Origin of the sequence: Sulfitobacter dubius, from assembly GCF_900113435.1 — a bacterium.
In the GTDB taxonomy this organism is placed as follows: Bacteria; Pseudomonadota; Alphaproteobacteria; order Rhodobacterales; family Rhodobacteraceae; genus Sulfitobacter; species Sulfitobacter dubius.
Map to the genome: position 1 here is coordinate 1 of NZ_FOPG01000005.1, position 51,938 is coordinate 51,938.

Annotated in this window: 48 protein-coding genes and 2 pseudogenes; 24 read left to right on the forward strand and 26 right to left on the reverse strand. The window is 55.7% G+C overall.

Features of this window, described 5'->3' with window-relative positions:
• The first annotated feature begins 181 nt into the window (after positions 1-181).
• Both BM229_RS17025 and BM229_RS17030 read left to right on the forward strand, forming a co-directional pair.
• A complete protein-coding gene (locus BM229_RS17025) occupies positions 182-367 on the forward strand; it encodes a zinc-binding dehydrogenase (protein ID WP_420855264.1) in 186 nt (61 codons plus the stop codon).
• A 5-nt stretch (positions 368-372) separates the two neighbouring features.
• Positions 373-1,380 (forward strand): alpha/beta hydrolase, encoded by a 1,008-nt coding sequence (locus tag BM229_RS17030; RefSeq protein ID WP_093928851.1) that lies wholly within the window; start codon positions 373-375, stop codon positions 1,378-1,380.
• Positions 1,381-1,643: 263 nt separating this feature from the next.
• Here BM229_RS17030 and BM229_RS17035 read toward each other — a convergent pair.
• The 9 genes and pseudogenes from BM229_RS17035 to BM229_RS17075 all read right to left on the reverse strand — a co-directional run.
• Positions 1,644-2,459: pseudogene (locus BM229_RS17035) on the reverse strand (transposase); the annotation flags it as partial.
• A 221-nt stretch (positions 2,460-2,680) separates the two neighbouring features.
• Complete coding sequence (locus BM229_RS17040) at positions 2,681-3,589, reverse strand: DMT family transporter (protein WP_093928852.1); 909 nt, start codon at positions 3,587-3,589, stop codon at positions 2,681-2,683.
• A 33-nt stretch (positions 3,590-3,622) separates the two neighbouring features.
• Positions 3,623-4,741, reverse strand: coding sequence for an enoyl-CoA hydratase/isomerase family protein (locus BM229_RS17045; RefSeq protein WP_093928853.1), 1,119 nt, complete (start codon positions 4,739-4,741; stop codon positions 3,623-3,625).
• 119 nt (positions 4,742-4,860) lie between these two features.
• Complete coding sequence (locus BM229_RS17050; protein ID WP_093928854.1) at positions 4,861-6,018, reverse strand: iron-containing alcohol dehydrogenase; 1,158 nt, start codon at positions 6,016-6,018, stop codon at positions 4,861-4,863.
• A gap of 138 nt (positions 6,019-6,156) precedes the next feature.
• Positions 6,157-6,969, reverse strand: a complete 813-nt coding sequence (locus BM229_RS17055; protein ID WP_276326655.1) for an enoyl-CoA hydratase — start codon at positions 6,967-6,969, stop codon at positions 6,157-6,159.
• Between the two features lie 168 nt (positions 6,970-7,137).
• A complete protein-coding gene (locus BM229_RS17060) occupies positions 7,138-7,680 on the reverse strand; it encodes an OsmC family protein (RefSeq protein WP_093928856.1) in 543 nt (180 codons plus the stop codon).
• Positions 7,681-7,783: 103 nt separating this feature from the next.
• Positions 7,784-8,830, reverse strand: coding sequence for a TRAP transporter substrate-binding protein (locus BM229_RS17065; protein ID WP_167360290.1), 1,047 nt, complete (start codon positions 8,828-8,830; stop codon positions 7,784-7,786).
• 66 nt (positions 8,831-8,896) lie between these two features.
• Positions 8,897-10,198 carry a TRAP transporter large permease gene (locus tag BM229_RS17070; protein WP_093928858.1) on the reverse strand — a complete coding sequence of 434 codons (1,302 nt, stop codon included), beginning with the start codon at positions 10,196-10,198 and terminating at the stop codon, positions 8,897-8,899.
• Positions 10,195-10,731, reverse strand: a complete 537-nt coding sequence (locus tag BM229_RS17075; protein ID WP_244152258.1) for a TRAP transporter small permease subunit — start codon at positions 10,729-10,731, stop codon at positions 10,195-10,197. Before BM229_RS17075 ends, BM229_RS17070 begins: the two co-directional genes overlap by 4 nt.
• 145 nt (positions 10,732-10,876) lie before the next feature.
• Between BM229_RS17075 and BM229_RS17080 the strand changes: the two genes are divergently transcribed.
• From BM229_RS17080 to BM229_RS17105, 6 genes are all read left to right on the forward strand, one after another.
• Entirely contained in the window at positions 10,877-11,557 is a 681-nt protein-coding gene (locus BM229_RS17080; RefSeq protein WP_167360291.1) for a TetR/AcrR family transcriptional regulator, read from the forward strand.
• A gap of 14 nt (positions 11,558-11,571) precedes the next feature.
• Positions 11,572-12,384 (forward strand): enoyl-CoA hydratase/isomerase family protein, encoded by an 813-nt coding sequence (locus BM229_RS17085; protein ID WP_093928860.1) that lies wholly within the window; start codon positions 11,572-11,574, stop codon positions 12,382-12,384.
• Positions 12,381-13,796, forward strand: coding sequence for a class I adenylate-forming enzyme family protein (locus tag BM229_RS17090; protein WP_093928861.1), 1,416 nt, complete (start codon positions 12,381-12,383; stop codon positions 13,794-13,796). Before BM229_RS17085 ends, BM229_RS17090 begins: the two co-directional genes overlap by 4 nt.
• Positions 13,793-15,040, forward strand: coding sequence for an MFS transporter (locus BM229_RS17095; RefSeq protein ID WP_093928862.1), 1,248 nt, complete (start codon positions 13,793-13,795; stop codon positions 15,038-15,040). Before BM229_RS17090 ends, BM229_RS17095 begins: the two co-directional genes overlap by 4 nt.
• A gap of 136 nt (positions 15,041-15,176) precedes the next feature.
• Entirely contained in the window at positions 15,177-16,808 is a 1,632-nt protein-coding gene (locus tag BM229_RS17100; RefSeq protein WP_244152260.1) for an AMP-binding protein, read from the forward strand.
• A gap of 16 nt (positions 16,809-16,824) precedes the next feature.
• Positions 16,825-17,637 carry an enoyl-CoA hydratase/isomerase family protein gene (locus BM229_RS17105; protein WP_093928864.1) on the forward strand — a complete coding sequence of 271 codons (813 nt, stop codon included), beginning with the start codon at positions 16,825-16,827 and terminating at the stop codon, positions 17,635-17,637.
• 236 nt (positions 17,638-17,873) lie between these two features.
• Here BM229_RS17105 and BM229_RS17110 read toward each other — a convergent pair whose 3' ends face one another.
• The 6 genes from BM229_RS17110 to BM229_RS17135 all read right to left on the reverse strand — a co-directional run bounded on the left by BM229_RS17110 (position 17,874) and on the right by BM229_RS17135 (position 21,925).
• Entirely contained in the window at positions 17,874-18,083 is a 210-nt protein-coding gene (locus BM229_RS17110; RefSeq protein WP_093928865.1) for an antitoxin Xre/MbcA/ParS toxin-binding domain-containing protein, read from the reverse strand.
• Positions 18,084-18,216: 133 nt separating this feature from the next.
• A protein-coding gene (locus BM229_RS17115) for an IS5 family transposase (protein WP_093928866.1) occupies positions 18,217-18,974 on the reverse strand; the annotation gives its coding sequence in 2 pieces (ribosomal slippage) (positions 18,217-18,638 and positions 18,638-18,974; 759 coding nt in all).
• Between the two features lie 155 nt (positions 18,975-19,129).
• Entirely contained in the window at positions 19,130-19,372 is a 243-nt protein-coding gene (locus BM229_RS17120; protein WP_093928867.1) for an MliC family protein, read from the reverse strand.
• A 412-nt stretch (positions 19,373-19,784) separates the two neighbouring features.
• Entirely contained in the window at positions 19,785-20,222 is a 438-nt protein-coding gene (gene rnk / locus BM229_RS17125; RefSeq protein WP_093928868.1) for a nucleoside diphosphate kinase regulator, read from the reverse strand.
• Positions 20,223-20,272: 50 nt separating this feature from the next.
• Positions 20,273-20,722, reverse strand: coding sequence for a hypothetical protein (locus BM229_RS17130; protein WP_093928869.1), 450 nt, complete (start codon positions 20,720-20,722; stop codon positions 20,273-20,275).
• A 312-nt stretch (positions 20,723-21,034) separates the two neighbouring features.
• Complete coding sequence (locus BM229_RS17135) at positions 21,035-21,925, reverse strand: MurR/RpiR family transcriptional regulator (RefSeq protein WP_093928870.1); 891 nt, start codon at positions 21,923-21,925, stop codon at positions 21,035-21,037.
• Positions 21,926-22,042: 117 nt separating this feature from the next.
• On the opposite strand from BM229_RS17135, the gene BM229_RS17140 reads away from it, so the two are divergent.
• The 7 genes from BM229_RS17140 (at position 22,043) to BM229_RS17170 (ending at position 30,033) form a co-directional block, all read left to right on the forward strand.
• Positions 22,043-23,665, forward strand: coding sequence for an ABC transporter substrate-binding protein (locus BM229_RS17140; RefSeq protein WP_093928871.1), 1,623 nt, complete (start codon positions 22,043-22,045; stop codon positions 23,663-23,665).
• A gap of 73 nt (positions 23,666-23,738) precedes the next feature.
• Positions 23,739-24,713, forward strand: a complete 975-nt coding sequence (locus BM229_RS17145) for an ABC transporter permease (protein ID WP_093928872.1) — start codon at positions 23,739-23,741, stop codon at positions 24,711-24,713.
• The gene (locus tag BM229_RS17150; RefSeq protein ID WP_093928873.1) at positions 24,713-25,645 is read left to right on the forward strand and encodes an ABC transporter permease; all 933 of its coding nucleotides are present in this window, start codon (positions 24,713-24,715) and stop codon (positions 25,643-25,645) included. Before BM229_RS17145 ends, BM229_RS17150 begins: the two co-directional genes overlap by 1 nt.
• On the forward strand, positions 25,642-26,640 hold the full coding sequence (locus tag BM229_RS17155) for an ABC transporter ATP-binding protein (RefSeq protein WP_093928874.1): 999 nt from the start codon (positions 25,642-25,644) through the stop codon (positions 26,638-26,640). Before BM229_RS17150 ends, BM229_RS17155 begins: the two co-directional genes overlap by 4 nt.
• Complete coding sequence (locus BM229_RS17160) at positions 26,637-27,707, forward strand: ABC transporter ATP-binding protein (protein ID WP_093928875.1); 1,071 nt, start codon at positions 26,637-26,639, stop codon at positions 27,705-27,707. Before BM229_RS17155 ends, BM229_RS17160 begins: the two co-directional genes overlap by 4 nt.
• Positions 27,704-28,579, forward strand: a complete 876-nt coding sequence (locus BM229_RS17165) for an alpha/beta hydrolase family protein (protein WP_093928876.1) — start codon at positions 27,704-27,706, stop codon at positions 28,577-28,579. Before BM229_RS17160 ends, BM229_RS17165 begins: the two co-directional genes overlap by 4 nt.
• Before the next feature lie 29 nt (positions 28,580-28,608).
• Complete coding sequence (locus tag BM229_RS17170; protein WP_093928877.1) at positions 28,609-30,033, forward strand: amidohydrolase; 1,425 nt, start codon at positions 28,609-28,611, stop codon at positions 30,031-30,033.
• Positions 30,034-30,268: 235 nt separating this feature from the next.
• Here BM229_RS17170 and BM229_RS17175 read toward each other — a convergent pair whose 3' ends face one another.
• The 5 genes from BM229_RS17175 to BM229_RS17195 all read right to left on the reverse strand — a co-directional run bounded on the left by BM229_RS17175 (position 30,269) and on the right by BM229_RS17195 (position 36,450).
• On the reverse strand, positions 30,269-31,198 hold the full coding sequence (locus tag BM229_RS17175; protein WP_244152259.1) for a 2-hydroxyacid dehydrogenase: 930 nt from the start codon (positions 31,196-31,198) through the stop codon (positions 30,269-30,271).
• A 16-nt stretch (positions 31,199-31,214) separates the two neighbouring features.
• Complete coding sequence (locus BM229_RS17180; protein WP_093928879.1) at positions 31,215-32,093, reverse strand: ABC transporter permease; 879 nt, start codon at positions 32,091-32,093, stop codon at positions 31,215-31,217.
• Between the two features lie 31 nt (positions 32,094-32,124).
• Entirely contained in the window at positions 32,125-33,075 is a 951-nt protein-coding gene (locus BM229_RS17185; protein ID WP_093928880.1) for an ABC transporter permease, read from the reverse strand.
• Between the two features lie 66 nt (positions 33,076-33,141).
• Positions 33,142-34,791, reverse strand: coding sequence for a peptide ABC transporter substrate-binding protein (locus BM229_RS17190; protein ID WP_093928881.1), 1,650 nt, complete (start codon positions 34,789-34,791; stop codon positions 33,142-33,144).
• A gap of 27 nt (positions 34,792-34,818) precedes the next feature.
• Positions 34,819-36,450 (reverse strand): ABC transporter ATP-binding protein, encoded by a 1,632-nt coding sequence (locus BM229_RS17195; RefSeq protein WP_093928882.1) that lies wholly within the window; start codon positions 36,448-36,450, stop codon positions 34,819-34,821.
• A gap of 235 nt (positions 36,451-36,685) precedes the next feature.
• Between BM229_RS17195 and BM229_RS17200 the strand changes: the two genes are divergently transcribed.
• A complete protein-coding gene (locus BM229_RS17200; RefSeq protein WP_093928883.1) occupies positions 36,686-37,273 on the forward strand; it encodes a helix-turn-helix domain-containing protein in 588 nt (195 codons plus the stop codon).
• 19 nt (positions 37,274-37,292) lie between these two features.
• Positions 37,293-38,606 (forward strand): NAD(P)/FAD-dependent oxidoreductase, encoded by a 1,314-nt coding sequence (locus BM229_RS17205; RefSeq protein WP_093928884.1) that lies wholly within the window; start codon positions 37,293-37,295, stop codon positions 38,604-38,606.
• 150 nt (positions 38,607-38,756) lie between these two features.
• On the opposite strand, the gene BM229_RS18110 is transcribed toward BM229_RS17205, so the two are convergent.
• A complete protein-coding gene (locus BM229_RS18110; RefSeq protein WP_139226302.1) occupies positions 38,757-38,966 on the reverse strand; it encodes a hypothetical protein in 210 nt (69 codons plus the stop codon).
• A gap of 50 nt (positions 38,967-39,016) precedes the next feature.
• Between BM229_RS18110 and bhcC the strand changes: the two genes are divergently transcribed.
• Complete coding sequence (gene bhcC / locus BM229_RS17210) at positions 39,017-40,180, forward strand: 3-hydroxy-D-aspartate aldolase BhcC (protein ID WP_093928885.1); 1,164 nt, start codon at positions 39,017-39,019, stop codon at positions 40,178-40,180.
• A 535-nt stretch (positions 40,181-40,715) separates the two neighbouring features.
• On the forward strand, positions 40,716-41,285 hold the full coding sequence (locus tag BM229_RS17220) for a hypothetical protein (RefSeq protein ID WP_093928887.1): 570 nt from the start codon (positions 40,716-40,718) through the stop codon (positions 41,283-41,285).
• A 193-nt stretch (positions 41,286-41,478) separates the two neighbouring features.
• Here BM229_RS17220 and BM229_RS17225 read toward each other — a convergent pair whose 3' ends face one another.
• The 4 genes and pseudogenes from BM229_RS17225 to folE2 all read right to left on the reverse strand — a co-directional run bounded on the left by BM229_RS17225 (position 41,479) and on the right by folE2 (position 44,899).
• Entirely contained in the window at positions 41,479-42,099 is a 621-nt protein-coding gene (locus BM229_RS17225; RefSeq protein ID WP_093928888.1) for a hypothetical protein, read from the reverse strand.
• A gap of 459 nt (positions 42,100-42,558) precedes the next feature.
• Positions 42,559-42,942, reverse strand: a pseudogene (locus tag BM229_RS17230) (winged helix-turn-helix domain-containing protein); the annotation flags it as partial.
• 14 nt (positions 42,943-42,956) lie between these two features.
• Positions 42,957-43,709, reverse strand: a complete 753-nt coding sequence (locus BM229_RS17235; protein WP_093928889.1) for an SDR family oxidoreductase — start codon at positions 43,707-43,709, stop codon at positions 42,957-42,959.
• Between the two features lie 98 nt (positions 43,710-43,807).
• Positions 43,808-44,899: a GTP cyclohydrolase FolE2 gene (gene folE2 / locus BM229_RS17240; RefSeq protein WP_093928890.1), complete on the reverse strand. Its 1,092-nt coding sequence runs from the start codon at positions 44,897-44,899 to the stop codon at positions 43,808-43,810.
• A 238-nt stretch (positions 44,900-45,137) separates the two neighbouring features.
• Here folE2 and BM229_RS17245 point away from each other — a divergent pair, with 238 nt between their 5' ends.
• From BM229_RS17245 to BM229_RS17265, 5 genes are all read left to right on the forward strand, one after another.
• The gene (locus BM229_RS17245; RefSeq protein ID WP_093928891.1) at positions 45,138-45,827 is read left to right on the forward strand and encodes a sulfotransferase family 2 domain-containing protein; all 690 of its coding nucleotides are present in this window, start codon (positions 45,138-45,140) and stop codon (positions 45,825-45,827) included.
• A gap of 334 nt (positions 45,828-46,161) precedes the next feature.
• Complete coding sequence (locus BM229_RS17250; protein WP_093928892.1) at positions 46,162-46,635, forward strand: putative pterin-binding protein; 474 nt, start codon at positions 46,162-46,164, stop codon at positions 46,633-46,635.
• Positions 46,605-48,023, forward strand: coding sequence for a sensor histidine kinase (locus BM229_RS17255; protein ID WP_093928893.1), 1,419 nt, complete (start codon positions 46,605-46,607; stop codon positions 48,021-48,023). The genes BM229_RS17250 and BM229_RS17255 overlap by 31 nt, the downstream gene beginning before the upstream one ends.
• A gap of 370 nt (positions 48,024-48,393) precedes the next feature.
• Entirely contained in the window at positions 48,394-48,816 is a 423-nt protein-coding gene (locus BM229_RS17260; RefSeq protein WP_208604116.1) for a DDE-type integrase/transposase/recombinase, read from the forward strand.
• A 321-nt stretch (positions 48,817-49,137) separates the two neighbouring features.
• On the forward strand, positions 49,138-50,115 hold the full coding sequence (locus BM229_RS17265; protein WP_093928895.1) for a response regulator: 978 nt from the start codon (positions 49,138-49,140) through the stop codon (positions 50,113-50,115).
• Positions 50,116-50,687: 572 nt separating this feature from the next.
• On the opposite strand, the gene BM229_RS17275 is transcribed toward BM229_RS17265, so the two are convergent.
• The coding region (locus BM229_RS17275; protein ID WP_208604117.1) for a hypothetical protein at positions 50,688-51,938 on the reverse strand (1,251 nt) is incomplete at its 5' end.

Here is a 51,938-nt window from a genome sequence, read left to right on the forward strand (position 1 = left end):
ACAGCGGCTGCGACCGATGCGTGGCTTCCAGACCATGGCCGGCGCAAAGGCCGCGCTCGCCGGGATCGAAACCTTCCGCACCATCCGCAAGGGTCAGTTCGAAAGCTGCAGGACCGGAGTTGAAAACGAGATCGACTTCGTCGCCAAACTCTTCCCGGAAGCCGCTTGATGATCGCAGTTCCTGCTCTTACTGCGCCGAAGCGGCGTTAATGCAACGGACCCGCTGAAAGAGGCTTGGCCTCATCTGGAGGCAGGTCGTATCGCGCCGGTGATGGACTCGGTCTACCCACTGGAGAAAGCTGCCGAAGCCCATGCGCGGATGGAGACATCTGAGCATATCGGTAAGATCGTTTTAAAGGTGGCGTGACCGCAATGGCCGCAACCGCCGATCCAGGTGCGGCGCGCATCCATTGGCTCACCGCGCCGCGCGATCCCGACCTTCGCCTGCATCTCACGGCGCGCGGCGACGCGGCGGAGCGCCCGCCGATCCTGTTCGTGCATGGTGCCACGTTCTCGGGAAGGATGTTCGATATCGACGCCAGTGGTGTTAGCTGGCTCCGGGCCGCCGCTGCGGCGGGCTTTGCGGCCTATGCGCTAGACTTGCGCGGCTATGGCCGCTCGGGGGATGCCAATTGGCGTGCCCGGGCATTCGCAGACGGCGTGGGCCCGGCATGCACCGGGCCAGAAGCCATCGAAGATATCGGCGCCGCGGTGGACTTCATCACTTATCGTCACGGACGGCCCACCGCATTGGTCGGCTGGTCTTGGGGCAGCACGACCAGTGCGCGCTACGTCGCCGGGCCTGGGCGCTACAAAGTCGCATCGCTCGTGCTCTACGCTCCCATCTTTGCCGGGCGCAACGAGGCGTGGTTGGCCGAGCTTGCCGATCCCGAAACACCCGGGCAGCGCTGCCCGCTAGGTCCCCACAGACGGATCACCGCTGAGGATATGCGCCGCCGCTGGAACGCACAGCTTCCCCCCGGCGGCGACGATTGGCGCGAGGAAACAGTGCTGCAAGAGCTGGCCCGCGTCAGCCTCCAGGACGATTCCACCGCCCGGACCGTAACGCCGCCGGGGTTCTGCGCACCTAACGGCACGCTGGTCGATCTGTGGGAGTGTTTCAGCGGCCGGCCGATCTATGATCCCGGCAAGATCGACTGCCCTACGCTGCTGGTCCGGGGCACCCAGGATCCCACGTCGACCCGCAGCGATATGCTCGCGCTTTTCGATCGGTTAGGCACGGCCGAGAAACAGTATCTCGAAATCGGCAACGGCACTCATTTCATCAACGCTGAGCGGCGCGCGCCCTCGCTTTTCTCGGCGGTGCATGCGTTCCTGCATCGGCACGGAAGCACCACAAAATCAACAGGAGAGTCTTGATGGAGATTAATACCATCGCCGTCATCGGCGCCGGAACCATGGGCGGTGGCATCACAATTCCCTGACTCGTGGCGGTGCTCCGGGTCACAACGATCGACACCGGCCATAAGGCACTGGCAGCATTGGAGGCGCGAGTGGCGCTATTTCGTCCGGGCCGTCGAGAAGAAGCGGAAGAGCGCTCAGCAGGCCCGATCGCTGCACGCGAAATCTACCGATATCGCGGCTGCCGGTCAGGCGGATCTGGTGATCGAGGATATCACCGTCAGCCGCCATTTGCGCTGGAAGGCCTTGCGACGGTTTCCGACTTCGGCTGCGGTGTCGGCATAGATCATGTCGCGGAAATCCTCGGTGAGTTCGTCCTGCATGCGTTTCGGGGCATGGCCGAGAAGATTGCGGTGCTTGTAAACCGTGCAGCGTTGGATCGGTAGTTCCTCGCCCCAGAGCGCGACGAGTGCCGCCTCCAACCCGGGGGCGCCATCGACAATGACAAATTCCGGTCGTTTCAGGCCTCTCGCATCAAGATTGCCGAGAAACTGACCCCAGTCCGGTTTGCTTTTGCCGCCCATATTCAGCCGCACGATATTTTCATCGGCCAGGATGCGCGTGACCCAAGCGTCCCAGTCGGCCTTCACCTTACGCCAGGACCGGCTCACATCCTTGCTCAGCGCCCCTTCAAACAGCCCATACAGCGCCCGTTTCACGCGCCGCGTGTTGGTCCCGGCTAAATAGACCGAAACAATCAGGGCCTCAGCCTTCTTAGTCAGCCGCTGATAGCGCGGCAGCGCCTTTGAGCGCCTTCGGTGATCTCGCCGGTCTCATCGATGGCGCGGGCGCGTGGCACGCTCACCGTTTCCGCGCCGAAGGTCCGACAAGCTAACGCTCGCGATGACCGTGTTGGTAGCCCGTAGGTTTATTGGTGCCCGATCGTAACGGCATCGCCCAAGAAACGCGTCCAGGTCCTCTTCGAAGATCGCTTCAATCGTGACGCGGATATTCTCTTGCAGCCGATCCTCGATCGGATCGTAGCCCGCTTCATTGGCCAGTAGCGAGAGTGCGGCAGTATCGGTATTGTTCTTCATGGCGTGATCTCTCTGGCGGTTGCTGCCGCCGGTTGGGTGGGTGCAAGTTTACCCGGAGATTGCGACACCTTCGAATTTCCACCACCTTCGCGACACGAAAGGTATCGCTCACACCATGAATGTTCACACGTCCGCACCTCGCCGTCTTGAGAACCACTGGATTTATACTCCGCACCAAGGGTCAAAGCCTCGCCCCCCCCCTTGTGAACAGATTTCGGCGCTCAGGGGGCGAGGGTTGGCCGAGACTTGCTGGCAATACCTGACGCCAAGACAACGCCGATCGCCACCATGACGACACCGACCACCTTCAACGGTTTAATGAGCTCACCCAGAAAGAACGCTCCGCCCAGCAACGCGAGGATTGGGGTCAGAGCTGCAAAGGCGGCAGTCTCGGCCGCACCGAGGCACTGCACCGCGTAGCCGAAAAGGAACATGGCCAGAATGCCACTTGCAAAGCTTTGAATCAAAATCATTATCGTGATGTCGCTGAAACTAGCCGCTGAAAAACTGACGTTTCCAGTCGCCAGAAGCACTGGTGTGACAAGCAGCGTTCCCCAGAAAGATCCGATGACGAGCCCATGCAAAGGGCTTAATCCACTTTGACGAAAAATTACAGAATATACTGCCCAGAGCGCTGATGCGGCCAAAAATATGACGTGCCCCTTCCAAGCATGCTCTTCGGCTCCGGCGAAAACCTGCCACAAGTTTATGACAATCGCGCCAGCCAGAATTATCGCCAGTCCAACTCTCCGTCCTGAGCCGGGAACCTCTCCGGTCATGAAGTAGACCACCAGCGCGGTCCAGAATGGCAAAGTGCCCGGAGCCAGCGCGCCGCCGTCAGAAGCGGGCGCGTAGGCCAACCCCATGGACATGGCAAAGGGAAAGACTGCGCTGGCCCCGATCATCAGCATTACAGCCCTCTGCCAAGATTGCCCACGGGGCATGACACCCAATCGCCACATGAAAGGGGCCATGACCAGAGCGCCGGGAACCAGGCGAAGGATCATTATTTCCTCAGCAGTAAAACTGCTCTCCACGCCGAACCGAGTAATCACAAGGAACCCCGCCCAGATCGTAACGGTGGCGAGCGCCGCCCAAAGTCCAAGTGTTCTTTTCCCGGTGAGATCCATCAAGCTGGCCTTTCAAGAGCTATAACGTAGGGCCTAAGCCGTATTCAGTTGCAGGTCTTCCGCAGCGATGTCAGTGGTTTCTCCTAGGGGTTTTAACAACGCCTCGACACCATTTTCGTTAACATCGAATAGATTTCCCGGCTTCCACTTTGGCGCGTGGTCTTTATCAACCAGAACGGCGCGAATACCCTCCGCGAAATCCTCACGGGCTACCATACCCAGGGCCACACGATAATCATCCCGCAAGATGGTTTCGATCGATTGATTCCGGCCCTCAACCATGCGTTTCCAAGTCACATGAATGCTAGTGGGCGCGGACCGCATGATCGTCTCATGCGCGGTAGCAAACCAAGCGCATGCAGCAGCAGCCTTTTCGAGGGTGCATAGCATAGCCTCGAAAGTATCCTGACCAAAGATTTCGTTGATCTGGTCCATTTTTTCTTCGAAGGCACTCGCTTTGATCGGCGCACAATGGCGACGGATAATTGAATCCACCGCCCCATGATTAAGCCGCGAATCCGCAACAAGATCGCTCTCCAATGACTGAAAAGAAGAAGCGGGAACATGATGTGTCGCAAATCCAGAGAAAATTGCATCCTCGGTCTGCGAGTTTGTACCCGTGAGCGCTAAGAACCGGCCGAGATGTCCAGGACACCTATTTAGAAACCATGTAGCGCCGACATCCGGAAAGTAACCGATCAGATTTTCGGGCATCCCCATCTTGACGTTTTCGCTGACAACTCGATGGGAGCCATGTAAAGAAATCCCTAAACCACCCCCCATGGCGACGCCATCTATCAACGAAATGAATGGTTTTTTAAGCCTGTTGATCCGTTGGTTTAATGCGAACTCTTCACCAAAAAATTCGCGGCCCATGGCAATACGGGCATTCGAATTCGAAAGAATGCCGATCGCCCGCACATCTCCACCTGCACAGAAGGCGCGACTTGACCCACTACGCAGGAGAATGGCGTCAACTTCGCACTCGCCATCCCACTGTTCGATAGCCCGTGCGATGCTTCGCACCATTTCAACGTTCAGTGCATTGAGTGCCCTTGGCCTATTCAGCGTGATGATTCCGAGATGTCCTACCCGCTCCGTAAGGACGTAATCTTCAATCTCATTTGCAAACAAAGTGAAATCTCCTGTCATAGGCTCCGCGCAACTTGATTGCGCAGAGCTGTTGTTTGAAAAGCGCCGCTTGTGACGATAAGGAAATGAACGTTGAAGACACTATGCTTCAACACTGGGCTCGCCATCGCGTACAGTGGTCAGGCCCAGGCTTGCTGATAAAGCTCTTGGATCTCATCAGCCTCCGGAACGCGGGGGTTATTACCAGGCGAGCCGGAAGCGATAGCCTGTTGCGCCATCATGGGTAGCAAACCCATCCAACTTGATTGCTTAATCCCATAGGATTGGGGTGTCGGGACGGCAAGATCGAGGTTAATCTCACGTAGTGCTTCCACTAAAAGCTCTGAAGCTTTTTCATCTGAAACATCATCAGCAACGATATTCATGGCCCGTGCGCAGTCGGCATAGCGCCCCTTCGCAGATTCTGCAGACCACGCGGTCACAGTGGGCAGTAACATCGCGTTAGAAAGTCCGTGGGCAACGTGGAAATGGGCTCCGATCGGACGGCTCATTCCATGAACCAGAGCTACAGACGCATTCGAAAACGCAATTCCAGCTTGAAGTGAGCCGACCATCATTGCTTCGCGTGCAGAGCGATCTTCGGGGTTGTCATACACTCGGCGCAGGTTCGGCCAGATTGCACGCATGGCAGCGGTTGCTTGGGCATCTGAGAATGGATTGGCGAGGCGTGAAACATAAGCTTCTAATGCATGTGTTAACGCGTCGATTCCGGTATCGGCGGTAAGCCGTTTGGGAGCGGTGATTGTCAGTTCATAATCAACAATGGCGAGCAACGGCATGTACGCCATGCCACCACACAGCATCTTTTCATCGGTTTTATCGTCAGTAATGATTGTAAAACGGGTTGCCTCTGACCCAGTGCCTGCCGTCGTCGGGATGGCGACAATGGGCATACCGGGAGTGTTTTCCTGATGCGGTGCTTTGAGCGAGTGCATGCTTCCGCCTCGCGCGACAAGGACGGCTACGGCTTTTGCTGTATCGATGGAGCTACCGCCTCCAAAGCCGACGACACAATCGTGATCACCTTCTGCAACAAACTGGACAGCAGCATCGACCGATGTGGTTGTCGGGTCCGGGACAACTTTAGAAAAAACACGGGCATTCATTCCGTAATTCTCAAGAATAGCGAGCACGCGATCGGCGGCCCCACTCTTTGCAAGAAAGTCATCAGTAACGATAACAGGCCTTGTAAGGCCCATTTGCGCCAGCGCCTCTGGCAATTCAGACAGTGCTCCAGCTCCTATTCTCAGCGCACGCGGCAGTAAAATACTAGGCATTAGTTTCTTTCTCCTATGGGGGGCGTCGATTTTGATATTTCGTTAAGATCTCAGGGTATGGGGCGGCGCTGAGCGAGGCTGAAAGAACGCTCAGGGTGATCTGGCGCAGCGTTCTACAGTCAACCCTGCACCATGCAATCAACGCCCTGAGAATGACGGCTCGCGTTTATTCAAGAACGCATCCATGCCTTCCTTCTGACCTTCAGTTGCAAAAGCCGCCTGAAACAACCGGCGCTCGAACCGCACACCATCAGTAAGAGACAACTCCTGTGCCATGTTCACGGCTTCTTTGGCCATCATCACAGAAGGCCCGTTGTATCTGCAGATGACTGTCGCGGCTTCAAGCGCCGTATCGAGAACTTTGTCATCGGTAACTACCCGTGCGACCAAGCCGGCTTGTTTGGCTTCGTCAGCTCCAATCATGCGCCCTGTTAAGATTAGATCCATAGCGAGCGATTTACCGACGAGTGCCGTCAGGCGTTGCGTCCCGCCAATCCCAGGCAAAACTCCGAGCTTAATTTCAGGCTGGCCAAATTTTGCGCTTTCGCCGCAGATTATGAAATCACACAGCATAGCCAGTTCGCATCCGCCGCCCAAGGCAAAGCCGCGCACGGCTGCGATGATCGGCTTTCGAGCGCGCGCGAGAGCGTCCCATGCCCCGAAGTAATCTTCAGAATACATGTCGACGAAGGATTTCGCCTGCATCTCTTTGATATCCGCCCCGGCGGCAAAAGCTTTTTCCGACCCGGTAATCACAATTGCACCAATGTCGGCATCGGCCTCAAACGACATAACCGCCGCACGGATTTCCTCCGACAGCATTGAGTTAAGTGCGTTAAGCGCTTTGGTTCGATTGAGTGTGATAAGGCCGACAGCGCCCCGCGTTTCGACGAGAATAGTGTCATAATCTGGTTGAATCATCGTAAGACCTCTTATGGTAAAGCTGGACATTCAAGTTTTTGGTTGCAAAAAGCCTGCCGCTCATGGCTGAGCCAAGCGCGGCGTAGGACCAAATGAGCGTATTTCTGGGTTCGAGTTAGATCATCTCAACCATTGCTTCGACGATCCGTGCGAAGTGATCTCGTCGGGTGCGAGTGCGCTCCCGACGAGGCACGCTAATTACGCTACCTTTTTGACGGAACCATCCACCGGGATACCGTTCTTTACTGACATCGCGTTAGGGCTGAAGCCGACAGCTGCTTTTTCGACTTCCGCCAACGTGTCGGCATCTGCGTCGCAATCGACCAAAATCTCGTAGTTCAGCCCTGACATTTCAACTTTTGCATCATCCCGCAAGTTGAGGAAACCGGCTAGATCCAACCCACCGGTTACTTTGACATCTAGTTTGCGCACTTCAATGCCACGAACGCTCGCATTCACAATGAAACCGACCATGATGCAGGCCCCAACGCCAGACATAAGGTATTCTTGCGGGGTCGGGCCTTTGCTTTCACCCAAAAGCTGCGGCGGTTCATCCACAACCCAAGTAAAGTTTCGCGGAATTTCTTCGTCGCCAAGCGACATGGGCAAGGCCGAGACCTCTGCACGAACACCCTCCTGCCAAGATAGATTTACTCCATATTTAGCCAGTCCAGCTTCGGGTGTTTTCCGGATCATTTGGCGTGCGCCGTCCAGCGCGTCGACATCGACTTTATTCAGCATTTTTAGCTCCTATGTTTAAGATAATTGCTGCATTTCCGCGGCGTCACAAAAGAGCGCCCCGCGGGAGGCCCGCGCCGGGAGAGCGCGGGAGGGAGGAAACCGATCAGGCTTTGCCAGTAAGACGCATGAATTCGTGTAGAACTTCACCAACTCGGCCAGAGAATTCGGGATCCTGCTGCGAGTATTCGTCAACAACTTCCATTGAATATTCACGGACCTGAGTGACTACGTCCTCGTTCAATCGGGAGATGTTCTTACCCATTTGGCTGGTGAACTCGTCCATGCGCTTAAAATCGAGGTGCCGGAAGTGGCCACTAGCCTTCGCACTCATTGCACGCACTGCGTTGTCGATGATGCGCTTGTGGTCGTCACCCAGCTTGTTCCATTGCTCCATGCCGACAATAAACTCACCGTTGGAATGGCTGAGCAGGTCAGGTGTGACGATATGTTCGGTCACTTCCTGAAGGTTCATGCCCCAACCGGTAGACACGCAACCCCAATGAGCACCGTCTACGACACCGGTCTGAAGGCTCTGGTATAGCTCGCCCCCTGGAACGAAGACGGGCGTGGCGCCCATTTTTTCAAAAACTTTTGCCGGGGTGCCGGTCGAGCGAATTTTGAACCCTCGGAAGTCTTCGACAGTCTCGATCGGCTTCTTGGAGTAAACGGCGAGCCCCGCAAACGAGATCGGTCCGGCCTGATAAATCCCATACTGGGCATATGCTTCGCGGATAATGTCGAGCGCGCCCATATCGTAGAAAAACATCTGCATTTCTTCATGGCTATCCCAGGTGGCCAAGTTGCCATTGAGGTGACCCGCTACAGGGATGCGCCCGATCCAGTATGCAGGAAAGATGAACGCGGCGTCGAGAAGTCCCCGACGCAGTGCGCCAAGTACCTCGCCAGTGGGCGCGACAGTATCAGCCTGAAGCGTTTCGACCTGAATTTCTCCCGCGGTCGCTTCAGTGATCCATCGTGCGAATTCGGCATAAATGGAGTCAAAATATTCTACACCGGGTGTCCAGTGGCTCTGAATACGCCATTTGATCTGCTCCTGCGCCAAGACGGCCGGGGCGGATAGGACAGTCGTTCCCGCCGCGATCGCGCCTCCGGTCAAAACTCTCCGACGATTAATTGTAGGTACAGTCATTTTAGTTCTCCTCCTTGTTAATCTTAAATCACGCATGACGATATGGGATGGCTGAGCGCGGCTCGGTCAGTCCATCATCTGGGTTAATGAAATCAGAATTTCAGGGACGGCGAGCAGAAGCGCACCGGTGGCAAGCATGATGCCGAGGAACGGCAGCACAGAACGGTAGATTTCGGTGATCGGCGTGTCTGGGCTCAGACTCTTGAGGTAAAACAGATTGTACCCGAACGGCGGCGTAATATACCCGATGCAGAGGTTCAGCTGAAAAATCACGCAGAACCAAATCGGATCAAAGCCGAGCTCGACAACGATCGGATAGAAGATCGGAAGCGTCAGCAGAATGATACCTACCGGATCGAGGAACATTCCTAGCACAAGCGCAGCAAGCTGCATGAGGACGATGAGCATCCAAGGCTCAAGTTCTGAGTTGCGCAGTAGATCGACCATGAAGGCAATCCCGCCGCCACTGGAGTATATCGAAACGAAAGCCCCTGCCCCAAAAATGATCCATACGACCATTCCGGTGACCGATGCGGTATCGTAGCTTACTGCCTTGATAAAATCGAAGGTGAGTTCGCCCCTCAACCAGACCGCAAAAAGAACGGCGGCGACGCCGACGCCCGCAGCTTCGGTGGGCGTCGCGATCCCGAGGAAGATAGTGACAAGTACTGAAAGCACGATCAGAAGCGGTAGCAGAACTGACTTTAGCGCCTTTAGCTTTTCGCTGAAAGGCGCCGCGACGTTTGCAGCCGGTGCGAGGTCGGGCCGCAGATTTGCCTTGATTACTACGTAGGTGATAAAGGCAATCAGGATGAAAAGCCCGGCAATTAAACCCCCGAAAAAAAGCTTTCCCACCGAAAGCCCTGTCATCATCCCGATAATGATAAGTGTAATAGACGGCGGTATAAGGATGCCCAGGGTACCCGAAGCGCCAATCGTGCCGAGAACGAAGCGATCGTCGTATCCGTGGCGTTTCATAGCAGGGATGCCGACCAACCCGGTGGTGATCGTAGATGCGGAACAGTTCCCAGTCATAGCGGAAAGCACGGCTGCAAAGCCTGAAGTGCCTACAAGAAGGCCTCCATTGAGCCGCCCTGACCAGAGATAGAAGGCTTGATAGAGATCCTCGGCGATCTTGGAGCGCCCAAGGGCGATACCTATTGCAATGAACATTGGGATCGCTGAGAGCAGTATCGACCACATGTTGCCAAACGTGCTCGATACTACTGAAAAGACTCCTGGTGGACCGTTTAGGATCAAAGCGAAGATGACTGCGATGCCGCCCATTGCGAAAGACAGTGACACACCCAAAATGATCGCGGCGATCAAGCCGCCGAACATACCTATGGTTAGAAGCTCAGGGCTCATGACGATACACTCCCCGCATCAACTTCGCAGGTGCTTCGGTATGTTGATGGGACTGCGACGGCGATCAGGGACCGGATAAGACCCGCAATTGCCTGAAGCATGATTAGGCCGGTCGCAATCACAAGAATCAACTTCACGGGCCAGAGAGGATGGGCTAGGGCGCTATCGTCTTTTTCTTGCCAAAGCAGAGCTTCTTGATAGAATTCCCAACCGGAGTAAGTCAGCGCTGACGTCCAAATCAGCAGGAAAATATAATTAAGACTGTCGAAAACTCCGAGCGTTCGAGGCCCTCTTCCAATCATCAAGATATCGACCCTGACATGACCGCCACGCAGAAGCGTGTATGCGCCGATCAAGATAAAATAAGATGCAAAAATTCGCTGTGTATACCCGTGCGCCCAGATTGTGGGGCTGTCGAACGCATAGCGAGACACGACCTCCCAAACCAAAACCCCAGCTCCGACCCAAACGACGAAGCTAACAGTTCGACCGACGAGCAAGTTAAGTTTGTCGACCAAAAGTAATATTTTCATGGCTCCCCCCAACTCAAAACCGAAGCATCCTCCATGCTTTGGCCTCGAATTTCATATGGTAGCTATGTTTTTCGAAAAAAAACCACTTGTCAAATGCTAATTTGTCGTCCAAATTCGATATAGAGACACGATTTTGGGGCAAATGATGGCAAACACCAAGCGAGCCAGTTCATACAATGTAGCAACACGCGGCAACTTGCTTGATGCCGCGGAGCGTCTTTTTGCTACGAGGGGTTATGAAGTCGTTACTCTCAAAGAAATTGCCGCCGCTGCTAATGCAAACGTTGGGCAAATTTCGTACCATTTCGGGCAGAAAGATGAGCTCATTAACGCCGTCATCCTGCGCCGCGCTGGCGCCATAAGCGAAGAGCGTACCCAGCTTCTCGAATCCTACGAACGTCTCGTCGGCCCTGCAGGGTGCGAACTCGAACCTATCGTCCGCGCGTTTCTGGATCCTTATTTTGCCAAGCTCAAAAGTGATGATCCCGGCTGGCGATGCTATGCGCTCTTCATTGGGCGGAATGTGTGGGACGCCAAGCTCGCAGAAGCGATTACCGAAGGGTACAATCCGACCGCACATCGGTACATAGAGGCTATCCGCCGCGCAGTCCCGTCACTTACGGAAGTAGATGGCGTGCGTGCATTCCAATTCCTCCTCGCCGGTCTCTACGGGTCGACAACAAATGACAGTCGCATCAACGGCTTGCTTGGAGATGACGGTCTCGATGTCGACTACGACGGATATCAGAAAACCCTTGTACCCTATGTCGTCGGTGGCATCCGCTCAATCGGCGTCATGCGGGATTCGACCGGAACAAAACCATAAATAGGGGTAAGAAAATGAAATTTGAAACGATAGCGCTCGACCGGCAAGGACCAGTCTGGGTGCTGACCCTAAACAGGCCTTCGCGACTGAATGCAATGAGCCAGCCGATGTTGTCTGAACTAACCGCAGCCTGCGATGAAGCCGAGTCCAGCTCCTCGTGTCGCGTAATTGTGGTCACGGGCGCAGGCAAGGCGTTCACGCCGGGCTTCGACCTACAGGATCAGGCGGCGCGAACGCCGAAAGGTCGTGACGAATGGGCCCCTATTCTTCGCCGTGATTTTGACAGTGTGATGCGCTTCTGGACATTGTCAAAACCGACCATTGCCGCTGTAAATGGACCTGCCCTAGCTGGCGGCTGTGAGCTGGCGATGGCCTGCGACATCACGATCGCTGCAGAAAGCGCGTTTTTTGGAGAGCCGGAGGTCAAGTTTGGCGCAGGCATCGTGGTGATGCTCCTGCCTTGGATCGTGGGCCCAAAGAAGGCAAAGGAAATTTCTTTTCTCGGAAGGGACACTCTGAGCGCACGGGAGGCCGAAGCGATCGGAATGGTAAATGAAGTAGTGCCAGACGATCAGGTTCTGAGCGTTGCGATGGAGCACGCGCGTAGAATAGCCGTAGTCGATCCGATGGTGATCCGGCGTACGAAAGCACAGATCAACGAGACCATGGATATCGCGGGGATGTCGAGGGCATTGGAAAGGTCGCTTGAAATCGACTTGGAGCTCGAAGCCGAGGGCAGCCCGGACAAGAAGGCGTTTCTCGAAGCTTTGCGTGTGGGTGGCTTGAAGGGTGCCTTAGCATGGCGTGACGAGAGGTTCAGCACTTGAGCCAGGCAGCTGAAACACAAGACTTCTATGAAGCCATCATGTGCGCCCGCAGTGGCGGAATTCACGATGATACTGGCTTTTTAGAGATGGCCGAGTTGCAGAATCAGGTCGTCCGCCTCACGCGCGATTTAAAAGGGCGCGGGGCCAAAGGCGGAGAACCTATCTTAATCGCGATTTGCGGCGATGCGAATGACGTCGTCGGAATTCTTGCCGTCATAGGCGCCGGGGCAGTAGCGGTGCCCATCCACCATAAGTCTCATCAAGATTACATTGATCATGTTCGGCAAATTACCGGTGCGCGATTTTATCTTGATGCGTCGGATCCGGCAGTGGCACCCGAACCACGCATAAAACAGATTTCCAATCGGCCGCCTCCGCATCGCCCCATACTTGATGGTGCCGCCTTCGTGACCTTCACGTCTGGCTCAACAGGAACTCCCAAAGGTGTCGTTCTGGCACGCGAACGTGTGTCGGCGAAGTACCACGCTATCCGCATTGCCATTAATCTACAGTCCGCGCCCGTCGCGCTGGTTCCGCTGCAACTGCTTTTCAGCTTCGGACAATGGGCCACGTTCCTACCCCTGATGTCGGGAGGCACAATTCACATGACGAGCCGATATAGTCCGCATTGGGTGGCACGAAAACTCGAAAGATTCGAGATCAATTACCTGGCAGCCGTCCCAACTATGTTGCGCATGTTGGCAGGCTCGGCCATTTCGGAACAGTCCTTTCAAGTGCTAACGGGCGGCGAAGCTGTCGGCAGCCGTCTACGACAAACGCTGTTCGAATCTTGGCCGCACGCCACGATCAATAGCATCTATGGCCTGACCGAAACTGGCACATGTGACCTGTTCCGTCGGGATCAGGCTCCCGATAACGGCGGCAACAGCCTCGGGTTTCCTTCTCCAGACGTCGAAGTAGCAACCGATCCGGACAACCGCGAACTACTCATCAGAAGCCCGTACAATATGCTCGGTTATCTGGAAATGCCCGAGCTCTCTGCGGAAACGCTGCGCGAAGGATGGATTCGTACCGGCGATCAGGCAAAGATCCTTTCGACCGGCGAGGTTGTGTTGGCTGGCCGTATCAAAGAACTCATCAACAGAGGCGGCAATAAGGTTTCGCCACTTGAAGTCGAAACTACCTTTCAGCAGCATCCGAATGTGTCCGCCGCACTGGCGACGGCCGTGCCCGACAAGCGATTTGGTGAGGCGATTCATTTGCTGATCGTTCCCACCGAGGCATCAGAGCTGGCCGCTTCCGAGCTGCTGGACTGGGCTGTGCCCCGCCTGGAAAGGTTCAAGCTGCCCGATGTCATCCACTTCGGACAAGAGTTGCCGTTGGGCAATACCGGAAAGTCGGACCGAAATGCTTTGCGGCGACTAATTTTGGAGCAAGGGCAGGCGGAATGATAAACGCCGCAACATCTCCACGGCGTATCATTCCTAATGTCGGCATACTGATCTTTGCCGAAATTGGTGCGATGTCGCTTTGGTTTGTCTCTAACGCGATCTTGCCAGAATTGAGCGCAGGTACGAACCTCGATCCTTGGCGGATCGGGCTGCTTTCTGCAGCTGTTCAGATCGGTTTTGTCGTGGGCGCCCTCGCGCTCGCGGCATTTGGGATACCCGACAGGTTCGACCCACGCCGTGTTTTTGCCATCGGGGCGGCGTTGGCCGCGATCTCAACTGCCGCGCTCGTCTTCACACCACCTGCTGGGAACATACAAATCGTCCTACGCTTTGCAACCGGCCTCTGCCTCGCCAGCGTGTACCCGGTTGGGATACAGCTGGCGGTCAGCTGGACGCAGAAACGACGGGGCCTTGTGGTCGGGTTGCTGGTAGGCGCCCTGACGCTCGGCTCCGCCATGCCACACGGCTTGGCGTTACTTGGTGGAGCCAATTGGCAGTTTACTGTGTTGCTCGCTAGTGCGATCGCCCTCAGCGCTGCTGGTCTCATCTTAACAATGAAGCTCGGCCCGTATCATACCAGAGCACCTGCTTTTTCGGTCCGCGACTTAACTCTTGCCTGGACCCTTCGACCGGTTCGATTGGCATTCGCTGGTTACCTTGCCCATATGTGGGAACTCTATGCCTTCTGGGCTTGGATTGCCGCTGCACTCTTGGTGTCTTTTCAGGAGCATGGCATCGCGAACGCGCCAGATATGGCGCGGCTAGCCACTTTCATCGCGATTTCGATTGGGGGTATTTTCTGCATCCCGACCGGAGCTCTTGCCGACAGGTTCGGCAAAGCAAAGATTGCGGGTGCCACGATGGGGCTCAGTGCTTCATTCGGTTTTTGCACGGCCCTTAGTTTTAATCATTCACCAGAATTGACCGTCATATTTGCTGTCTTATGGGGAGTTTTCATCATTCCCGATAGTGCTCTCTTTTCAGCGCTTGTCGCAGATGCTGCTCCCGCAGGAAAGTCCGGCAGTCTGATGACACTACAGACGGCGCTCGGTTTTCTTATTACCGTTTTGACGATTCAGATGGCCCCCATTTTAGCCGCCTCGTTTAGTTGGCCCGCAGCTCTCGCAATCTTTGGCGTTGGACCTCTCGTAGGGATCGAAGCGATGCGCCGACTGGATGGGCTTTTACTCCAATCCAACCTGAGATCGAGGTCAACCACCTTAGAGGAGGAACTTCCGATATGACGGATCACTACGATGCATACGTGATCAAGCTACCAAACGATCACCCTTCCGCAAAACCGCCGCCGAAAGCACTACAAGGCGTCTGCTTACGGGCAACAAAAAGTCGATCTCTGGGTAAATTAAAATGAAAAGTACTATGCAAAGGGGAGACCTTGGTGTCGCCCGTGCCTTAAGACATGCCATAAAGACAGGTGCTGACACACCAGTAACATACCAGTCTTCAACCGGTGCTATATTCGATTCACTGCGGTCCTGCGCAGAACGCGCAGCACGGTTGGGCCTAGCACTGCGAAGCTTTGGACTTGCTCCCGGCACACGCGTTGCCACTTTCTGCGGAACGACCAGAGAACATTTTGAGGCGTTTCTCGGTGTTCCTGCCTATGGGTTTGTATTGCACCCACTCAACATTCGCATGTCGGATGAGGACCTCGCTCGGATAGTCGCGGAAACTAAAGACGAAGTCCTTATTCTCGATTCCGAACTAGCCGAGAGGTTCGCCACACTCGCTCCGAATCTGACGTCGAGCGATCTGCGTCTCATATTAGTCACCGGCAATCAGGATGTAAGTTTCGTAGATCTCGAACATGCGCAGGTCTTGGACTATCAGCAGTTCTTCTCCGATTTCAAAACTCCAGAACCTTCGGATATTACTGACGTGCCAGAAGACATGGCGGCCACGATCTGTCACACTGGTGGAACAACAGGAAGACCGAAAGCGGTGGCGTATTCGCATCGCTCGATCTGGCTGCAAGCTCTTAATCTCTGTCTTGCAGATACACTTGGGCTATGCCGAGCCGACAGGGCTCTATTGGCCGTCCCCTTCTATCATGTGAACGGGTGGGGGCTACCCTATGCATGTGTCATCTCCGGGGCGGGACTGGTCTTGCCTGGCAGCTCATTCAGACCCGGAGTGCTGTGTGAACTGATCAACAGGGCATCAGTCACGATCGCCGCGGGCGTGCCTACCATCTGGACAGACCTTCTTGGACACCTGGATGCGCCGGAAACCCAGCTCGCCTCCGGGCTAAAGCGTATTGCCACCGGAGGCGCTGCAGTTCCTGTACCACTATCACGAGCGCTGGCAGCACTCGATATCACGCCAGTTCAAGCTTGGGGCATGACCGAAACCTCTTCCATGTCCGCTATCGGCCCGGTCGAGGTCGCAACACATAGTCCAATAGGACGACCGGTGCCGGGGCTCGAGTTACGCACCATTGACGATAAAGGCGTTCCTCTGATGCCGGGAGCGTCGGTGCCTGGTGAAGTACAAGTGCGCGGCCCCACGGTAATCTCGCACTATCTTGAAGCCGGCGCCGAAGCGGCGGCACCAGATGGCTGGGTGTCGACCGGCGATATCGGTACGATCGATGCATCGGGCGCACTGACTCTGACGGACCGGTTGAAGGACGCCATCAAATCAGGCGGAGAATGGATACCGGCAGCTGCGCTCGAAAACGCTATCTGCGAAGTCAGCTGGGTTCGCGATGTCGCCGTAATTGCGCAACATGACGAACGTTTTCAAGAGCGCCCATTTGGCGTTCTGGTCGTCAGCTCACCGGAGGCGGTCGATCTGGCTGCATTACGTGCGCATCTACAAGCTGTAGTGCCTTCATGGTGGATACCCAAAGCATGGAGCATTTTGCCCGCTTTGCCGCGCACAACACTTGGAAAACCGGACAAACGTGAGCTTCGGGAGAGGTTGATAAAGGGCAAGTTGCAGAGCGTCCACCTCACCCAAGCCAAAAACCTCAAAGAACCACAATCTTGAACCAAAGGAGAAAACTATGAGTGTAGTAGAAACAAAGATCGCAGAGGGCATCGGCTGGATCACCCTGAACCGGCCCCGCAAGCTCAATGCACTCGCAGCAGAAGTCGTTGCTGCGGCCCGCGAAGCGGTAGAGGCGATGGAAAAAAACGACGAAGTAAAGGTCATCGTTCTGCGCGGCGCAGAAAATAACTTCTCAGTCGGCTACGATATCGCGCAAGAGGTAGAAATGGGGCTGTCCCGTCCCGAAGATTGGCACGCTGCGCTTACTAATAATGTTGGCCTTAGCATGGCTGTGTTTTCCTGTACAAAGCCGACGATTGGGGCCGTTGACGGATGGTGTTTGGCCGGGGCATGCGAACTCGCTATGGCATGCGATATGATCATTGCAACAGATCGAGCGAAGTTTGGCGAACCGGAAATCCGCTTCGGTTCCGGTCCAGTTACGCTTCTGATGCCATTCATTCTTGGTCAGAAAAAAACTATGGAGCTTTTATTGACTGGAGACACCGTAGATGCCCAAACCGCGCTTGAAATTGGGCTTATCAATCGTGTGGTAGCCCCAGAAGACCTCGAACAGACAGTCTCCACGCTAGCTCAGAAAATCGCGCTGACCCCCTTAGTAGTACTGCGTTTGACAAAAACAGCCCTCGTCCGGGCTTATGAGGCCATGGGTCTTCGCAATGCCGTGAACGTAAACCTTGATATTGCAGCAACCCTGAACGCAGCGGAGGCTCCGGAAAAGGCTCAGTTTCAAGAGCTTGTGCGCACCCAAGGTCTTCGTGCAGCACTGAATTTTCGAGACGAGCGTTATGGGGCGCTAACAGTCTAAAATATCTGATCTTGATAAACCTAGTCAGTCTTCTGTGTCCGGCTTTCAGCTGGGCACAGCACATGAAACTTTCGCGCTAATCGCAGACCTTGGAAAGGTTCGGTTTGTGAGGTCGAGCATGCCGCGCAAATCTGTAACTGATACGTTTTGTCACCGGCGATAACGACCTTTTTTTGCCAGAGACGGATAGCGCTCCCCTACTAAGGGAGTAGGTCCGCCTTACGTGTCACAAGCCGTCAACATGCGTAAACGCCTGCATCTACTGGGCCGAGATAATCGAGGACCTGCTGTGCCTCACCGTCATTCATGAGCTGCATTGCAGTCCGGCCGTCAAACCCCGGCAGAGGCGCTAAGCGATACCATACGTGAGCCAGCGCCTCTGACCCAAACCGCGGCGCCATCATCTTGATTACATCGTTCCTGTGCATGGGCTTATGATAGCGCATTTCCAGTATGGGCAGTACGTAAAATTGAGGAGGCTACCCCAGGTCGCTGACACAGGACTTTGGCCTCGACGCACATCCGAGATTGCGTTGCAGGTCTGATGATAGACATATACGCCTGCCTTAGGGTCAGGATTCATAACCAGTAGATGACGAGGGCGGCGAGGGCGATGGCAGAAAGGAAGACCTTCGGGCATCGGTCATATCGGGTGGCCACACGCCTCCAGTCCTTGAGTCTTCCGAACATGATCTCGATGCGATTGCGCCGCTTGTATCTCCGCTTGTCGTATTTGACCGGCGTCTTGCGCTTCTTTCGGCCTGGGATACAGGCGCGTATCCCCTTGTCCTGCAACGCTTCTCTGAACCAGTCAGCATCATAGCCGCGATCCCCGAGTAGCCATTTGACCTTGGGCAGGCCGCTCAGCAGGGCCCGTGCGCCGATGTAATCACTGACCTGTCCAGCGGTGACGAACAGGTCGATCGGTCGTCCCTGACTGTCGCAGATGGCATGCAGCTTGGTGTTCATGCCGCCCTTGGTTCGACCGATCAGGCGACCACGCCCCCTTTTTTGGCGGCCATACTGGTCGCCGTTCGGTGGGCTTTGAGATACGTCGCGTCGATCATCACGGTCGTCTTCTCGCCGTGTTCTGCCGCCAGCCCGGCCATTATCCGCGCGAAGATGCCCTTCTCGCTCCACCGCTTCCACCGGCTGTAGAGCGTCTTGTGAGGACCATAGGCAGCAGGCGCATCGCGCCACCGCAAGCCATTGCCATTGATGAAGATAATCCCGCTCAGCACCCTCTTGTCATCTACCCGGGGCTTCCCGTGTGACTTGGGAAAGAAGGGAGCCAGACGGGCCATCTGCGCGTCGGTCAGCCAGAAAAGATCGCTCATACCACTGCTCCATTTTCCGAGCGGTGAATCATGCTGTGCGAGCGAAATCAATGCATCCTGACCCTAGATTGCTCACATTGAACGTTGGTTTCGTCCAACTGGTTTTCCAAAAGCGCGGTCGTGCATTTGGTTGACAAGGTATCAGCGCCCGAGACTTAGCGCGCACCCGAGCCAGACACGACATCGACGAAAATCTTTGGGGTACCATTTATGTCAGTTAGAGCGAGCGAGCTTTCGCCCGCGATGACGTATTGCACACGCAGCGGGTCATCCCCATCGCAAGTATAGGTCATGGTCTCGATACTATCGACGGCACCGAGGGAAAGGTTAATGCTCGTTTCCGCGTTAACCGGCAGGGCCAGTGTCGAACAGATGAGGGCAGTAAGGGTAAAGCGCATGGGATATTTCCTTTGTTACTTCGGTCGATAGGCTAGGTTGCGCACCCTCTTAGGCTGCTAGTCGGGAGGGGCGTTGCATGCGGCAAGCGGCACAGGTGAGTGCCGCAGCCCCTTGCAGTGCGATCGGCGCGTCACAGCGCCGACATTTTACGGATCTATTTGGCAGGGCTTGCGCGAACTGGGTGCGACAACTGGGACAGCGCCCTGCTGCCGCGCGCGGGATCGCGGCGGCGCAACAAGGGCATTGGGATGGCAAGTGAAAAGTCATGGCGTATTTCCGAGATAAGAAGGCTGTACCGATTGAACGGCGGTTTCACTCCCCGGACGGTGCGCCATGCTGTTTCACAGCATTGGGCGACACCCCCCGGGCCGCGCATGGTTTTTGCGCGCCCTTATGTTTGGCTCTCTCATTTTATGCACTCTGCAAGGTTTCTTGCTCAAGAGGCGCGACCTTGAGGATTTTCAACTCGCGCCGTTGCCTGTCGCGTGTTTCCCAGTGGAACACAGCGCCTTCGGCCAGGCCAATGAGCGCGACGCCGATGGGGGTCATTACCGAAACGAGACCGTTGGAGATGTCGGCGTCCTGCGGCAGAACCAAAGTGACTGTATGGTCTTTGTCGGTTGCCTCGTCATGGTACGTCACCTCGCGTCCTAGATCGACGACATCAGCGCGCAGACGCTGCGGGGTGACAATGCGCGCACGACCCAGTTCTTCGACCAACTGCTCAGCCAATTCCGGATTGCGGCGCATCATCCCTTCGGACAGCGCTTCAAGCTCTGCCAGCCGGGTGCTGCTGAGCACGATCTTGGGCTTGCGAGGGGATTTGCGTGGTTTGGATGGGGCGGACATAGGAAACTCCTTTGAAATTGATAGGTTTGAGCGGCTGGGGTGGCGCATCTTCAAACGCCGCAGACGTCCAGCACGATAAGCGTGTCGATCCAGCCGTCTTCGCGCAGCAGAGGGGCTCGTTGCAGCTTTTGCATACCCAACATGGTCGCGCCCAAGAAGGAGGTCACGGGGATGCACCCCGCGTCATCAGCCGGCACAAAGGTCAGCATGCCGCTTCGGGCCCTGCCGCCGTTCGTCATGAAGGAAACGAGCCGCCCCGCCACAACGAGGTTGGCTGGCGTGGGTTCGGGCGCGGGGCGCGCCAAGCGCAGCTTGTGATGCAGGAAACCTTCAATCAGCGCCGGGTTCGGGCATTCCGCTGTGAGCCCAAGGCTCAACAGACGTTCAACCCCGACCCGATCGGCACGGGTTAGTTGGAACCTGCCCTTAAGCGGCGGGCATTTGAAGGATGGTCGATAGGTATTGCCCGTAAGCATATGCGTCGCATTGGCGATGTACATGATGGTCCCCCGGAAAGGATCGCAGTCTCAACGAAAGGTTTGAGATGGCCCCGGGGGTTGTAGATACGCCTAAGCGTGCGCCACCCGGGGACGGGGGCGGTTCAGAAGCAGAAACCGGAAATGATTCTCATGCGTGACCATTAGGTGAGCCTACCCTGTATCTTTTGGCTGTCAACGCCCGTGGACGGGGATTGTATCTGGGATGCTGACTTCAGCGGATGGTCGGCGGTTTCACGCCCTCAGCGGGGCTTGCAGGTACATCATCAAAGCCCATCAGTACCGCCAAGAGATCGGGAGAAAATACGCGCTCCATTAGGTTTTTTCGCTATTTACTTTCGTCGGCTGCGCGCTCCTTTGCGTGCGCGCGTCCAGTACCCGATGAACATCCATTCCTTCGCTCCGACGGTTCGCGACGGCGGCGATGATGCCTTCTGCTACCGCAACGGCGGAGGTGATCGAATTGGGCAGAAGTCGCCTTACTGCGTCGGCATAGAAAGTAACATGTCCATGTTTGCTGAGAGGGCTCGTAGGGCGATCGGTGATGCAGAGTAGATCGGCGCCGCGCGCCCGCGCGGTTTCAGCTACTTCGATCGTGTCTGACGAGTAATGAGGCAGGGAGCAGACGACCACTAAGTCTCCGGGTTGGCAATGGAGCACCTGGCGCATGGCACTGCTGCCATTGCCTAAAGGACCAATATTGAACGCACTGCCGCGGCAATAAGGTTCGAGCCCATGAATGAGAACCCCACAGACAAATTGGCTGACGCCGGCACCAAAGGCAAAGATACGCTCCGCCCGCAAGATCATCTCTACGGCATTGGTGCAACTTCCCTCGTCGAGCCTGTGGCGGGTTGCTTCGAGGTTGGCGCAGTCTTGGTCAAGGCCGTTGTTAACGACATCAAAGGCCCCGGCGCTCTCATCTATTTCGTTAGTTAGTCGGGTGGCATGAGATTCCGATTTCCGCATCGTCTCGATCTGCGAGTCGCGAAACTCTGAAAATTGAGAATATCCGATGGCGCGGGCAAATCGGGTGGCCGTCGCGGTAGAAACGACGCAGCGAGACGCCAGTTCCACGTTATTCAAAAGCGCGGCAGTTGTCGGATTTTGCAGGATAAAATCTGCAATTTTTCGGTGTGCCGGGCTAAGGGTTTCATACGTGGCTGCGATGCGCTGCGCGACCTCGCTATGATAATTGCCTGCCATTCAAAGACCCCCTTGACGAAATTAACGTTTCATGAGTTTCATGTGCTTGCAATTGTCGTTGCAGTCAAGCTGCCTGCATCGCAGTAGTCAACGTCAGTATCCCTCGGGAGGGAAGATATGAATTATAAGAAAACTCAGGCCTGTGCCGTTGCCGCACTGGCTACGGCTTTGGGCGCGACCTCGCTGTCAGCGCAGGAACTCACCATCGGGCTTAGTTCTGAACCGACTGCTGTAGATCCACATTATCATGATTTAACGCCCAACAACCAACTTGGCATGCACATCTATTCCATGCTGGCTACACCGGATGCCAACCTTATGGCGCAGCCAGAGCTTGCCACCTCTTGGGAAGCCGAAGATGACAACACATGGGTCTTCAAACTGCGCGAGGATGTAAAGTTCTCCGACGGGACAGATTTTGACGCGAGCGACGTGATCTTCACATTCTGCCGCGTGATGAACAACGAAAGTGCCATCGGCTCCACCGGCAGTTCCGTTGTCAGCAATTTCGAAAGCGTCGAGGCGCCTGACCCTCATACACTGCGCATCAAGACGAAACAGGTTGAACCGATCATGCCCGAGATGCTGGCCGGGGTTCCCATCATCAGCGACAGCATCGTGGAGCATGACGACATCACTTTCGATCTGCCAAACGATTGTGGCGTGACTGGAACCTGGCCCTCGATCGATGACTTCAACGTGGGTGAAGCGGCCGTGGGCACTGGTCCCTTCAAGCTGGAGAAGTTCAGCAAGGGCGCCGAGATAAGTCTGATGCGTAACGAAATATACTTCGGCACCCAGCCGGACTGGGAAACAGTCACCTTCGTACCGGTGCCCAGCGATGGCCCGCGACTGGCCGGGCTTTTGTCGGGCGACTACGACATGATCGAATCTCCTGCCGCCCGCGATGTGGCGCAAATCGAAGAGAACGAGGCGTTCGAATACGTATCCACTCCCTCGAACCGAGTGATTTTCCTGCAGATGGATATTGGCCGCGGCGACAGCCCGTTCATCACTACCGAAGACGGCTCCAACCCGTTCCAAGATGTGCGGGTGCGGCAGGCGATCTCGATGGCGATTGACCGACAGGCAATTGTCGACCGCATCATGGATGGGTTGGCCCGTCCGGCCTATCAGTTCATCCCGGACGAGATGTTCGGCGCGATCCCGTCGCCCGCTCCAATGGAATACAACCCCGAAAAAGCCAAGGAACTACTGGCCGAGGCAGGCTATCCTGATGGGTTTAAGGTGACCTTTCACGCCACCAATGATCGCTATATCAACGACAGCCAAATTGCACAGGCCGTAGCGCAGTTCCTAACCCGCGTCGGCATCGAGACCGAGCTTGATGCGATGACCCGCTCGATGTTCTTTAGCCGGCGCTCGGGGCGCGAATTTAGCTTCTCAATGGGCGGTTGGGCGTCCAGCGAAGGCGGTGCGGCTTCCTTTTTGAGGCAATATGCCGTGACCACAGATGATGCGCGTGGCGTCGGCGGTTCGAATTATGGCGATTGGAGCGATCCGGAGTTTGACGCTTTCGTGTTGGAGGCGATCAGCACGGTGGACGAGACCAAAAGGTCTGAACTGCTGCAGCAAGCCGAACAGATGGCCGTCGACAAGCTCGGCTTCATTCCCCTGCACTTCGAGAGCACTCTCTGGGCTTTCCGCAAGGGTGTGAGCTACGACGGGCGTGCCGATCAGTTTACGCTGGCCTATCAGGTCGAACGCGCCACTGAATGATCCACGCAGCTAAATCACTTGTGCCGTCGCGCATCCTGCGCGGCGGCATCCCAAACGAATCGGAATAGGCCTGATGCTGCTCTATACCTTGCAACGTCTACTTCAGAGCGTTGCCGTCCTCTTTGCCGTATCGATAGCGGTTTTTCTCGCTGTCTATTCGGTTGGCAACCCGGTTGACTTGTTGATTAGTCCAGAGGCTACTCAGGCGGAGCGGGCAGCGATGATTGCGAAGATGGGCCTCGACCAACCGGTCTGGGCGCAATATTTTACGTTCCTCGGCAATGCTCTGCAGGGCGATATGGGCACCTCCTTTGTGCATGGCATCCCGGCGTTGCAGCTAATCTTGTCGCGCATGCCTGCCACCTTCGAGTTAGTGGTCCTGGCGCTGCTTCTAGCCTCTGCAATCGGTATTCCCATCGGTCTCTGGGTAGGGCTGCGCGATGGCAGCCGTGGCGCGCGTATGGTGATGACCAGCTCAATCCTCGGCTACTCGATCCCCTCTTTCTGGAAGGGGATGGTGCTAATCCTCGTCTTTGCCGTCTGGCTGAACTGGCTGCCCGCTTCGGGACGCGGTGACACAGTGTTACTTCTCGGCGTTCCCTTCAGTTTCCTTACTTTTGACGGGCTGAGCCATCTGGCAATGCCAGTCATCAATCTGGCAATTCCCAATCTGGCGCTGATGATCCGGCTGACCGCCGCTGGTGCCTCGGAGGCCGTGCATCAAGACTATGTCCTGTTTGCCCGCGCTAAGGGGGTGCGCAGCAAGCGCATCATTCGGCGCCATATCCTGCGCAATATCTTGATCCCGATCATCACCGTTCTGGGGGTCGAGTTCGGTGCCCTCATCGCCTTTTCGACGATCACAGAAACGGTCTTTGCATGGCCCGGAATGGGTAAACTGCTGATCACCTCAATCTATCAACTCGATCGGCCAGTTGTGGTGGCCTACGTCATGCTGATCACCTTCATCTTCGTGGTCGTTAACCTGCTCGTGGATTTCGCCTATGCGGCGCTCGATCCACGGGTGAAACTTGTGGAGAACATGTGATGGCCGCGCCCAACACCCGCTTGGACCGCGACGAGATCGTCGCCGTTCGGCAGCCTCTGACCAATACGCCGCAACGCCGCGCGATGCTGGGAAAGCTCAAGCGCCGGCCCAGTGTGAGAAACTCTCTTATCGCGCTGCTGGTGATTACTCTCATCGGTCTATGTCTGCCGTTCTTTGCTCAACAGGACCCCTATGACTTGACCTCCTTCAGCGTGATGGACAACCGCATGCCTCCGATGTCGGAGAGCTTTGATGGTATGGTGTTTTGGCTGGGTACCGACGGGCAGGGGCGCGATATGTTGTCGGCGATCCTCTATGGCATGCGCATCAGCCTTCTGGTGGGGCTGGTCTCGACCGCGCTTGCGCTTATCATCGGGGTTAGCGTCGGGCTGGTCGCGGCGGTACTGGGCGGTCGCATTGAGGCGCTGTTGATGCGGCTGGTCGATTTCGTTCTGGGCTTTCCGTCAATCCTCGTGGCGCTGGTGCTGCTGGCGATGATCGGCCGCGGTGTAGATAAGGTGATCCTTGCCATTGTGATGGTGCAATGGGCCAATTACGCGCGCATTATGCGTTCCTCGGCATTGTCTGAACGTCGCAAGGAATATGTCGAGGCTGCACATAACCTTGGATATAGCACAGGTCGGGTGATGTTTCGGCACGTCATGCCCAACAGCCTGAGCGCGGTACTGGTGCTGGCCACGGTGCAGATTGCTTCTGCAATCACCCTTGAGGCGACGCTGTCGTTTCTTGGGGTCGGCGTGCCGGTGACCGAACCCTCGCTCGGCCTGCTGGTCGCCAACGGTTTCGACTACCTGATGAGCGGCGCCTACTGGATTTCCTTCTATCCCGGCATCGCTCTGCTGATCCTGATCTTTTCACTGAACCTCGTAGGAGATCGCCTGCGCACGGCCCTGGATCCGAAACGCTCATGACCGATCAAATTAAACCCTCCCCCGTCCTTGACGTTCGCGGACTGCAAACCGTGTTCCATGACACTCAAGGAGCTTGGCCCGCTGTCGATGGGATCGACCTCACCCTCTATCCCGGCGAGGTGCTGGGGCTGGTCGGGGAATCCGGCTCAGGCAAATCGGTTGCGGGATTTTCGGTCATGGGGCTGATCGACCCACCCGGCGAGATCACTGCCGGCGAGGTTCTGTTCCGTGGGGAGGACCTGCGCAAGAAATCCGAAGAGGAGCTGCGCCGCATCCGCGGGATTGCGCTGGCAATGATCTTTCAAAACCCGCTGTCGACGCTCAACCCGGTTCTGCGGATCGGCGAGCAAATGACCGAGGTGCTGAGCGAGCATGGACATGATGACTCTGCCGCGGCAGCATCGCTGGCTGTCGAAAGCCTACGCAAGGTGGGCATCCCCGCACCGGAGCAGCGCATCCATCAGTATCCGCATGAACTGTCGGGCGGGATGCGTCAGCGGGTAGCCATCGCGATTGCGCTGTTGGGCGACCCGGCGGTCATAATCGCGGATGAGCCGACCACCGCGCTTGACGTGACCATTCAGGGCCAGATCATTGCCGAGTTGCAAAAGCTGCAGGCCGAAAGCGGCGCGGGCATGATCTGGATCACCCATGATCTCGGCGTGGTGGCCGAACTGGCCGACCGGATCGCGGTGATGTACGCGGGCAATATTGTCGAGATGGGCCCGACGGATGCGGTGCTCGACCATCCGCGTCATCCCTATACGCTGGGGCTCTTGGACTCGGTGCCGGGTGATACTGTGCCGGGCGCCCCGTTGCGCCAGGTGCCGGGCAACGCGCCGCCGCTGTCGCAGAGGCCACTGGGGTGTCCCTTTCACCCGCGTTGTGCCTCAGCCAGCGACATCTGCCGCCGCGATATGCCGGAGCGCGAAACCGATGCGTTCGGGCGCAGCTATCTCTGCCACCACCCTGTCTCGCAAAAGGTTGACCCATGACGGAGTCCTCCCTAATCGCCGCCGACCGGCCTGCCACGGAAAATGCGGCGGAGAGCGCAGACGCTATTCTCGAGATGCGCAATCTCAGTCGCGTCTTCACCCGGCAGCCCGTCTTGGCAGAAACCCTTCTAAAGCTGGCTGGTCGCGCCCCGGACATTCCTGTTCTGCGGGCGGTGCGTTCGGTCAACCTTTCGGTACAACGGGGGGAAGTGCTGGGATTGGCCGGCGAATCCGGATGCGGAAAGTCAACGCTGGGTCGCATGATGACCGGAATCCTGCCTGCCTCGGAGGGGACGGTGTCCTATGAGGGGGCGGACGTCGCGACCCTGCGCGGGGCGGCGCTGAAAGACTTTACCCTCGGCGTGCAGATGGTGTTCCAAGACCCCTATTCCTCGCTCAACCCGCGCCAGCGCGTCGCGGCGATTTTGGCCGAACCGCTCACGGTTCACCGGCCGGACCTGTCGCGTGCCCAGATCAACGCAAGGGTGGACGCAGCGCTTGAGGAAGTGGGGCTTGATGTCAGCTACCGTGACCGGTTTCCGCATCAGTTTTCAGGCGGGCAACGGCAGCGAATTGGGATTGCCCGTGCATTGATCGTAGAGCCGCAGTTTCTGGTTTGTGACGAGCCGATCGCGGCGCTCGACGTGTCAATTCAAGCGCAGGTCATCAACTTGTTTCTGGAGCTGCGCCGTAAGCGCAATCTTACATACCTGTTCGTCAGTCATGATCTGTCTGTGGTGCGGCACATGGCTGACCGAGTAGCGATCATGTATCTCGGCGAGATCGTAGAACTGGCGCCGACCGCCGAATTATTCGCGGACCCCAAGCATCCCTACACCCGCACGCTGCTGGAGCAGATCCCTTCAGTTCGCAACCGAAAGCGCAGTTTTTCCACAGTGAAAGGGGAATTGCCTTCACCACTCAACCCGCCCTCGGGCTGCCCGTTCCACCCCCGTTGCCCCGCGGCCATGCCCCAATGTTCCGTCGACGCGCCGCAATTGCAGCAGATCGCGCCCGGTCGGACCGTTTCATGCCATCTCTACGATAAGGACAAGACTTTAACATGATCAAGCCAAGCGATTTCGACCGAACAGGCGCCTTTGCGCTTTCCTACGCGTTTCAGGGCCAGCCTGAACGGCCAGTGACCCTGAACTGTTACCGCGCCGCAGGCTATGCCACGGGCAAGGAGGTGGTTTTTGTCCAACATGGGATGATGCGCAACGGCGATGACTACCGCGATTTCTGGATCGAAGCGGCAGACCGGCATGATCTTCTGATCGTTGCGCCCTCCTTTCCTGATGCCCATTACCCCGAAGCGCCGGCCTATAACGATGGCATGGTCCGGGCCGCAGATGGCACGGCCACCCCGCCAGAAAGCTGGATTTATCATGTACCCGCACGTCTTGTTGCCGAGCTGACCGACGCCGGGGTCATGGCAGAAGGCAAAGCGCGCATCTATGGTCATTCGGCGGGGGGGCAGTTCCTACACCGGATGGTCGCATTGGTCGGCTACGGGCCGTTCCAGTCGGTGATTGCGGCCAATGCGGGGTGGTACTCGCTGCCCGATCTCGAAGCACCCTTTCCCGCCGGTCTGGGTGGGCTGGGCCTGAACGAAGCAGACCTGCGCCGCCTGTTGGAAAGCGACCTGTGGATCCTCGGCGGGGAAAAAGATTGCGAGTCTAACGCGGACAATCTGCCCTCAAATATCGAGGCTTTGGCACAGGGGCCGGGCCGGTTGCAGCGAGCGCATAACTACATGGCCGCGGGCCGGGCCGCTGCCGAACGACTGGGGAGCGACTTTAACTGGCGGTTTACTGAGGTGCCCGGCGTGGCCCACGACGGCTGTGCAATGGGCAAGGCTGCGGCAGGCCTGTGGTTTGATGGCGCATTGCCTTCGGAAGAGGCACTGGGCGTCGGCACCGGCACAGTAAACGCTTGAGCCGCGAAACCAATCAGAGAGGAAAAGAAATGCAGAACAGCGATGTCATCTGGGATTATGTCGAGACGCATCAGAAGGATCTGGTTGGGCTGTCCGACCGGGTTTGGGCCACGCCCGAAACGCTCTATGGGGAGTTTGCCTCATGCGCGGAACATACCGCGATGCTGCGGGACAAAGGGTTTGCCGTGACCGAGGCCGTCGCGGGCATTCCGACCGCCGTGATGGGCGAGGCGGGGGAGGGCGGTCCTGTCATTGCCATTCTGGGCGAATATGATGCCCTGCCGGGGTTGAGCCAAGAGGCCGGGGTCGACTATCCCAAACCGGTTGAAGAGGGCGGCGCGGGCCATGGCTGTGGCCACAACCTGCTTGGGTCTGCCGCGTTGCTGGCAGCCTGCGCCCTGAAAGACTGGCTGGAAGAAACCGGCACGCCGGGGCGGGTGCGTTACTATGGCTGTCCCGCCGAAGAAGGCGGCGCGGCGAAGTCATTTATGGTACGTGATGGGGCGTTTGACGATGTGGACGCAGCGATCTGTTGGCACCCTTCCGGAATGACGCGCGTGGATGAGGCCCAAAGCCTCGCCAACACGCGGATGGATTTTGCCTTTACCGGGCGCGCCAGCCACGCCGCGGCCGCCCCGCATTTAGGTCGGAGCGCATTGGATGCGGCCGAATTGATGAACGTGGGCGTACAATACCTGCGCGAGCACATTCCGCAGGAAAGCCGAATTCACAACGCCTATCTGGAGGCGGGCGGCACAGCGCCAAATGTCGTGCAGGCCCGTGCGGTCACCCGCTATGCGATCCGCTCGACCACGCTGTCGGGGATGCGGTCGCTCAATGAGCGGGTGCAGGACATCGCCCGGGGCGCGGCATTGATGACCGGGACCAAAGTCGACATTTCGATCATGTCGGCGGTGTCGAACATGCAGGGCAACACCCCGCTGGAAGAGGCCATGCAACAGGTAATGGACAGCTTGGGCGGGGTGCCTTTCGACGACGCTGACCGGGATTATGCCGCCCGCATTCAGGCCACGCTCAGCAATGAGGACATCAATGCCGAATACCGTCAGAACGGTCTGGTGCCGCGCAAGGACTCACCGCTGTGCGACTATGTCGTGCCCGCTGACTCCCGCGGGCCGGCGATGATGGGGTCGACCGATGTGGCGGATGTCTCTTGGGCGGTGCCCACGGTGCAGGCGCGGGTGGCGACCCATGCGATCGGCACGCCGGGTCATTCTTGGCAAATCACCGCGCAGGGTAAGGCCGGGGCGGCGCATAAGGGCATGATCCATGCTGCCAAGATCATGGGCTCAACGGCGCGTATGTTGATGGCCGATAAAGGTCTACTGGCACGGGCAAAACAGGACCACCGTAGCCGCATGGAAGTCGAGCCCTATGTCTGTCCGATCCCGGAGGACGTGAGCCCGCCGCTGGTTGACCCCAAAGCCGCCTAAGGCAGTTGCCGATGCGAAGGCAATGACTGCCCCAGCTTAGGGGCAGTCGGAGCGGCAATCAAGATATCGCCGTGCCGCAATCTTAATCAGACGGGGACGCTATCAAAGGCTCCATTTGTGCAGGTTAATATCTCGTAATCATAAGTTCCGCTCACTTAATACCTCCGCCCCGGTATATGGGAGATGAGCAGCGGTCGTTTCAGAAAAGCTGGTTCACTTGTCCGTACGTTTGAATCTAATATCCAAGTGTCTTGTCGACAATGCCCGTCAATGGCCGACTTGCTTGATGTCGCTTCAGGTTCTCGCAGATTCCAGGAAGGCTTGTTTCCAACCGTGTTATGCATGCGATATGGGGGGTGAGCATTATGCGCGGATCATGCCAGAAAGGGTGCCCCTCAGGCAGAGGTTCCGGCTCGGTGACATCAACTACTGCTCCACGTAGTTTACCGGTGTCGAGCGCTTTGGTTAGAGCGCCATGATCCAACTGCTGACCGCGCCCAACATGTACCAGTGCCGCACCATCCGGTAGCTGATCGAACAAGGTGCTGTCCAGGATATTTTGGGTGGCTGAGGTCAGAGGAAGCAAGCAAACCAAAATATCAGTTTGTTTGAGAAAACGACGCAAACCGTCCTCTCCGTGGAACGTTTCGACGCCCTCGATCTGATGCGCGCTTCGTGCCCATCCGGAAAGAGCAAACCCAAAAGGCGTCAAAGCTCTGAGTGCGCCTCGTCCCAATTCGCCCAGGCCCATGACCCCGACGCGACGATTACGGGTCAATGGGGGTACTGAGACACGTTCCCACTTTTGCTGACGTTGGTTGTCGATATAGCCCGGCAGATCGCGGTGCAGGGCAAGAACCGCCATCGTGACATATTCCTGCATCATCGACGTCAGACCATCATCGATCAGGCGCACGACCGGAACGCTGTCCGGCACTTGGGACATCACGAATTGATCCGCGCCCGCGCCAAGCGAAAAAATCACCTCAAGATTGGGGTAGGCAGTCTTGATGTCGTTTGGCACTTGCCAAGTGAGCATGTAGCGCACATCGGCTTTCTTATAGGGCTCATCTGATATCGCCACTGTGATTTCAGGCATGAGCTCTGCAAACTTCGCCCGCAGCATTTCGGCCCGAGGGCGATCCAGATTGGCAAGAAAGGTCAAGTGGGCCTCCGAGTGGTCAGGCGGGATCGTTGCGCACGTCCAGTGCATCGCGCAGTCCGTCGCCGATAAAGTTGAAACTGGTTACCGCGATGGTGATCGTGATGCCGGGGATAATGGCCAACCAAGGGGCAGTCGCGAGATACTGCTGGGCACCATTCAGCATATTGCCCCAACTTGGCAGCGGCGGTTGGATACCATATCCCAGAAAGCTGATATAGGCTTCGAGCAAGATCGCGCGGGCAACGGTCAGCGTCGCCGCCACGATGATCGGGCCCACCATGTTCGGCAGCAGCTCGCGGAACATGATATGAGAATTGCGCAGCCCCAGCATTCGGCCTGCCATGACGAAGTCGCGTTCTCGTAAGGATTTCACTTCGGCTTCGACGATCCGCGCAATTTCCATCCAGCTGGTGATGGCAATGATGATCGTGATCATCACGGGGCTTGGGTTGATGAAGGCGGCTAAGGCTAACAACAGGAAGATTGAAGGAAAGGCGAGGAAAGCGTCAACAAAGCGCATGAGGGCCGAGTTGACCTTGCCGCCATAGTATCCTGCGACAACGCCAATGACCGTCCCGATTGCGGTCGACAAAACCATAGCGAAGAAACCCACCAGTAGTGAAATCCGCCCAGCCATTAGCAAGCGCGCAGCGATGTCACGCCCCAAGGGGTCGGTACCAAGATAGTGGTCGCCGCTTAGGGGCGGGGAAAAGCGGGCCCGTAGATCAATGTAGAGCTCATCATAGGGCAGTAGAAATGGCCCAACGATACAGGCCAAGGTTAGGAGAAACAGCATCACCATACCCACGATCGCCAGGCGATGTTGCATGAAACGCTGCACGCTCCGGCTGCGCCACCAGCGATGTTTGTGTGTATGTATTTCAGCGGCTGTCATTTGACGTATCCCTTCGCAGGTGGTCGAAAGCTCATGCAAGACGGATTCGCGGGTCAATGGAGGCTGCAACAAGGTCAGCAATCAGATTGCCCAGCAAAACGAGAATGGCCGAGAACATCAACAGGCCCATGACGACCGGGTAGTCGTTGTAACCAAGGCTATCGAGAAATAGCCGCCCCATTCCGGGCCAAGTAAAGACTGTTTCGGTCACCAAGGCGCCACTTAAAAGGTTGGGCAGCTGCATCCCCGCGAGGGTGATCATTGGCAAAAGCGCATTGCCCACCACATGTTTCATCAGCACGCGGCGTTCGCTAACACCTTTCGCCCGGGCGGTCTTGACGAAATCTTGGTTGATCACATCCAGTGTCGCGGTGCGCATGTAGCGGCTCCAAATCGCGATATTGACCAAAGCGAGCACGATGCTTGGCAGGATAAGGTGGTGTAGATAGTCGAGCACAGATCCATCACCGATCGTGTACATGTTGCCAGCTGGGAGCCATCCCAGCTTGAGCGAGAAAACATAGATGCCAACAAGGCCAAACCAGAATGTCGGGATCGACAGAGCAATCATGGCACCGACGGTTGCGGTATAGTCAAACGTGGAGTAGCGGTGCGTCGCTCCGCGGATGCCGATCCACGTCCCCAAACCGATCGAAATCACGGTCGAGCTAACCATCAGAAGCATGGTTGCGAAAAGGTGGCGCCCGATCACTGTCAAGACAGGTTGCTGGTCTCGATAAGAGGTACCCCAATCACCTTGAAGCAGACGCCAGGCCCAATCGAGGTATTGGATGGGCAGCGGCCGATTGAGCCCCATCTGCTCTGCAATACGGTCCATCGTTTCCTGGGTCATGCCGGGCGTCAGCGCATATTGCGACAAGGGGCCGCCCGGGGTCAGGTGAAGCACCCCGAAACCGATCATCGAGACAATGATCAAAAGTATGATGCTCTGCCAAAGGCGTTTTACGAGAAATCCAGCCATTCTTGAGTTTGCCTTTTCCGCGAGGTAGGGGCGGCGGGGCGCCAGAAACAGCGCCCCGTCTGACGATTATTGGTCCCAGTAGTATTGGGCCGCGTTCCAGGTATCGATGCGCGTATTGATGTTTGCTTCGATCCCCTTCAACCCCTCTTTGTGACCGCGCACGGTCGCATACTGGAAGAGCGGCAACAAAGGTAGGTCTTCACGGATGATCTCTTGGACCTGACCGTAGATTTCCTTGCGTTTTACCTGATCAAAGATACGCCCGGCTTCTTCGAGAAGTTTGTCGACCTCTGAGTTTTGATATTGGCCGGTGTTCGACCCGCGGCCACCTTGGGCGGGAATGGCATCGGAGGCAAAACGTACCGTGACGTCCGCATCCGCGCCGGTCGTGAAAACGATGCCGACGATAACGGAATCGAATTGCGACTGGGTCCAGTATTCTCCCCACATAACTGCTGGTGGCTTGTTCTCGATCGTCATCTCGATCCCGACTTCGCCGAGAGATTGCTGGATGAACTGCTGTGCTTGTTCTCGCAAATGGTTTCCAGAAGTCGTTGAATTGCTGAAGGACAAACGCACGCCATCCTTCGCACGGATCCCGTCGGCTCCTCGTTCCCATCCTGCCTCATCCAGCATCTTGTTTGCTGTGTCGGGACTGTAGTCGTGCTGGGGCAGGTCGGGATTGTAGTAATAGGACTGTTGCGGCAGATAGCTCTCGCTGGGTGTCGGCAAGCCGTAGTAGAGCGCATCAATGATCGTTTGCTTATCGATAGCCGCATAGATCGCCTTGCGCACGGCACTTTCTTGAAACTGAGGCTTTTCGTTGTTCAGAAACACCGATTCAACGGTTGGTGATGGTACAACACTAACTTCTTTGCCGGCCAGGCTCTTTGCTTCGGCATAGTTGTCGGGCGTGATGTATTGGTTGCTGATGATATCGATATCGCCACTCTTGAACTGTGTATAGAGCACAGTCAGATCGGGGATGTATTTGAAGATCAGCCGCTCAACGTAAGGGCCCTCCCCGAAATAATCAGAGTTGGCCGTAAGCTCTACATGATCGCCTGCCTTGCGGCTGCCCCATTTGAACGCCCCTGTTCCGACGGGCGCCTGGTTGAAAGGCGCTTCGTTACGATCTTCCAAAGGCTCGAGGATATGTTTGGGAACCATCATGGTCTCAACGAGGATCGACATATAGGGTGCGAAAGGTTCCTCCATACGCCATTTGATCTCGGTCGGCGACACCACCTCAATATCGCGCACCAACTCATGACCTGTAGTCCGCCAGCTGCGGAAGTTCGGGTCCATAATCAATTCGAGTGTAAATTTGACATCCTCGGCGGTGAAGGGTTCACCGTCATGCCACTTTACATCATCGCGCAGCTTGAAGTGCCAGTTTAGCCCGTCTTCAGACAAGCCCCCGTTTTCAATCGAAGGAACCTCGGCCGCCAAAGCTGGAATAAATTCGCCCTCGGGGCTGATCCGAACCAGCCCATCAAACACTGAGAGTTGGACGCCGTCATCGACTTCGATCCGCGGCATGAGTGGATTGAAGACAGTTGGTTCCTGACTGACACCGACGACAATCTGACCGGTGGGTGCTTCAGGATGTGCAGCCAACGCCGGGCCGACGAATAGATTTGGCGCGAGTGCCCCTGCTGCACCCGTAAGGCCAAGCATCGCGAGCGTCTGCCTGCGGTTCATATTCTTCGTCATGGTTTTCGTCCTCTTTTTGATTTCACTTCACGCTTGCTGCAAAATGTGGTCGGTGCCGGGAATGGCCGCGACCAGTTCGCGGGTGTAGGGGTCTTGCGGGTCGTAAAAGATTTGAGACGGCGGTCCGGCTTCAACAATCCGGCCTTTCTGCATCACCAGGAGATCGTCGCAGATTTGGCTGGCGACGCGCAGATCATGGGTAATAAAGAACATAGCCACTTGGGTCTCGCGTTGAATTTTGTCCAGCAGCTCCAGGATCTGTGCTTGGATCGAGACATCGAGCGCAGAAACCGCTTCGTCTGCCACAAGCACATCGGGATCAAACATCAACGCGCGCGCGATACCCACGCGCTGGCGCTGGCCGCCCGAGAACTCATGTGGGTATCGTCCAAAAGCCCCGGAATCCAAGCCCACTTTTTCAAGAATTGTAAGCGCTTTAGCTTTGGCATCAGCTTTTTTCATGCCCTGAGCGATCGGACCTACTGTTACAATATGGCCAATGGTGGAGCGTGGGTTAAGAGAGGCGAAGGGATCTTGAAAGATCATCTGGATCTTTGGCCGCAGGCCGCGGAAATCACTTTCCCTCATGGAAGCGATGTCTTGCCCCTCGTAGAGAATTTGGCCGCTATCGCTGTCCAGTAACTTGATCAGCAAGCGACCCAGTGATGTTTTGCCTGAGCCGCTTTCGCCCACGACCCCAAGCGTCCTGCCTCGGCGCAGGGTGAAACTTGCATCCTGCACAGCTTTGACTTCGCGCACTCGGCTAAACCAACCGCCCCCGCTCCGGTACACCATATTGAGCTTTTCGACGGCCAGCACAGGCTCATCGGTTTCATCTCTATATTCGGAAGCATTTGGGCGATCTGTCTCTCTGAGACGTGGTACGGCGGCAATCAGGCGCTTGGTGTAGGGGTGCTGGGGCGCGGTAAACACCGTATCGGCAACTCCTTCCTCGACCATGTGCCCCTTTTCCATGACGATCACCCGGTCGGCAATCTCTGCCACAACACCGAAGTCGTGGGTAATGAACAGCACGCTCATGCCCTTTTTGCGCTGGATTTTCTGGATCAATTCGAGAATTTGCGCCTGTGTCGTGACATCCAAGGCGGTGGTGGGCTCATCGGCAATCAATATGTCAGGCTCAAGGGCGAGAGCCATTGCGATCATCACACGCTGACGCTGCCCGCCAGATAGACGGAACGGATATTGATGCAGCATCAGTGTCGGATCGGGTAAACCAACCTCGGTCAGCAACTCGAGCGCGCGCTTTTCTCGCGTCTCAGTTGTTCCTTCCCCGTGCGCCGCCATGACTTCCATAACCTGATCGCCGACGGTCATCAGCGGGTTGAGAGCCGACAGCGGGTCTTGGAATATCATTGAAACGACCCGGCCCCGCAGCTTGCGCAAAGCAGTCTTTTCAAGCTTCAGGAGATTCTGACCCTGAAAAAGGATCTCGCCGGAACTGACATGCATCAAAGACGGCAGTAGCCCCATCAGCGCGTTGGCGGTTACCGATTTGCCTGATCCAGATTCGCCGATAACGCAGAGAATTTCACCGCGAGGAAGGTCGAAGGAAATATCTTGCACTGCATGTTGGCGCTCCATCCCTTTGGGCAAATCAACTGTAAGATTGCGAACCGAAAGCACGGAATCTGACATCGCTGTTTCGGCCTTATTTTTGGAGATTCTGCCTTGTGCTATCACTGCGGCCTGCTCCTGAGATTTTTTCAGTAATGAAATTATGACAACGGCTATAATGAAAAAATCGTTTAGTCACGCAAATTTTTTCATTTTTTTCACTTAGTGGCTTGCAATGGCCCGCTATGCTTTTCATTATTGAAGGTATCAGGCGGTTCTTGATCCAGGGGCTGCTCCTTTTCCACAAGGGTTGCTCATGACCACATCAAAGCCCAACCCTGAGGCCCCGATTGGGGCAACCTTCCGTCGTCAGCGACATGAAAAGGGCATGTCCCTTCAGGAACTGGCTCGGGAATCGGGTGTGTCAGTCGGTATGATCAGCCAGATTGAACGCGACATTGCTAATCCGTCAATGCGCGTTCTCACAGCATTGCGGCGCGCGCTTAACATGCCGATGCAAGAAATGTTCAGCGATAGCCCTGATGGATCGGATGAAGAGCCTGCCTTCCTCCGCCGCGCAGCAAATCGGCCGCATATTGACCTCGGGTCGCTGAAAAAGGAATTACTCACTTCTGGAGGAAATCATCATTTGCAGATGATGATCCTGACGATCGCATCGGAGGCCACCTCAGGCAATACTGCTCTGAGTTACCCTGCAGAGAAAGGAGGGCTTGTTCTCGAAGGAGAACTGACGCTCTTCGTCAACGGTCAGAGCGCCGTACTGCAGGAAGGCGATAGTTTTGTTTTTGACAGTTCGTTGGAGCATAGCTTCAGGAACGATAGCGACGCGCCGGCCCGCATTCTTTGGGTGATCGGCGCTGTGCAATTTGATCGTCACTTATAACCTCCGTAGGAGCCCCAAGATGTCCGCCGAAAACACCACGTTAAAATGCATGCCATACTGGTGGGAAGCTGCGCCTATCTCATCGTTGCCAGAGATGCCGCTGGACAGGCGTGTCGATGTCGCAATTATCGGCGCGGGGTATGCGGGGCTGACGGCCGGATTGACATTGGCCCGCGCCGGTCGATCGGTAGCTGTATATGATAAACAACACCCGGGAGAAGGCGCTTCCTCCCGGAATGGGGGCATCACCAGCGGCAACATCAGGCTCGATCACGCGACTTTGGTGAAGAAATTTGGCCAAGAACGCGCTGACGCCATCACACTCGAGGGAAAAGACGCACGGCAGCATCTGTACGAAATGATCGCCGCCGAGGAACTTGATTGCGACTTTGTTCAGGTCGGTCGGTTCGGTGGCGCGCTTGGCGCTAATGACTATGAGCGGATGGCACGTCATGCCGAACATTTGGAGCGCAAGCTGGGAATCGAGTCTTATGCTGTCCCGCACGCTGAGCAGCATAAGTATGTCGGCACGGACTTCTTCCGGGGAGGCAGCGTGCGCATGGATATTGGCGGCCTACACCCTGCGAAGTTCATCGCCGAACTCCTGCGTGTGACACGGGCTGCGGGTGTTGCTGTGCATTCAGACACAGCGGTCGAGGGCATCACGCAAGATGCGACCGGCTTCAATGTGCGCACCGCCCGAGGGCAGGTCCACGCGCGGCAGGTTCTTGTATGTACGAATGGCTACACCGATGGCGCCACGCCATGGCTACGGCGTCGCATTGTGCCGGTGCGCAGTCGGATCATTGCCACGGAGCCCTTGCCCCCTGAGTTGATGGATAAACTCATGCCGCGCCGCATGATGCTAAATGACACTCGCACGCTCGGCTTCTATTTCCGGCCGTCCCCGGATGGGACGCGTATCTTACTAGGTGGTCGAGACGGGACCAATCTTGAGGACCCCACCAAGCCGGTCGCCTATCTACGTCGCAACCTGCTTGAGTTGTTTCCCGAGCTGAAGGCTTTTGGCATCTCGCATACGTGGTATGGCAAGGTCGCCATGCACCGCGATATGATCCCCCGAATCTTTGAAAGCAAAGGTTTGACCTACGCGACTGGGTTCTGTGGCTCAGGAGTTGTCTGGGCGCCTTGGATTGGACGCAAGGCAGCGCAGAAAATTCTGGGAAATACCAATGAGGCTCCTTCGGCTTTTGACTTCCAGCCGCCAGCGGCCATTCCGCTTTACAATGGAAAACCCTGGTTTATGCCTTTTTTCATGATGAAATACCGGATGGATGATCGAATTAAGATGCGCCGGGCAGGACGTTTGTAAAAATCCCGCTACCCGTTGACCGCCAACAAACTCAAGGTGGTGAAACAAGAGAAGATAAATCTGGCTATTGGCGGACTTTAATCAGAAACGACCTCATCATGTTGGGCGCATACCAGTTGTCCATGGTAATTTACCTGTCAATTTTCTCATTTAAAGAAAGCGAAAACGCACGACTGAAAAAAGAGCTTTTCTCTTTGTCGAGGCGGCGCAGTGACCACCATGTTTGAGCCCATTTTGTCTGATGCTGCGATTAGCCTTAAAGCCCGCTCTGGTAAGCGCGTCGGGATCATCCCGACGCACAACAAAGTCGGTCTGGGTGATCTGTCCTGGCTCCAAACCAGAAGCGAATTTGCCAAACATGGTCCGCCCTGATCGGTTCGTCGCGGAGTATAATTAAACGGAGACTTAAAATGAACGCACAAGTGAATCTCGAAGGCCTTGATGTTGGTTATGATGTCCCAGCTCTTCCTGGAATGGAGGAAGCGGACATTCAGACACCCTGCCTTGTGCTGGATCTTGATGCGCTTGAACGCAACATTAGAAAAATGGGCGATTATGCCGAAGCCCATGGCATGCGACACCGCGCACACGGCAAAATGCACAAATCCGTCGATGTGGCTAAGCTACAAGTAAAACTGGGCGGCGCTGTCGGGGTTTGCTGTCAGAAAGTATCCGAGGCCGAGGTGTTCGCCCGTGGTGGCATCAAGGACGTTCTGGTATCCAACCAAGTGCGTGACCTTCAGAAAATTGACCGTTTAGCGCGTTTGCCAATACTTGGTGCCCGCATAATCGTCTGCGTCGATGATGTTGAAAACGTCGCCGACCTTTCGGCGGCTGCCCAAAAGCACGGAACCAAGCTTGAAATCCTTGTCGAGATAGATTGTGGCGCAGGCCGCTGCGGGGTATCCACCACACCAGCTGTTATCGAGATTGCCAAGGCGGTAGTGGCGGCTGACAATGTCAAATTTGCTGGTATCCAGGCCTATCAAGGTGCGATGCAGCATTTGGTCAGCTATGACGCTCGCAAGGAAAAGCTCGATATCGCAATTGCCATGGTTCAGGATGCGGTTGATGGCCTGAAAGCCGAAGGTATCGAATGTGAACTGGTGTCCGGCGGCGGCACAGGATCGTATTATTTTGAAAGCAATTCTGGCGTTTACAACGAATTACAGTGCGGCTCTTATGCGTTCATGGACGCCGATTACGGTCGTGTTCTGGCTAAGGACGGTCGCCGGATCGATCAAGGCGAGTGGGAAAATGCTTTTTTCATCTTAACCCAAGTCATGAGTCACGTGAAAGCGGATAAGGCAATCTGCGACGCCGGGCTTAAGGCCCAGTCCACTGACAGCGGCCTGCCGCTTATATTTGGCCGTGACGATGTGGAGTATGTCGAGTGCTCGGACGAGCATGGCGTAATCGCAGATCCAAAAGCGGTGCTGAAGGTGGGCGAGAAACTACGCCTCGTTCCGGGCCACTGCGATCCGACCACAAATGTTCATGATTGGTTTGTTGGCGTGAGAGGCGGCAAGGTTGAGGCCGTCTGGCCAGTCTCCGCCCGCGGGAAAGCCTACTAAGTCAAATCTGAAAGTGTGCGCAGACAAGCCTTTTAAGCTATCAGATTAGGCCGACTATTATGAGTGGGTTTGAGGATTTCAGCGTCCGATCCTTGCGTGTTTCAGCGGTACTCACCTTACCGATCGCTCTGGTAATCGCGCGGTGGTTCCGGTCGGGAGCTGTACTTTGGATGCTGGCGGTTAATCTATCAGTAGATGACCTCCATCGGTTCCTTGATTGGGGAAATTATTGGCCAGCAGATGGATTCTTTTCAGTTCCTCCCTCCAAAGATTTCTTTCTCGAACATCCGTTTCTTTAGCACGCGGAGCTTGCGATCGTACTGTGGCTGGTCCGTATTGGAATACTTCGCAAACCTTAAAATGATGGAACGGAAGAGTTTGCAATGTCAAAAAAACTGGGACAGTTGCATTAACTGGAACCCGGAATTTCTTGAGCTCAATCCGATCTATATCTAGTGGTAAAGTGACATATTTTTATGGATATCTGCCTCGGATATGGAATCTGCAAGCGCCAAGTTTTAGCTTGTTTGGATTAATGCAACAGTCCCTCCACGAAGCAGGACATCTTCTCGCGGCATTACTGTCTCCCTTGCCGACTCCTGTTAGGGCTTGGATGACGGCTCGGGGTGGACATGTTGAGCCAGCTCCGTTGCCTACGATCACACCTAAGCTAGCAGAGGCCAAACTTAGGATGTGTCTTGCAGGCCGCGCGGCCGAGGCTTTGGTTTTGGGCGAGGTGAGCAATGGCGCCGGGCTTGGTCCGACCAGCGATCTTGCCCAGGCGACCAAGCTTGCGCTCGAGATGGACTTGAATTGGTCGTTCGGGGGCGCTGACTTGGTTTGGCGGGATGCGAGCCAAGTGGATTTTGACAGGCTCCCCATCAGGACGCAGCAGCGGCTCCGGGCGACGCTGCAGGATGCAGAAGTGGCTGTCAGCAGTTTGCTTGAGGAAAACCTACATAGTCTGAAGCGGATCGCAGCTGAGCTGATTTGCAAAAGAGAGCTGACGGGGAGGGGTTTGGATGAACTTTCCAAAGATTTATTTCCTTCGCAGCGTTCCTTAGGCACGACACGCCTGCCAGAATGCCCGCACAACACCTCGTAGTTGCTACTTTCCGACTGGCTGGCGGAAGCCCTTTGGGCTCCGGCCGTCCACCATTCTGAGCGTCTTCTCTGTTCCACCATATACTTGGCACGCTCCCGGCGGATCCTTGAGAGCAACCCGGGGGTGGCCGGTCCAGCGCATCGAGAAGGTTGTTTTTCGGCCGTGCCTCCTCTCAGGTGTGTCGGCATGACACTCATGTCGTCGGGCCCTCGGGTGGGGTGTCTGTCGGAGGCTCATCCCAGCCTCTGAAGCCCCGTGTCGCATGGCGGATTATATCTTCATGTGCCGCGGGCCGAACAATGACTTCTCTAAAGGCCCGTTGGTTTATGAAGCAATAATCGCGTTGAGCGTGCATCAGTCGCCAGCCGTCGCGCACGCGCCGCAGAACAACATAAGTTGTGATGCTTCTGCCGATCCGTATACGCGCAGACCTTTTGCCACCAGGGCGATAGAGCACTATGGTACCAGGACGGCTCTTGACCTTGACACCGCGACTATCGAGCAGGTCCTCGCACTCATGAGCGATGCCAATGAGTCTATCCGGGCAGATCGTCCAAGTCCGGGCTTTTCCGTTCACATGGTTCAGAACTGCCGCCATTTCCGCTCTATTGGCCGTTTTGATCTGATGCTTTTCGAGTCTTTTCTGTTCTAATTCAGCCTGGAGGCTCGAGATATGTTCGGGTTGCCAATTATCCAGCCAGCGCTTTGATTCTTGGGCCGCTGCCAGTGTTTTTTCTCCAAGCTCGATTTCAAAGTCGAGTTTGAGTATTTTATTCTCGGCTTTACGGCTTGTTATAATTGGGTAGGTCGTCATTAATATTTCTCCATAAAAAACTTTTTTATGAGAAGTATCCAGTAATTGGGTTATTCTTTGCTGGAACTCTCACAAACAGATATACATGAAGCTGTTTAAAGAATGATGAAAGTACGCGGAAAATAGAATAGGATATAAATTACATTCATTGCAATTAGCCGCCATGCAGAAGTATCAGACGTATTTCGTGGAAAGCATCATCGGGCCAGAAATTGCTTTTGATCTCTCGAAAGATCGTCGGTTTGTGACGCTTTAGAATCCGCTGCATCTCCGCGACGAGGAACTTTGCCAGCCGTCAGCCCTCGATCTTTCATCGCTTCTGAAGTAATAGTCGCGTCTAAACCGCTCCCATACCGATTCCTCTCATTAGATAAACTACTGTTTTCTAACAAGAGTCGCACTTGATGGTAGCGCGCGCCGCTACACAGAAAAATCGCATAAGGTTAATTATGTTATTAATTACGCGTACTGGGGAGGCGAAGCGTCGTAACCTAAAGCATAGCCCGCGCCGCCCACTGTCCGGATTGGCTCGCTACCGCCTTCGCGCGTCAGCGCTATGCGTAGCCGTACGATATGAACGTCGACCGTGCGCGTATCGACAAAGTTGTCGCGACCCCAGACGTGATCAAGCAGTCGATCGCGGATGAAGACCCGCCCGGGCTTTTCCGGCAACGTTGTCAGCAGCCGATACTCCGTTAGGCCTACCTTCAGTTCATTGCCCGCACGGCTCACGCGGTGCCGCTCCGGGTCGAGCTGGATATCGTCAAAGCTGAGCAGCGCGCCTGCGGCCGCTGGATGTGTCCGCCGCAACTGCGTGCGCACCCGCGCCATCAGCCCGGTCATTTTTTGACCAGTATTTACCATTTCAGATGCTCCCCCCCATCGGTGCAGACTAGTTGCCCGGTGACCGACGACGCATCAATGAAATAGCCTAAAGCTGCGGTGATATCTTCAAGGTTTACCCCCCGCTCCAAAACGGTGTCCCGGCGCTCTTGCGTAAAGACTTCTTCAGTCTGATGTTGGCCTTGCAAAGTCGGTCCAGGGCCTATGCCGTTCACTCGGATCGCCGGAGCCAATGCTTGGGCCGTCGTCCGCGTCATGGCCCAAAGGCCCATCTTGGCAATCGTATAACTCATGAACTCTGGCGTCAGGCTCAGCACGCGTTGGTCGATCATATTTACAATGAGCCCGGTGGCGCGCGGCTCGCCGCGTTCATCTGACGTGGCCTGCAGCTCCTGCGCCGCCATGGCTTGCGTCAGGATAAAGGGCGCGCGCAGGTTGCTGCCAATATGACGCTCCCAGCTTTCAGGGGTGGCCGAATAGATATCGTCCGCCTCAAATATTGAAGCGTTATTGACCAAACAGGTAATAGGACCTCCAAGCGCCACCACCGCGCGGGGAATTAGGGCCTGTGTTTCAGCTTCATGGAGTAAATTGGCTTGCAATAGAGAAGCCCGCCGCCCCTGCGCTATAATGCTAGCGGCGGTTTCTTCCGCCGCCGCCCGTGAGGTGGCGTAATGCACGGCCACATCAAACCCGCGTCCCGCAAGGTAAAGCGCCATAGCGCGCCCAAGACGCTTTCCTGCGCCGGTCACCAGTGCTCGATGCATGGCGCCTCTCCTTAGATGATAAGTACATTTGGCTAAAACACATAAAGCGCGCGCAGCACCAGACCCCCAAAAACAGGCCCAGAGTTCACGCCCACGCCTCAGCCGACATGGAAAAGCGTATTGAACAGCTTCGGATCGAAACTTTGCGCCGCAAAGGTATCGCCTTGGATCAGTACGCTAATGGCATCATGACTATGCAAGCTTTCTTGATGGCTCGCGACAATGCGGAAGTCCCCTACCCGCGCCTCCGCAAGAAGTTGTTCGCAAAAGAGCCGCGCCGCATCTTCGACGAAGATCGGGTTGGCCGCGTTCAGCTCAGCAAAAGCCTGTTCGTCTTCGCGTTTGACCATCACTTGGGTCTCTGTCGGCACCGCGCGGCGGCAGAGGTCAATCAGGTCTTCAATCCAGAGGCACTTCTCTGCATCGATGACCTCCACCGAAATCCGCGCGACCGAGCGCTGTGAATGCGGCGTGGCCAGTTGGCCCCGGGTTGCGCGGGCATGTTCGCTCAACTCCAGCGAACAGGGACAGGTGCTGGAGTAAACATAGTCCAGATGGACTATTTTTTTGCGTTTTCCCTCCTGCTCCACAAATTCGAGCGCGAGGTCGTAATATTGGTAGCCGGTCAGCCTCGAGCGCAGGCTGGTGACCTGCATCGGGAAAGAAAACCGCATCTGGATCCGCGCATCAAGACTTTCCAGATCGGCCTTATAATCATTCAGAGCGGCTTCGATCACTTCAAAACTGAAAGTGGCTTCGGCATGGCAGTAGAAGCTGCGCATGATACGGGACATGTTGATGCCCTTCTTCTTGGCATCAAGCGACACCGATCCGGTGACTGAGGTTTCAAGTTGCAAGTCACCCCCGCCGCGGCTGTGATAGCGGATTGGGAGGCGGAAATTCGAAATGCCCACATGCTGGATCAACTGCTGCGCGCCGCGGATCAGGCTGGTAGGGCCGTTTTGCAGATCAGGCAAGGTGGCTTTGTAATTGTCGCCCACGGTGAAATCCGTTGGATAGATGCGGGTAAACGCAGGGTACCCCGCACCGGTCAACATCTGCACAACCGCAGGATCGAGAGCGGCGATCTCGGCCGGAGTGGCTTTCTGGCCCCAGGCATGTAGAGTGGCCAGCGCAGCTTTGGCCGCCTCCCGATCAGGAGTATCTGACGTCTCTGTCCCAATATTCATAAGCGCCCCTTCGCACTGTCGGCCGCACGCTAAAGTAGTTTAAACAGCAACACCATGGCACACGCAGCAAGACGACATTTTGGATGTCCTCCTTCACCGAGAGGCTCAGATTAAGAGCCTTAGCGCTTGCCAATGTTTACAGAGCATGCAGACAGCCAATGCGATATCCCAGCCTGAATTGACTTGCCAAGTGTTTCCCACCTAAATGCACAATTTATAGTAATATGCGAGGCGACAGGTGCCCCTTTTAAAAATCAACGATAAGCTTCTGCATTTTGTCCATATCCCCAAGACGGGTGGGTCGTGCATTACAAGCTATCTCCGGGCCAAGGGGCCGCTGGCTCTTTACAGTCGGGAGCCGGTAGAATGGTCTAAAACCACGCCCCAGCATATGGAAGCAGCAACGCAGCGCATGATCTTACCCTACGGGTTTTGTGATCATCGGTTCTGTATTCTGCGTGATCCGTTTGAGCGGTTGCTCAGCGAGTACCGCTACCGTGCGACCCGAATAAATCCCCCCGAGGCGCTGCCAGAGCACATCGTGCCCGGCGACACCCTGACCGTGGAGCTTGATTGGGGGAAAGAGTTTTGCGGTACTTTTGATGCGTGGGTTGCAAAGGTTTTTGCAGATCAGATTGATGATCCCTATCTGTCGGATAATCACATCCGACCTCAGGCGGAGTTTACCGGACCCGACGTAAAGATTTTCCTCTTTGAGGAAGGCCTAGAGCAGGTATTCCGTTGGGTTGACCATATCACTCAAACCGACCGTGCCATTGTGCCTCTCGACCGCAACAGTAGCGTGAAGTTCTCCATACAAATGCTTGAACAAACAAGAGAATCAATAGAATCATTCTACCAAGAAGACCTGCAGCTGATCCACCAAATTAAAGCAGCAAGGAGATCCGCGTTGCACGTTCCACACTGAATCTTAGGAGGCCATAAATGGCCTTACAGGGTTTCCTCGTGGTGAAGCGTTAGCCATCTCCCGCGCCATCCAAGGCACGCGCCCTGTCGCGCAGTTTCAGCGCAACACCTACTACAGGCCACCCGCATAGCTCTCATTCAAGTCCATGGCGGCGCCGCAAGGTAGCCCCCTGCTGGGGGCAAGCAAGATTAGGCAGGTACAGGATGGGCATTCAAAGCCTCAGTACATTACTGCAAAGCGGCATCAATTTTGGCAAATGCCTCAAAATTGCCACCAATATCTGGTCGTTTTCTAACCGACATGCGATAGCAACAAAGACTACCAAGGATTGCTCATGCGACTGAAGAATTTTCTGAATGCCATCTTCGTGGCTGCCCTGCTCGCCCTTCCCACTCTGGGGGCCGCGCAAACAATCTTGACGGTTTCGACCCCTGAGCAATCCGTGACGTATACGCTGGAAGAACTGCTCGCGCTACCTCAGACCACCGTTGTGACCAAAAACGACTATGTGGATACCGCAGCCACGTTCCAAGGACCGCGTTTGCACGCTGTGCTGAAGCCCCTAAATGTAGGGCCTGATGCGACCCTAAAGATGGTCGCACTCAATGATTTCAGCTCAAATGTGCCAGCCGTAGATGCCTTCGATTACGATGTCATTCTGGCAGTCCTACGTGATGGTGAGCCGATGTCGGTTCGGGACAAAGGACCTATATGGGTCATTTATCCAATGGACGACCATGCGGAGCTTCGAGACGATTCTTTTAATGGCAGACTAGTATGGCAGCTCAAAACCATAGCTGTCGAGTGACTGATAAAAACAGAATCATTCGCGCGGTACTCCTCATAGTTTTTTTCGGTGCCGTGCTCTTTGGTATCGGGGTCATCTATAAGCTGAGCGATAGGGTCGATAATATCCAGACCGCGGAACAAAGCGACCCGCTTTGGATCGGCTCACAGCTTCAGTTCGAAGTCCTCAGACTTGAGAAAGAACTTAGTGAAGTCGCGCTCGGCCTTAAACCGCCAACCAATGTGGCTTTGCGCTTTAACATCGCCTGGAGCCGGATCACAATCCTCCAAGAGGGTAAGCTTTCAGATCTCATCACGAGCTTTGGCATAGATCAAACAGTGCTTTCTGATCTTGAGGAGACCTTCCAGACCGTTGAGCCCGATATTGCTGAGTTCATATCACAAGAGCGGACAAATGACGCGGGCCGGCAAAAGGCCGCTGAGATTCTCGCAGAACTCGAAGGCTACGACATCGCTTTACGCAATCTGTTGGTGGCTCTTGCCCAGGCCAAAAACAGCACTCTATCAGAGTTCCGAACGGGTCTGCTGTCATTATCGCATGTCATCGCCTATCTCGGCACTACGCTTTTAATCCTTTTCGGGATCTTTGTTTCTCTGCTTCTGCTCGAACTTCGCGTCGCAAAGAAAAGGGAAAGGGAAATGCGCACTCTGGCTGAAGAAGCAACCTCAGCAGCACGCATGAAAATGAACTTCATGAGTGTGGTCAGCCACGAATTGCGCACGCCGTTGACGTCGCTGTTAGGCGGGTTGTCTTTGCTGAAAGCCAGGGTCGGCGACACAATGAAAGACCAGACCGCTCTTAAACTACTCGATGTCGCCGACCGCAACGGAAATCGGCTCCTTACACTCGTCAATGATATTTTGGACGCCCAGGCATTAAGCGAAGGGAAAGTCTCCGTAAGACGCGAGACGGTGGACCTCAATGACGTGGTCACAACCGCGGTTGAGAACTGTCAAGTCTACGCAGGAAAACTGGGAGTCAGCTTCGCTGTCCACACACCCCAGGAACCCGCGATCACCCTTACTGACAGCGCACGGGTCACGCAAATCTTGAACAACCTGATCTCCAACGCCGCCAAATTCACCTCCGCCGGTGATGTGGTTGAAGTTCGCTTGACGCAGATCAGCGGCAGAGCGCGGATTGAGGTTACTGACCATGGGATCGGCATCCCCGCAGACTTGCAACCTGACATCTTCACCCCTTTTCATCAGATTAACCCTGGCACCACGGGCGCAAACAAAAGCAGTGGCCTGGGTTTGAGCATCACCAAACAGTTGGTAGACCTGCTCGGCGGAAAGGTGGGGTTTACCTCCGTTGAGGGCGAAGGATCGGTGTTCTGGATTGAATTGACGTTGCACTTGCAATCTCATCTGGCCGAGAGCGCATAATTTTCTCCTACATTTCCTACCCCACTAAATTAAAGCATTGTCCGGCCGACGGATCGAAACCCACAATGTGGAAGGTGTCCTTGCCGATATCAATCCCGATCGACATCAGTTCATCAAAGTCTATATTCGCCATGATACTTCTCCTATCTGCGGATGAAATAGGCTCAGCCTAACCTGCTGGATGAAGCAGCCGGTACATCCCATTAGCGGACATCGGACCAAACGTCACTCGCTGCACCGCAGCCTATTTTCGCCGATCTTTCTCTGAGGTTGCGCCGACGCTATTCGCGCGAAGGTAGGGAGCTTCAAGAATTTCGACTTCTGGCAATTTTTTGAGTTCGGCTTTTTCTAACCTTGCGTCGCAGCTTTGTTGAATTTAACAATTTCTCAAAAAAGTGATTGCACGGTTTTAAATATTACTTTCATGCGGGTCCGTTGCATTAACTGCCCGACCACCGCAAGTGTTCGCCTGTATCAGCCCCTGACCATCGTCACTGACAAGGCGCACAGCTACGCCAAGGTGATCGGCGAGATCAACGACCGGCTCGGGCCAGAGCACACAATCCGCCATGTCGATCGCAAGTACCTGAACAACCGGATCGAGAGCGATCATGCTGCAACAAAACAGCGGCTGCGACCGATGCGTGGCTTCCAGACCATGGCTGGCGCCAAGGCCGCGCTCGCCGGGATCGAAACCTTCCGCACCATCCGCAAGGGTCAGTTCGAAAGCTGCAGGACCGGAGTTAAAAACGAGATCGACTTCGTCGCCAAACTCTTCCCGGAAGCCGCTTGATGATCGCAGTTCCTGCTTTTACTGCGCCGAAGCAGCGTTAATGCAACGGACCCCCAGGCATTTCCAAAAGAGGAGCCTTCAGCCAAGATCTCATTTCTAAGCGCTTTGGCAGAGGACGTCATTAAATCGCCGCAATCCCATATACACTCTTTAGTATGTAATAATACCAAAGACTGTATAACGAGAATGGTAGTTTTTCAGAAATCGAGAACATAGCTTTGTCTGGCACGATCCCATTAGAGCCTTAAGGGCCCGCCGAGTACGGTCCACTTCACGAAATCTGATCTAAGCCTGCCATATCAAGCTCAAAGGACCAAGCACATGAAGATCCTAGCTGTCGATGACAACCAATTCATCCGCGAGTTCTTGCCCGCGATCTTGAAAGACACCGATTTTTCAAATGTAACTGTTGCGGCTTCAGGCAAAGAAGCGCTTGCGATTATCGAAGCCACAACGCAACCCTTTGATTGCTTGCTACTGGACATCGTGATGCCCTTCATGGATGGGATAACGCTATGCCGCAAAATTCGGGCGATCTCGAGCTACCGCACGACACCGATCATTATGCTGACCCTCAAATCTGACGCGATATCAATTGAGAAAGCGTTTGCTGCCGGCGCCAATGACTATATCGTTAAGCCCTTTGAGGTTCGGGAAGTTGAACGGCGTCTGCGCGTAATCCAGCGCCTCTTGGACAGCTCGGAAGTGGCTCTGCGCCTTGATCCAAAATCAATGCTTTCAGGTGGCACCTTGGGGTTGCACGACTTCGAGCTCAAGGAACCGGTTCACGTCCTTGGCGTCCCTCAATTGGTCCCCCCTTTTTCGCTTGGTAATTACCTGTCGCAGCTTTCCCGCAAGCACTTACAAATCTGCCAGGTTTTCTGCGCACAAATCGAAGACGTCGAAGCCCTATACACTTATGCGAACAGCCGCGAATACGCTATGGCCATCGGCAACGTAGCAGCCGCAATCAGCACGGTCGTAGACTGCCCACAACTTCTCATGGCGCATTTTGGCGGGGGCACAATATTGAGCATCGTCACCGGTGACAGCCTGCCAGACTGGCCGCAAATAGAAGAGTTGGTCCTCGCGGATCTGCAGATCATGGGCCCATGGGGAGAGGAAGCGGATAAGGCGCCGATCACTGTTTCAATCGGCCGACCTGTGCGCCCAAATGCCAATCGAACACAGCGGGTTCGCAACACTTTCAACCGAGCGGTTGATAGGGCCGCGGGACGTCAAAACTCCAAGAACAACCTCTGGACTCCTCATACATCTGCGGTGTCATCTGCCCGTTGATTTCCTGATAGAATAAGGAACGGTTTATCTGCTTTGGCCCCTTCTCGTTCATGCAGTGGGGCCAAGCTACTTTCCTCAGGCAAAGGATCTGTTGGTGCGCCAGGTATGTGGAGCCCTTGGAGGATATCCGCGCGCACCAAAGCAGCAATCCTAACAGCGCAGGCCCCTCCTAACATAAATGCGAAGAGCACGGCCCAGAGGCCCCCGCCCAGCAAATACACGAGAAATGCCGTGATGATCGCGCAGAGCAAACCAATAAGGACAATGCTCTTCGGGACTGGAACAAAAGACGTGCTAAAGGCGGAGAGCCTGCCACCTGATGCTGCGGATAATCCCTTCTCTTTCGCAGGCCTCATTCTCAGCTACCGTCGTCGCGATGAGGGCACATGCGGCGGCGACCATAGAATGTGTAGGCTGAAAATATCACGCTACCGTCCGTTTCGGTTCAGCGGAAAGGAGAGGTCAACAGATAAGCTGCTTGGGCACACAACTTTGGCTCATCAGCCTTCTAGGCCCCTCCAGTAGCTACAAAGCTTCCGAAGGGGCCTAGATATTTCAGATCACCCGTAGGATTAGATACTGCCTAGGTCGTCGCCATTAAGACCTCCGAGGAGATCGGTAACTTCGCCAAGCGTCTCTCCAAGTGGGTTATCACCGCCGAGCAATCCGCCTCCGAGGTCACCAGAACCACTATTTGATCCCGTCAGCCCCCCAAGTACGTCACCCAATGGCCCCTCTTCTCCGGTCAGGCCATCTAGAACATCACCCAGAGGAGCCTCCTCCCCTGTGAGGCCGCCGAATACGTCACCCAGAAGGCCGCCTAAAGGATCATGGGCACCACCATCACTACCAGTGCCTTCACCAAGTGTGCCAGTACTGGTTAGTTCGCCAACAATACCGCCAGAACCAGTGATATCTGACAAAACGCCCTCGTTCCCGACAATCTCGCCAAGCAAGCCCTCAGAACCTGTCAGCTCGCCCAGAACCCCTGAATTGCCGGTGAGATCACCTAGCAACCCGCCATCGGAGATAACGCCGTCGACCACGCCAATGCTGTCATTAGGGACGCCATCTCCTAAGACAGGCTGTCCCAAGAGGGCCTCCCCCACCGTATTTGCCGGTGTTCCTTCGCCGACCAGACCCCCAAGCAGACCCTCAGATCCCGTAAGTTCTCCAAGAACCCCAGAGTTCCCTGTCAAATCCCCAAGCAGTCCATCATCGGAGATCACTGGGTCAAGGAAGCCTTGATCGCTTGCTTCCGTAGGAACTGCGGGTTCCAGCAGTCCATCGCCTCCAAGAAGCCCGCCCAGAAGATCATCCACACCGCCCTCGCTTGCGGTCGTACCTCCGCCGAGAGTACCAGTACCGGTGAGTTCGCCGACAAGCCCGTCCGAACCAGTGACGTCAGACAAAACGCCCTCGTTTCCGACAAGATCACCCAACAAGCCATCAGAGCCTGTCCCCTCACCCAGAACCCCCGAATTGCCAGTAAGATCACCTAGCAGGCCTCCGTCAGAGACGGCCCCGTCAACCAAGCCAATACTGTCATCAGGGACGCCCTTTCCGAGGAACGGCTGACCTAGAAGGTCCTCACCCGCGGAGCCAAGCGGGGTGCCCTCTCCAATCAGATCACCGAGCAGGCCCTCAGAGCCCGTAATGTCCCCAAGAACGCCAGAGTTGCCGGTCACCTCGCCTAAAAGACCATCATCAGAGAGCACCGGATCAAGGAAACCTTGATTACTCGGATCGGTCGGGTCCGTGGGATCAGTTGGATCGGTCGGGTCCGTGGGATCAGTCGGATCGGTCGGGTCCGTGGGATCAGT

Bases quoted from the DNA above. Each gene is read 5' to 3' on its own strand.
- BM229_RS17030 (WP_093928851.1), top strand. From the start codon at position 373: ATGGCCGCAACCGCCGATCCAGGTGCGGCGCGCATCCATTGGCTCACC.
- BM229_RS17040 (WP_093928852.1), bottom strand. From the start codon at position 3,589: ATGGATCTCACCGGGAAAAGAACACTTGGACTTTGGGCGGCGCTCGCC.
- BM229_RS17045 (WP_093928853.1), bottom strand. From the start codon at position 4,741: ATGACAGGAGATTTCACTTTGTTTGCAAATGAGATTGAAGATTACGTC.
- BM229_RS17050 (WP_093928854.1), bottom strand. From the start codon at position 6,018: ATGCCTAGTATTTTACTGCCGCGTGCGCTGAGAATAGGAGCTGGAGCA.
- BM229_RS17055 (WP_276326655.1), bottom strand. From the start codon at position 6,969: ATGTCCAGCTTTACCATAAGAGGTCTTACGATGATTCAACCAGATTAT.
- BM229_RS17060 (WP_093928856.1), bottom strand. From the start codon at position 7,680: ATGCTGAATAAAGTCGATGTCGACGCGCTGGACGGCGCACGCCAAATG.
- BM229_RS17065 (WP_167360290.1), bottom strand. From the start codon at position 8,830: ATGACTGTACCTACAATTAATCGTCGGAGAGTTTTGACCGGAGGCGCG.
- BM229_RS17070 (WP_093928858.1), bottom strand. From the start codon at position 10,198: ATGAGCCCTGAGCTTCTAACCATAGGTATGTTCGGCGGCTTGATCGCC.
- BM229_RS17075 (WP_244152258.1), bottom strand. From the start codon at position 10,731: ATGAAAATATTACTTTTGGTCGACAAACTTAACTTGCTCGTCGGTCGA.
- BM229_RS17080 (WP_167360291.1), top strand. From the start codon at position 10,877: ATGGCAAACACCAAGCGAGCCAGTTCATACAATGTAGCAACACGCGGC.
- BM229_RS17085 (WP_093928860.1), top strand. From the start codon at position 11,572: ATGAAATTTGAAACGATAGCGCTCGACCGGCAAGGACCAGTCTGGGTG.
- BM229_RS17095 (WP_093928862.1), top strand. From the start codon at position 13,793: ATGATAAACGCCGCAACATCTCCACGGCGTATCATTCCTAATGTCGGC.
- BM229_RS17100 (WP_244152260.1), top strand. From the start codon at position 15,177: ATGCAAAGGGGAGACCTTGGTGTCGCCCGTGCCTTAAGACATGCCATA.
- BM229_RS17105 (WP_093928864.1), top strand. From the start codon at position 16,825: ATGAGTGTAGTAGAAACAAAGATCGCAGAGGGCATCGGCTGGATCACC.
- BM229_RS17110 (WP_093928865.1), bottom strand. From the start codon at position 18,083: ATGCGCTATCATAAGCCCATGCACAGGAACGATGTAATCAAGATGATG.
- BM229_RS17120 (WP_093928867.1), bottom strand. From the start codon at position 19,372: ATGCGCTTTACCCTTACTGCCCTCATCTGTTCGACACTGGCCCTGCCG.
- rnk (WP_093928868.1), bottom strand. From the start codon at position 20,222: ATGTCCGCCCCATCCAAACCACGCAAATCCCCTCGCAAGCCCAAGATC.
- BM229_RS17130 (WP_093928869.1), bottom strand. From the start codon at position 20,722: ATGTACATCGCCAATGCGACGCATATGCTTACGGGCAATACCTATCGA.
- BM229_RS17135 (WP_093928870.1), bottom strand. From the start codon at position 21,925: ATGGCAGGCAATTATCATAGCGAGGTCGCGCAGCGCATCGCAGCCACG.
- BM229_RS17140 (WP_093928871.1), top strand. From the start codon at position 22,043: ATGAATTATAAGAAAACTCAGGCCTGTGCCGTTGCCGCACTGGCTACG.
- BM229_RS17145 (WP_093928872.1), top strand. From the start codon at position 23,739: ATGCTGCTCTATACCTTGCAACGTCTACTTCAGAGCGTTGCCGTCCTC.
- BM229_RS17150 (WP_093928873.1), top strand. From the start codon at position 24,713: ATGGCCGCGCCCAACACCCGCTTGGACCGCGACGAGATCGTCGCCGTT.
- BM229_RS17155 (WP_093928874.1), top strand. From the start codon at position 25,642: ATGACCGATCAAATTAAACCCTCCCCCGTCCTTGACGTTCGCGGACTG.
- BM229_RS17160 (WP_093928875.1), top strand. From the start codon at position 26,637: ATGACGGAGTCCTCCCTAATCGCCGCCGACCGGCCTGCCACGGAAAAT.
- BM229_RS17165 (WP_093928876.1), top strand. From the start codon at position 27,704: ATGATCAAGCCAAGCGATTTCGACCGAACAGGCGCCTTTGCGCTTTCC.
- BM229_RS17170 (WP_093928877.1), top strand. From the start codon at position 28,609: ATGCAGAACAGCGATGTCATCTGGGATTATGTCGAGACGCATCAGAAG.
- BM229_RS17180 (WP_093928879.1), bottom strand. From the start codon at position 32,093: ATGACAGCCGCTGAAATACATACACACAAACATCGCTGGTGGCGCAGC.
- BM229_RS17185 (WP_093928880.1), bottom strand. From the start codon at position 33,075: ATGGCTGGATTTCTCGTAAAACGCCTTTGGCAGAGCATCATACTTTTG.
- BM229_RS17190 (WP_093928881.1), bottom strand. From the start codon at position 34,791: ATGACGAAGAATATGAACCGCAGGCAGACGCTCGCGATGCTTGGCCTT.
- BM229_RS17195 (WP_093928882.1), bottom strand. From the start codon at position 36,450: ATGTCAGATTCCGTGCTTTCGGTTCGCAATCTTACAGTTGATTTGCCC.
- BM229_RS17200 (WP_093928883.1), top strand. From the start codon at position 36,686: ATGACCACATCAAAGCCCAACCCTGAGGCCCCGATTGGGGCAACCTTC.
- BM229_RS17205 (WP_093928884.1), top strand. From the start codon at position 37,293: ATGTCCGCCGAAAACACCACGTTAAAATGCATGCCATACTGGTGGGAA.
- BM229_RS18110 (WP_139226302.1), bottom strand. From the start codon at position 38,966: ATGTTTGGCAAATTCGCTTCTGGTTTGGAGCCAGGACAGATCACCCAG.
- bhcC (WP_093928885.1), top strand. From the start codon at position 39,017: ATGAACGCACAAGTGAATCTCGAAGGCCTTGATGTTGGTTATGATGTC.
- BM229_RS17220 (WP_093928887.1), top strand. From the start codon at position 40,716: ATGCAACAGTCCCTCCACGAAGCAGGACATCTTCTCGCGGCATTACTG.
- BM229_RS17225 (WP_093928888.1), bottom strand. From the start codon at position 42,099: ATGACGACCTACCCAATTATAACAAGCCGTAAAGCCGAGAATAAAATA.
- BM229_RS17235 (WP_093928889.1), bottom strand. From the start codon at position 43,709: ATGCATCGAGCACTGGTGACCGGCGCAGGAAAGCGTCTTGGGCGCGCT.
- folE2 (WP_093928890.1), bottom strand. From the start codon at position 44,899: ATGAATATTGGGACAGAGACGTCAGATACTCCTGATCGGGAGGCGGCC.
- BM229_RS17250 (WP_093928892.1), top strand. From the start codon at position 46,162: ATGCGACTGAAGAATTTTCTGAATGCCATCTTCGTGGCTGCCCTGCTC.
- BM229_RS17255 (WP_093928893.1), top strand. From the start codon at position 46,605: ATGGCAGCTCAAAACCATAGCTGTCGAGTGACTGATAAAAACAGAATC.
- BM229_RS17265 (WP_093928895.1), top strand. From the start codon at position 49,138: ATGAAGATCCTAGCTGTCGATGACAACCAATTCATCCGCGAGTTCTTG.